At 37.0% G+C, this 57671-nt stretch carries 45 protein-coding genes and 4 pseudogenes (1 of these 49 running past the window's edge); 11 read left to right on the forward strand and 38 right to left on the reverse strand.

Features of this window, described 5'->3' with window-relative positions; translation table 11 throughout:
* Positions 1 to 49: 49 nt before the first annotated feature.
* From Q0Y84_RS03775 to Q0Y84_RS03835, 13 genes are all read right to left on the reverse strand, one after another.
* Positions 50 to 955 carry an Abi family protein gene (locus Q0Y84_RS03775; RefSeq protein WP_297951037.1) on the reverse strand — a complete coding sequence of 302 codons (906 nt, stop codon included), beginning with the start codon at positions 953 to 955 and terminating at the stop codon, positions 50 to 52.
* A gap of 129 nt (positions 956 to 1084) precedes the next feature.
* Positions 1085 to 3022, reverse strand: coding sequence for a threonine--tRNA ligase (gene thrS / locus Q0Y84_RS03780; RefSeq protein WP_297951039.1), 1938 nt, complete (start codon positions 3020 to 3022; stop codon positions 1085 to 1087).
* Positions 3023 to 3307: 285 nt separating this feature from the next.
* On the reverse strand, positions 3308 to 4216 hold the full coding sequence (dnaI, locus tag Q0Y84_RS03785; protein WP_297951041.1) for a primosomal protein DnaI: 909 nt from the start codon (positions 4214 to 4216) through the stop codon (positions 3308 to 3310).
* Positions 4217 to 4239: 23 nt separating this feature from the next.
* Positions 4240 to 5574, reverse strand: a complete 1335-nt coding sequence (locus tag Q0Y84_RS03790) for a DnaD domain protein (RefSeq protein WP_297951043.1) — start codon at positions 5572 to 5574, stop codon at positions 4240 to 4242.
* A 2-nt stretch (positions 5575 to 5576) separates the two neighbouring features.
* Positions 5577 to 6044 (reverse strand): transcriptional regulator NrdR, encoded by a 468-nt coding sequence (nrdR, locus tag Q0Y84_RS03795; protein WP_297951045.1) that lies wholly within the window; start codon positions 6042 to 6044, stop codon positions 5577 to 5579.
* Positions 6045 to 6046: 2 nt separating this feature from the next.
* Complete coding sequence (gene coaE / locus Q0Y84_RS03800) at positions 6047 to 6649, reverse strand: dephospho-CoA kinase (RefSeq protein ID WP_297951047.1); 603 nt, start codon at positions 6647 to 6649, stop codon at positions 6047 to 6049.
* Positions 6646 to 7476: a bifunctional DNA-formamidopyrimidine glycosylase/DNA-(apurinic or apyrimidinic site) lyase gene (mutM, locus tag Q0Y84_RS03805; RefSeq protein WP_297951049.1), complete on the reverse strand. Its 831-nt coding sequence runs from the start codon at positions 7474 to 7476 to the stop codon at positions 6646 to 6648. Before mutM ends, coaE begins: the two co-directional genes overlap by 4 nt.
* A gap of 9 nt (positions 7477 to 7485) precedes the next feature.
* On the reverse strand, positions 7486 to 10149 hold the full coding sequence (gene polA, locus Q0Y84_RS03810; RefSeq protein WP_297951051.1) for a DNA polymerase I: 2664 nt from the start codon (positions 10147 to 10149) through the stop codon (positions 7486 to 7488).
* A gap of 123 nt (positions 10150 to 10272) precedes the next feature.
* The gene (locus Q0Y84_RS03815; protein WP_297951053.1) at positions 10273 to 11157 is read right to left on the reverse strand and encodes an SPFH domain-containing protein; all 885 of its coding nucleotides are present in this window, start codon (positions 11155 to 11157) and stop codon (positions 10273 to 10275) included.
* A gap of 17 nt (positions 11158 to 11174) precedes the next feature.
* Entirely contained in the window at positions 11175 to 11480 is a 306-nt protein-coding gene (locus Q0Y84_RS03820; RefSeq protein WP_297951055.1) for a type II toxin-antitoxin system RelB/DinJ family antitoxin, read from the reverse strand.
* A 328-nt stretch (positions 11481 to 11808) separates the two neighbouring features.
* Positions 11809 to 14316, reverse strand: a complete 2508-nt coding sequence (locus Q0Y84_RS03825) for an SEC10/PgrA surface exclusion domain-containing protein (protein ID WP_297951057.1) — start codon at positions 14314 to 14316, stop codon at positions 11809 to 11811.
* 108 nt (positions 14317 to 14424) lie between these two features.
* The gene (locus tag Q0Y84_RS03830) at positions 14425 to 19560 is read right to left on the reverse strand and encodes a YSIRK-type signal peptide-containing protein (RefSeq protein WP_297951059.1); all 5136 of its coding nucleotides are present in this window, start codon (positions 19558 to 19560) and stop codon (positions 14425 to 14427) included.
* A gap of 640 nt (positions 19561 to 20200) precedes the next feature.
* Positions 20201 to 21178, reverse strand: a complete 978-nt coding sequence (locus Q0Y84_RS03835; RefSeq protein ID WP_297951062.1) for a class III bacteriocin — start codon at positions 21176 to 21178, stop codon at positions 20201 to 20203.
* Between the two features lie 134 nt (positions 21179 to 21312).
* Between Q0Y84_RS03835 and Q0Y84_RS03840 the strand changes: the two genes are divergently transcribed.
* Entirely contained in the window at positions 21313 to 22890 is a 1578-nt protein-coding gene (locus tag Q0Y84_RS03840; protein WP_297951064.1) for a M1 family metallopeptidase, read from the forward strand.
* A gap of 66 nt (positions 22891 to 22956) precedes the next feature.
* Here the strand turns inward: Q0Y84_RS03840 and murC are convergent, their stop codons facing one another.
* Positions 22957 to 24270 (reverse strand): UDP-N-acetylmuramate--L-alanine ligase, encoded by a 1314-nt coding sequence (gene murC / locus Q0Y84_RS03845; RefSeq protein WP_297951066.1) that lies wholly within the window; start codon positions 24268 to 24270, stop codon positions 22957 to 22959.
* A gap of 95 nt (positions 24271 to 24365) precedes the next feature.
* Between murC and Q0Y84_RS03850 the strand changes: the two genes are divergently transcribed.
* Positions 24366 to 24653 carry a hypothetical protein gene (locus tag Q0Y84_RS03850; protein WP_297951070.1) on the forward strand — a complete coding sequence of 96 codons (288 nt, stop codon included), beginning with the start codon at positions 24366 to 24368 and terminating at the stop codon, positions 24651 to 24653.
* A gap of 35 nt (positions 24654 to 24688) precedes the next feature.
* Here the strand turns inward: Q0Y84_RS03850 and Q0Y84_RS03855 are convergent, their stop codons facing one another.
* The 8 genes from Q0Y84_RS03855 to Q0Y84_RS03890 form a co-directional block, all read right to left on the reverse strand.
* Positions 24689 to 26035: an SLAP domain-containing protein gene (locus tag Q0Y84_RS03855; RefSeq protein ID WP_297951072.1), complete on the reverse strand. Its 1347-nt coding sequence runs from the start codon at positions 26033 to 26035 to the stop codon at positions 24689 to 24691.
* Between the two features lie 27 nt (positions 26036 to 26062).
* Entirely contained in the window at positions 26063 to 26590 is a 528-nt protein-coding gene (locus Q0Y84_RS03860) for an SLAP domain-containing protein (protein WP_297951075.1), read from the reverse strand.
* Between the two features lie 118 nt (positions 26591 to 26708).
* Positions 26709 to 27356 carry a YtpR family tRNA-binding protein gene (gene ytpR / locus Q0Y84_RS03865; RefSeq protein WP_297951077.1) on the reverse strand — a complete coding sequence of 216 codons (648 nt, stop codon included), beginning with the start codon at positions 27354 to 27356 and terminating at the stop codon, positions 26709 to 26711.
* Between the two features lie 18 nt (positions 27357 to 27374).
* Positions 27375 to 27695 carry a thioredoxin family protein gene (locus Q0Y84_RS03870; RefSeq protein ID WP_297951080.1) on the reverse strand — a complete coding sequence of 107 codons (321 nt, stop codon included), beginning with the start codon at positions 27693 to 27695 and terminating at the stop codon, positions 27375 to 27377.
* Between the two features lie 90 nt (positions 27696 to 27785).
* A complete protein-coding gene (locus tag Q0Y84_RS03875) occupies positions 27786 to 28274 on the reverse strand; it encodes a DUF805 domain-containing protein (RefSeq protein ID WP_297951082.1) in 489 nt (162 codons plus the stop codon).
* A 148-nt stretch (positions 28275 to 28422) separates the two neighbouring features.
* Positions 28423 to 29079: a tRNA (guanosine(46)-N7)-methyltransferase TrmB gene (trmB, locus tag Q0Y84_RS03880; protein ID WP_297951084.1), complete on the reverse strand. Its 657-nt coding sequence runs from the start codon at positions 29077 to 29079 to the stop codon at positions 28423 to 28425.
* A gap of 12 nt (positions 29080 to 29091) precedes the next feature.
* Complete coding sequence (locus Q0Y84_RS03885; protein ID WP_297951086.1) at positions 29092 to 30321, reverse strand: ABC transporter permease; 1230 nt, start codon at positions 30319 to 30321, stop codon at positions 29092 to 29094.
* On the reverse strand, positions 30314 to 31057 hold the full coding sequence (locus Q0Y84_RS03890) for an ABC transporter ATP-binding protein (protein WP_297951088.1): 744 nt from the start codon (positions 31055 to 31057) through the stop codon (positions 30314 to 30316). Before Q0Y84_RS03890 ends, Q0Y84_RS03885 begins: the two co-directional genes overlap by 8 nt.
* Before the next feature lie 90 nt (positions 31058 to 31147).
* Here Q0Y84_RS03890 and Q0Y84_RS03895 point away from each other — a divergent pair, with 90 nt between their 5' ends.
* From Q0Y84_RS03895 to Q0Y84_RS03910, 4 genes and pseudogenes are all read left to right on the forward strand, one after another.
* A complete protein-coding gene (locus Q0Y84_RS03895) occupies positions 31148 to 31579 on the forward strand; it encodes an HIT family protein (protein ID WP_005718109.1) in 432 nt (143 codons plus the stop codon).
* A gap of 9 nt (positions 31580 to 31588) precedes the next feature.
* Positions 31589 to 31945, forward strand: coding sequence for a YtxH domain-containing protein (locus Q0Y84_RS03900; RefSeq protein WP_297951106.1), 357 nt, complete (start codon positions 31589 to 31591; stop codon positions 31943 to 31945).
* 118 nt (positions 31946 to 32063) lie between these two features.
* Entirely contained in the window at positions 32064 to 32966 is a 903-nt protein-coding gene (locus Q0Y84_RS03905) for a peptidylprolyl isomerase PrsA (RefSeq protein ID WP_297951108.1), read from the forward strand.
* A gap of 539 nt (positions 32967 to 33505) precedes the next feature.
* Positions 33506 to 34357: pseudogene (locus Q0Y84_RS03910) on the forward strand (amino acid permease); the annotation flags it as partial.
* Between the two features lie 241 nt (positions 34358 to 34598).
* On the opposite strand, the gene Q0Y84_RS03915 reads toward Q0Y84_RS03910, so the two are convergent.
* From Q0Y84_RS03915 to Q0Y84_RS03940, 6 genes are read right to left on the reverse strand one after another with little or no spacing between them, the layout of a single operon-like run.
* Positions 34599 to 34718, reverse strand: a complete 120-nt coding sequence (locus tag Q0Y84_RS03915; protein WP_297951110.1) for a helix-turn-helix transcriptional regulator — start codon at positions 34716 to 34718, stop codon at positions 34599 to 34601.
* A gap of 3 nt (positions 34719 to 34721) precedes the next feature.
* Positions 34722 to 35699 (reverse strand): HD domain-containing protein, encoded by a 978-nt coding sequence (locus Q0Y84_RS03920; protein ID WP_297951111.1) that lies wholly within the window; start codon positions 35697 to 35699, stop codon positions 34722 to 34724.
* Positions 35692 to 38190 carry an AAA family ATPase gene (locus tag Q0Y84_RS03925; protein ID WP_297951113.1) on the reverse strand — a complete coding sequence of 833 codons (2499 nt, stop codon included), beginning with the start codon at positions 38188 to 38190 and terminating at the stop codon, positions 35692 to 35694. The genes Q0Y84_RS03920 and Q0Y84_RS03925 overlap by 8 nt, the downstream gene beginning before the upstream one ends.
* Positions 38171 to 39388, reverse strand: a complete 1218-nt coding sequence (locus Q0Y84_RS03930) for a DNA repair exonuclease (RefSeq protein ID WP_297951115.1) — start codon at positions 39386 to 39388, stop codon at positions 38171 to 38173. The genes Q0Y84_RS03925 and Q0Y84_RS03930 overlap by 20 nt, the downstream gene beginning before the upstream one ends.
* Positions 39389 to 39396: 8 nt before the next feature.
* Positions 39397 to 39747, reverse strand: a complete 351-nt coding sequence (locus Q0Y84_RS03935) for a YlbF family regulator (protein WP_297951117.1) — start codon at positions 39745 to 39747, stop codon at positions 39397 to 39399.
* A 17-nt stretch (positions 39748 to 39764) separates the two neighbouring features.
* Positions 39765 to 41822 carry a PBP1A family penicillin-binding protein gene (locus Q0Y84_RS03940; RefSeq protein WP_297951119.1) on the reverse strand — a complete coding sequence of 686 codons (2058 nt, stop codon included), beginning with the start codon at positions 41820 to 41822 and terminating at the stop codon, positions 39765 to 39767.
* Between the two features lie 89 nt (positions 41823 to 41911).
* On the opposite strand from Q0Y84_RS03940, the gene Q0Y84_RS03945 reads away from it, so the two are divergent.
* Positions 41912 to 42769 (forward strand): RluA family pseudouridine synthase, encoded by an 858-nt coding sequence (locus Q0Y84_RS03945; RefSeq protein ID WP_297951121.1) that lies wholly within the window; start codon positions 41912 to 41914, stop codon positions 42767 to 42769.
* Positions 42770 to 42827: 58 nt separating this feature from the next.
* Here the strand turns inward: Q0Y84_RS03945 and ppsA are convergent.
* Positions 42828 to 44510: pseudogene (ppsA, locus tag Q0Y84_RS03950) on the reverse strand (phosphoenolpyruvate synthase); the annotation flags it as partial.
* Positions 44506 to 44924, reverse strand: a pseudogene (locus tag Q0Y84_RS03955) (histidine phosphatase family protein); the annotation flags it as partial. The pseudogenes ppsA and Q0Y84_RS03955, both read right to left, overlap by 5 nt.
* A 437-nt stretch (positions 44925 to 45361) precedes the next feature.
* Here Q0Y84_RS03955 and Q0Y84_RS03960 point away from each other — a divergent pair.
* The gene (locus Q0Y84_RS03960) at positions 45362 to 46114 is read left to right on the forward strand and encodes an MIP/aquaporin family protein (protein WP_297951123.1); all 753 of its coding nucleotides are present in this window, start codon (positions 45362 to 45364) and stop codon (positions 46112 to 46114) included.
* 65 nt (positions 46115 to 46179) lie between these two features.
* Here Q0Y84_RS03960 and Q0Y84_RS03965 read toward each other — a convergent pair whose 3' ends face one another.
* Positions 46180 to 47517, reverse strand: a complete 1338-nt coding sequence (locus Q0Y84_RS03965; protein WP_297951125.1) for a PTS sugar transporter subunit IIC — start codon at positions 47515 to 47517, stop codon at positions 46180 to 46182.
* 198 nt (positions 47518 to 47715) lie between these two features.
* Here Q0Y84_RS03965 and Q0Y84_RS03970 point away from each other — a divergent pair, with 198 nt between their 5' ends.
* Positions 47716 to 48447 carry a MurR/RpiR family transcriptional regulator gene (locus Q0Y84_RS03970; protein ID WP_297951127.1) on the forward strand — a complete coding sequence of 244 codons (732 nt, stop codon included), beginning with the start codon at positions 47716 to 47718 and terminating at the stop codon, positions 48445 to 48447.
* Between the two features lie 127 nt (positions 48448 to 48574).
* Entirely contained in the window at positions 48575 to 50002 is a 1428-nt protein-coding gene (locus tag Q0Y84_RS03975; protein ID WP_297951129.1) for a 6-phospho-beta-glucosidase, read from the forward strand.
* Positions 50003 to 50068: 66 nt separating this feature from the next.
* On the opposite strand, the gene Q0Y84_RS03980 is transcribed toward Q0Y84_RS03975, so the two are convergent.
* Positions 50069 to 50398, reverse strand: coding sequence for a hypothetical protein (locus Q0Y84_RS03980; RefSeq protein ID WP_297951131.1), 330 nt, complete (start codon positions 50396 to 50398; stop codon positions 50069 to 50071).
* A gap of 86 nt (positions 50399 to 50484) precedes the next feature.
* Entirely contained in the window at positions 50485 to 51303 is an 819-nt protein-coding gene (locus Q0Y84_RS03985) for a triphosphoribosyl-dephospho-CoA synthase (RefSeq protein WP_297951133.1), read from the reverse strand.
* A 103-nt stretch (positions 51304 to 51406) separates the two neighbouring features.
* Here Q0Y84_RS03985 and Q0Y84_RS03990 point away from each other — a divergent pair.
* Positions 51407 to 52397 (forward strand): annotated as a pseudogene (locus Q0Y84_RS03990) (acyltransferase family protein).
* Positions 52398 to 52434: 37 nt separating this feature from the next.
* Here Q0Y84_RS03990 and Q0Y84_RS03995 read toward each other — a convergent pair.
* The 5 genes from Q0Y84_RS03995 to Q0Y84_RS04015 form a co-directional block, all read right to left on the reverse strand.
* Positions 52435 to 53544, reverse strand: coding sequence for an ATP-binding protein (locus Q0Y84_RS03995; RefSeq protein WP_297951135.1), 1110 nt, complete (start codon positions 53542 to 53544; stop codon positions 52435 to 52437).
* 154 nt (positions 53545 to 53698) lie between these two features.
* Positions 53699 to 54967 (reverse strand): ATP-binding protein, encoded by a 1269-nt coding sequence (locus Q0Y84_RS04000; protein WP_297951137.1) that lies wholly within the window; start codon positions 54965 to 54967, stop codon positions 53699 to 53701.
* Positions 54968 to 55094: 127 nt separating this feature from the next.
* Entirely contained in the window at positions 55095 to 55937 is an 843-nt protein-coding gene (locus tag Q0Y84_RS04005) for an MFS transporter (RefSeq protein WP_297951139.1), read from the reverse strand.
* Positions 55938 to 56128: 191 nt separating this feature from the next.
* On the reverse strand, positions 56129 to 57460 hold the full coding sequence (locus Q0Y84_RS04010) for an RNA-guided endonuclease TnpB family protein (protein WP_005728901.1): 1332 nt from the start codon (positions 57458 to 57460) through the stop codon (positions 56129 to 56131).
* A 120-nt stretch (positions 57461 to 57580) separates the two neighbouring features.
* Positions 57581 to 57671 carry the final stretch of an MFS transporter gene (locus Q0Y84_RS04015; protein WP_297951159.1) on the reverse strand. Its footprint extends 440 nt past the window's final position, so 91 of the gene's 531 nt are visible here — the last part of the coding sequence; its start codon lies off the right edge, out of view — the gene reads right to left on this strand; the stop codon is at positions 57581 to 57583.

Raw genomic sequence — 57671 nt, forward strand, 5'->3', positions numbered from 1 at the left:
TCCTACTTTGATTAAATAAATAATTAAAAAATCAATTTACGAGAAAGATCTATTTACACAAAAGATTTGACAGTTTCGAAGTAATTTGAGGATTACTTTTGAAAAATTCATCATTAGTTGAAATACTATCCATTAATTCTTTTAATTGTCGTATTCTATTTCTTTTTGCTTCTATCGGAATTAATGAACAATATACAAAGAGTAATACTACAATGTTGTATACGAATTTTTTTCTAAGTTGTTTTCTTCTAGTCTGTGTTGATACAATGTTTAATCTTTTAATAAAATTTGTGATTTCAATATCTGGATGTTTAGACTCATCCATTTTTTCAGCAATATTATTTATTAAACAATTATTATGTGAGGTTGCGTTCCTTAAATCGCGAATAATATTCATAAATTTATTTTTAGGAATAATCTCTTCTTTATAGCTATCTTCATAATATTGACATATGTGAAGTAAGGTGCCAAAAGAAATTAATTCAACTAAAACCCAAATTGGAAAAAATGGATAATATTTTTTTATTAAGTTACGACAATACTCGCCTGATTTGTGCTGTTGTATGTTCTTTAGAGTATGAAAATTTTTGTCCTCAGAAGTTAAGTAATTTTTCACAAGAGAATATCCATCTTCATTCTCGTTCTGAGTGGTACTATTTATTAGCTTAACCTTGATTTGAGTCTCTATATCTAAACACATATCTCTTATCATATTTCTTATTGAGGCATCAATATTATACAATTCTTTCAAGTAAGCAAAATCTAATTTTTGATACTGTCCTTTTCTGTTTCCTTCTAATATCTTAGGATAAAGTTGCCGATAAGCTGCAACTTTAAAATAATACATGGTTTCTTTCAAAAATACTTTAGCTTCTTCTTCAGTACAAAGCTCAAATTTGATCCCTTTTTTGTTCATATGTTGAATCAACTGATCAACGGTCATCATTTGTTTCATACGTATTCCTCAATCTTTTTAGTTTCTACTAAAATATTATACTAAAGGGAACATAGGAACGGCTACACTTTTAAAAAAATACCCCATGCAAAATCGCATGAGGTATCTTCTAAATAATTATCTATCTAATTATTTTTCATCACGTGAGTATGACTTAACGTCCGCATCAATTTCTTTAATAAAGTCATCAAGGCTCATTGAGTTTTCTTCATCAGTACCGTAAGGACGTACGTTTACGCCGTTAGCCTTCATTTCGTCATCACCTAATACCAAAGTGTAAGGTACCTTTTGAGTTTGTGATTCACGAATCTTGTAACCCATCTTTTCGTTACGAGTATCAACTTCTGCTCTGAAGCCACTCTTAGCAAGTTCTTGACGAACCTTTTCTGCATATTCACCATGAGCATCAAGGTTAACTGGGATAATTTCAACTTGAACTGGAGCAAGCCAAGTTGGGAAGGCACCCTTGTAGATTTCAGTAAGGTAAGCAATGAATCTTTCCATCGTACCAACGATACCACGGTGAATCATAACTGGACGGTGTTCTTCACCATCTTTACCAACGTAAGTTAAGCCAAATCTTTCTGGAAGCATGAAGTCAAGTTGGATAGTTGACATAGTCTCATCGTTACCCAAAGCAGTCTTAGTTTGAATATCAAGCTTAGGGCCGTAGAAGGCAGCTTCACCTTCAGCTTCAACGTAGTCAAGACCAAGATCATCCATAGCGCCCTTAAGCATCTTTTGACTTCTTTCCCACATTTCATCGTTTGCAAAGTACTTGTCAGTATTCTTTGGATCACGGTATGAAAGTCTGAAGTAGTAATCAGTAATATCGAAGTCCTTGTATACGTCCATGATTAACTTCAAAATCTTAGCGAATTCAGTTTGAACTTGATCTAAGGCAACAAAAGTGTGACCGTCATTCAAAGTCATTTCACGTACACGTTGAAGACCTGACAAAGCACCTGACTTTTCATATCTGTGCATCATACCAAGTTCAGCAACACGAAGTGGTAAATCACGGTATGAACGAATGTGGTGCTTATAAATTTGAATATGTGAAGGACAGTTCATTGGACGAAGTTCAAGCATTTCGCCATCACCCATATCCATTGGTGGGAACATATCATCACGATAGTGTGCCCAGTGCCCTGAAGTCTTGTAAGCATCAAGGTTCATTAATACTGGAGTGTAAACGTGTTGGTAGCCGTCAGCAACTTCACGGTCAATGATGTAACGTTCAACAACACGACGAATAGTAGCACCCTTTGGCATCCAGTAAGGAAGACCTGCACCAACCTTAGGATCAACGAAGAAGAGGTCAAGGTCACGACCGATAGTTCTGTGGTCGCGTTCCTTAATTTCTGCACGACGCTTTAAGTCATCCTTCAAAGCAGCTTCCTTGAAGAATGCAGTACCGAAGATTCTTTGAAGCATTGGGTTTGATGACTTGCCAAGCCAGTAAGCACCAGCAACTGACAAAAGCTTGAAGTGCTTAATCTTACCAGTGTTTGGCAATAAAGCATCAAAGCCAAAGTCAACAAAGTCACCTAACTTGTAAGCATCAACCTTGTTGGCATCAATTTTCTTCAAAAGATCAGTCTTGTAAGGGTCATTCTTGAAAATATCTTCAAGTTCTGACTTGTTCATTACAACGTGTTCAATTGCTTGACCACTCTTAACCAACTTTTCCATAGCCTTTTCAAGTTCTGGCAATTCGGTAACCTTAATTTGGTCTTCCTTGTCAGTATCTACGTAAAAGCCGCCTTCATCAGCAACATGTTGACCTAAATGAAGTTCTGGGTACTTATTCTTGGCAACTGCTTCAAGTGCAAATGCTGCAGTAGCTCTTAAAATGTCTAAGCCTTCTTCATCCTTGTCAGTAAGAATAGCAACTTCAACATCACTGTCAATTTCATAATCAAGTGGCTTAACAACGCCATTTACTTTAGCACCAACGGCAGCTTTTCCAAGAGATGTAGCAATTGATGAAGCTACTTGCTTAACTGAAACAGCCTTATCAAATTCTTTCTTTGAACCGTCTGGCAAAGTAATTGCAAAACTCATATTTTTACCTCCAATAAAAAAATCCCAGTGCTAATAAAAGCACTGGGACGTGTTAATTGCGTGGTTCCACCCAAAATTCAGGTTAGCGTACGTCTAACCTCTCGTACGGATTAATAAAGGTATCCAACCTATAAAAATTCAACTTTGGGAATAAACGATTGGGGTGATTTTTCTAATGAAGAGCTTCCAGAACTAGGCTCTTCTCTCTGAAGCGAAAACCATCATGTCTCGTTTAATTAACTTCAATTATACGCATCAAAACAAACGATGCAAGACTTTTTTTAATTAATGTGAAAAATTTCGCCGATCGGGTCCTGAAACCACTACTTCTTTGGCTAAAAAGCGTACACGCTGCATTAATCTCTTAGCTTTAATCGGATCAACCGCATTACGCGTCTCTTTAAAATGGGATTCAAGTGCCTTCATATCCAAATTAGAGGAGAAGAAGGTTGGCAAAACATTATCCATTCTTGCCTGCAAAATCACGCCTAAAACGTCATCACGCGACCATTGACTTAATGTTTCTGCGCCAATATCATCTAAAATTAGCACATCGCACTCAGCCAAATTCTTAATCTCATCCTGCAAACTATTATCACCAAAATGACTCGACAAACCTGCAATAAAGGTTGGCACATGTAAAAATACCACATTACGATCAAAATTGGTGGCAATATAATTTGCCAGCCCAGCCAACATATAAGTTTTGCCAATGCCAAAATCACCTGACAAATAAAGCCCTTGTTGGTGTGGGGCAGCTTGATATTTCTTTAAAAAAGCATAAATCAAGGTCAATGCTTGTTGGCGATCATCCGTCACGGCAAGATCGCTTAAATTAACATCATGTAATTTAGCTGGCAGATCAATCAAATGCAAGCGTCTTTTGGCTGCTCGCTGCTGGTCAGCAACAATCTTAGCCTGGGTAGGTGTATAACGAACATCAATTACCTTGCCATTTAAAAATAATTGCGGAGCATAGCCTGCTAGTACCTGATTTTTACTGTGCTTTTGGGCATAATATTCATAAATATTAGCCATGCTATTTTGAACAATTGCCTTATTCAACCGTTTTTCATTAGCTTTCAGAAAAGCCTGAACATCTGGATCATGCAAAGCTGTTTTTAAAAGTTCCTGTTCATTGCCCAAATTGCGCTCTTTCACAATTTTTTTAAGCAAATCTCCGATTGCTTCCATTGTTTCACCTACTTTTTATCCAGTTACTTATTTTTCAAATCTTTGAAAATATTTTTCAATTGCTCAGTTGACATGCCTTCGTTTTTTGCCTTTTTCTTGCTCCAATCAGTGCCTTTTTCTACTCGTTTATTTGGACGATATGAACGGCGATTTTGTTTCTTAAGCATGTCAGCTTTTCGCTTCTTCACATATTCTAAAGCTTGCACGCCAGTACTGATACCACTTTGGAGCCAATCATTAGCAATTCGGTAAGCACGGTTCGATGTCACTACTTTGTCATAAGTCAGACAAGTATGAATTAAAATATTAACCAAGTCTTCTGGTAAGCCATACTGAGTATGCAATTGATTAATAATATAATTTTCTCCTGGCGCAACGATGCCGCCCTTTTCTGCTTTTAATTTATATAAAAACTCAGAAGGTGAATTTTCGTTTGCTTCCAAAAGCAATTTTTTATCATCATCATCCAAGCCTTTGATTGTCGCAATCGCTCTTTTCTTGCCTTCTTCAATTTGCTTTTGAATATTTTCTCTCGTATTCAACCGCTTATAGTTTTCGGCGATAGTATTGCTAATTTCTCGCATGTTTAACTTATGTGTGCCATGCAAACAAGGAATAGTTTCATCGACAAATTCTTGTTCATCTAAATTATAGGTTTGAATTAACCCGCGAATTTGTTCCTTTTTAGTTTCTACTTCCTGAGCAGGAATCTGATAAGTATTATATTGATCTTTAATAAAACCCCAATCAATTGGATCTTGATCGTTAATCTGGGCTGTTTTAATCTCAGGTACCTTATTTTCTTGCGCTGCTTCTACCACTTCGCTAGATGGATTAATTGCTTCATCCCCTGGCAAACGGAAAACATCAAAGAAATTCGCTGATACATCACGGGCATTTTTTATTGGTTTTTCCCGCAGTTTCGCTTCTTTAGCAAAAGAACTACTCAAATCATGAAAAGTCGGACTACCAACCTTTTCCTTCAATAAGCTCGCCAGTAGCGGTGTTGCAAAGAATTTATCCGCACTAGGAACCTGCAACAGTTTAAAAACAATAATGTTGTTAAAAACATTATCAGACAAAAAAGTCTGCACTAATCCGACTGCTTCAAGCTTATGTAGCGAGCGGAACAGATCCTTTAAACTGCAATCAAGTTGCTCTTGCAGTGAATAAATTCCTTTTGCATCAGAAATAATACCATAAGGATCATAGTCATTAATTAAAGTCTGATACAAAGCAACTGCGACTGCACCCACTAGCGGCTGATAAAGCTTAATCAAGATATTTTCATCTTCTGGAAAAAGGGTGATCTTATTTGCCACATAATATAGATGTTTTGGATCAGACGTTGCAAACATGACTAATTACCCTTTCCTTTTTTAGCCATCATGTCTTCCATGGTCTTCATAAAACTAGACATATCTTTGAATTCACGATAAATCGAAGCAAAACGAATATAAGCTACGTCATCCAAATTAGCCAAATCATCCATAACATATTGACCAATCTTCTTAGACGAAATTTCACTAACGCCTTGCTTTCTTATTTTATTTTCAACATGATCAACTAATTGCTCAAATTGCTCACTACTAATTGGACGCTTTTGTCCAGCCGCCATTACTCCATGTAAAATCTTCTTGCGACTAAACGGTTCACGCGTACCATCGTTTTTAACTACCAACAATGGTGCAGTTTCAATCCGTTCAAAAGTAGTAAAACGAAAACCACAATTTTCACATTCTCTACGCCGTCTAATGGCACGGTTTTCATCACTTGGTCGTGAATCAATTACCCGAGATGCATTTTGATGACAATTTGGACATTCCATAGCTATCCCTCTTCTCTGATTTTTACCAATAATTGTGCTAACTTGTTTTCTAATTCTTTTATTGTACCAGTATTGTCAATTACAAAATCAGCCATTTGCGCTTTTTTTGTTAATGACATCTGACTCTTAATTCGGCTTTCAGCTTCTGCGTCAGTCAAATTATTACGCTCTTTTAACCGTTCTAATTGCATTTTTTTCGGTAAAGTAATCACCAAGACACCATCAGCCACATGTTTTTGAGCTAGTCCTGATTCAAAATAAACAGGAGCATCTAGCACAACTATTGCTTGATCATGATATTTTTTTAATAATTCTTTAGTCTGCGCAAAAATTAATGGATGAGTCAGTTCATTTAATTGAGCTAAAGCTTGCGGATCGTTAAAGACTAACTGCCCTAGCTTTTTGCGATTAATCGTTTGATCAGCATTTAAATATTCCGAGCCAAAATGATTCTTGATTGCTAGCCAAGAAGCTTGCCCCGGCTGCATTAATTCATGAGCAATCTGATCATCATCAATCACTGAAATATTATTTTTCTTAAAAAAATCATCTGCTGTACTCTTACCGGTTGCAATTCCACCAGTTAAAGCTAAAACATAGGTCATTGATAAACCACCTGACAATGTGGGCAGAAAGTAGTTCCTCTGCCCGATACTTTAATTTTTTCTAGTTCTGTACCACATTTAGGACAGGGCTCACCGGCATGACCATATACTTTCAGCATTTTTTGATAACCACCAATATTACCATTAGCATCTAGATAAGTATGCACTGTCGTTCCGCGCTCCTGCGTAGCAATATTAATGGTTTGATTAATATTATGATGTAGCTTTTTTACCTTATCCACCGGGATTTTATTGGCAACACTTAAGGGATGAATATCACTCTGCCAGAGTGTTTCATCAACATAAATATTGCCTAACCCCGCAACAACAGTCTGATCAAGCAAAGCATTTTTAATATTTTTCTTTCTGCGACTTAGAGTATTAATAAAATAATCTGTTGAAAATTCGGCACTATTAGGCTCAGGGCCTAGTTTGCCAATTCCAGTAGTCTGACGCTCGGTCCCGGTTAAAATTAACTGCATCCGGCCAAACTTGCGCACATCATTATAGCGCAAAGCAGTCTGATCAGTAAAAATAAATTCCACATGATCGTGCTTATCCTTAGGTGCATCCGGAGTGGTAAGGTGATATTTCCCTTCCATCCGTAAATGCGACACAATTGTTAAATTATCACTCAAACGAATCAGTAAATACTTAGCATATCGGTCAATTTTGAGAATCTTTTTACCCGGTAATTCGGACAAAAATTTTTCATGATCTGTTGCGACAATTTTTGGATACCAGAGTACTACTTTTTCAATTGTTTTACCAACAATTAACGGTGTTAAAGTTCTTCTTACCGTCTCAACTTCAGGCATTTCTGGCAATTAAATCACCTACTTTGCATCATACCAATTATGGCCCCAACCAGAATCCGCAATTAGTGGCACATCAAGTTTAACCGCTGATTGCATAATCTCTGGGACAATCTTTTTAATGGTTTCCAATTCATCCTTTGGCACATCAAAGATTAATTCATCATGTACTTGAACCACCATCTTCGTCTTCAAATGCAATTCATCTAACTTTTTTTGCATATTAATCATAGCAATTTTGATAATATCAGCGGCTGAACCTTGAATTGGCGAATTGATTGCCGTTCTTTCTGCAAATGAACGGACCGTGAATTTTTTAGCATGAATATCTGGTAAATAGCGTCTTCTATGCATAATTGTTTCAGCATAGCCTTTTTCACGTGCTTCTTGCACTGCCTTATTCATGTAATCTTTAATTTGTGGATATTGTTTAAAGTAATTATCGATAAATTCTTGGGCACGTTTTCTAGAAATGCCTAAGTTCTTTGACAAACCATAATCGGAAATACCATAAACAATTCCAAAGTTAACCGCCTTAGCATGACGCCGCATTAACGGAGTTACCTCATTAGGTGAATCTAAATGGAAGATTCTCATTGCAGTATGTGAGTGAATATCATAGCCGGTCTTAAAGGCTTTTTGCATATTTTGATCACCAGAAACATGAGCTAATACTCGCAATTCAACTTGGGAATAATCACAAGAGAAGATGTAACCATCAGGATTGGTTGGCACAAAGGCTTTTCTGATTTGCTTTCCTTCTTCAGTTCGTGTAGGAATATTCTGCAAGTTAGGATCAACACTAGAAAGTCGACCGGTTGCTGTTAATGTCTGTAGATAACGCGTATGTACGCGACCATCTGGCTGAATCACATCAAGCAAGCCCTTGACATAAGTTGATTGAATCTTAGCAATTTGCCGATAATCTAAAATTTCACTAACAATCGGACTTTGTGTCTTTAATTGGTCTAATACCTCAACAGAAGTGGAATAACCAGTCTTGGTCTTTTTAATTACTGGTAAATTCAATTTTTCAAACAAAATATGACCTAATTGCTTAGGTGAATTCAAATTAAAGCGCTCGCCAGCTTGTTGATAAATCTTGTCTTCCAATTCTTTTAGTCGAACAGCAAATTCATTTTGAAGTTCAAGCAAGGTACTTGCTTCTACTTTCATCCCGTCAATTTCCATTCGAGCTAAAACGCGCGCTGTTGGAATTTCAATTGTTTCAAACAAGTCATCTTGTTCATGTTCCTTCAGTTTCTTAAGCAGTGGCTTCTTTAAACTTTCGATTGCATTTACCTTTGAAGCAAGATGGTTAAACAGTTCATCGTCATCATCAGGAATATGCTCACTTTTACCCTTGCCATAAACTTCAACATCAGTTTTAACTGAATAATCACCATATAGATGAGCAATTTCACCAAGATCATTAGAGTTATTCTCATTATTGACCAAGTATGAAGCAAGTAACATATCATAGTCTTGACCATGAACATGAATCCCCAACCGGTTCAAACCAACCATCGTCCGCTTCAGATCAAAGACATTTTTCTTAATTTGTTCGTTTTCTAAAATATGACGCAAATTATCTTCTTGTAAAAGCTCAACGTCGCGTGAAACATAGATTTGATCATTAATCTTTAAAGCAAAACCGACAAATGGTGCAAGATGATAGTTAGCCCCAAGCATTGCTAGGTAAAACTCAATCTTGTCATCAGCAGTAGTCTTAATTTCCTTCACATTATCGTCAGTAAGAACTGTATATTCCACTTTTTCTACTCCAGTAGCGTCTTGTCCTTGACCACTTGCATTTAATTCTGCCAAAAACTTGCGGAAATTCATCTTTTCATAAAATTGACGCAGCTTTTCATAATCAACCGGTTGGCGCTTAACATCCGCAATATCAAGAGAAACTGGAGCATGACGATCGATCGTAGCTAATTTTTTACCTAAAATAGCATTATGCTTGTCACGAATTAAACGTTCCTTACGTTTAGAAGCTTTCAAGTCATCAATATGATCGTACAGATTTTCAACTGTATGGTATTTTTGGATCAAGTTAGAAGCTGTCTTAGGACCAATTCCTTCAACACCAGGATAATTATCCGATGAATCTCCCATTAAAGCCTTCATATCAATGAATTCAGTTGGCGTTACGCCATTGACTTCTTTCATATGTTCAGGAGTATAAGCTTCAAGCTGTGATACACCCGACTTAGTCACTTCAACTGTTGTCTTGTCTGAAGCTAGCTGAGTCAAATCACGGTCCCCTGTCACAATTGTAGTCGTAAATCCATTTTCTTCACCCTTAGTAGCAAAAGTACCAATAATATCATCAGCCTCATAGTCCTTTAATTCATAGGTTTTAATGCCTAAGTCATGCAACATTTCTTGAATATAAGGCATCTGTTCTAATAACTCTTCTGGAGTTTTAGCACGGCCACCCTTATAGTCGCCATACATCTTTGTTCTAAAAGTTACTTTGCCCGCATCAAAAGCCACTAAAACATGGGTTGGCTCAACATCCTTTAAAAGCACATCGAGCATATTTTTAAAAGCATAAATGGCATTAGTATGTAAACCATCTGGACTCTTAAATGATTCTAGTTGGCGGTAAAGTGCGTAGAAGGCTCTAAAAGCTACAGAGTTACCATCGATTAGAAGCAATTTTTTATCAGCCATTTTCTCTCCCTTTAACAAATAGATCTATTCTTTTACTTATCTATTTTACCAGTTTTCATAGTAATCTTTCAGCATGTTGTTTGAAAGAAAAAGGCTAGTCGCAATTGACTAACCTAGAAAAAATTATTCTGCACTATCTTGCTTGCCGGCTTCATCCCAAACTTTCTTCATAGCTGGCAACTTACCTAATTCGGTCATTTCTTCTTTGCCAACTACAACTAAATTATTGGGACCTTGAGCCAATTGGTTAAAGCTATCCAAACTTTGATTTCTGAAATAGCCTTCACCAGCATTAGACAAGGCATCCTGCATCTTTTGTACCCGATATGCATCGGCATCAGCTTGCGTTTTGACTGCTTCTGCATTAGCCTTAGCCGTAGCAACTAAGGCATCATTTTTTGCCTTAGTGGTCATTTCAATGGTTCTAGCTTCACCTTCAGCTTTAGCAATTGCGGCAGTCTTTTCACGATCAGCAGTCAATTGCTTATCCATTGCTCGCTGAATTTCTGGACTTGGCAATAATTCATCGACATTTACTCGGACAACTTTAATCCCATAAATATCAGTTAAATCACCGGTTGCAGTAAACAATTGGTCATTAATTTCTTTAGTTGAACCTAAAGCAGAGTTTAAATCCATTCGACCAATGATATCCCGCAAGTGGCCACGAATTAATTGCACCATTGATTCTACTGAATCAGTGTTGTTATAGAAGTAACGATAAGCATCAGTTACTAGATAGTTTAACGTTAACGAAGTAGTAATCTCAGCATTATCTTTGGTAATGATTGAATACTTAGATATTTCAAGTGGCTGCAAAGCTAGTGGTACTTTGCGAATTCGTTGAAACAATGGCCAAACAAAAATAAAGCCCGCTTTTACAGTTTTAGAATACTTGCCTAAGGTTTCAACTAACCCCTCATTATTTTGGGGTACAATTCTAAAACCACAACAAACATAAGCAATCAATAAAACAATAATTATTCCACACACAACTTTTGCGATCATGATTTTTACCTCACAAGTTAATCTTCTTTCTTTTCTGTACCTAACTTCTTGGCAATCTCACCCAATAAATCTTCTCTTCCGCTAAGAGTATTGAGCCGCTCGTCAAGTAGCTTAGTATATTCATATCTATTCATTTGATCCAAATTATCCCATGCATTTGGAATCTCTACTCTAAAAGGGATGCCATTATGCAAAATAATTTGATCATAAAACATGTTGATAGCAGTGGCGGAATTTAGTCCTAGCTTTTTGAGGATTGCTTCTGCCTTCTCCTTTTTTTCGGGATTCATTCTGACATAAAGCCCCGTTGTTTTCTCAGCCATAAGAAATTCCCCTTTCTTTACGCCACAATTATATATTGAATGCATATCGTTTGTATATAGATTTTAGAAATATTTGGGTAACAAAAAGGACCAAGCTTTCGCTTGGTCCTTCCTGTGCGCCCACTATCAAGATCTGAATATAATGTTGTAAAAAGAAATATATTTTAAGAAAGTTAATAGCGGGCACTGTAAAGAGTATATAGATATAAGTATGTATCTAATATTTAGGTGAGAGTACATACTAGATAAATTAGGAATAAGCTATAGCACTCTCGAGATAGGATAAAGGTTTAATTACATATATCGCCTTCTTTCAAATAGTCATAAATTAAAACTTGCTGTGCTTGAGTACTTTCATTGCAGTTGCACGAACCCACTGCTTTTGCGTACCTAATCTGTAGTACCATTTGCCATTGATCTTCTTTTTTGCAAAAGTCTTCCAATTAGTACCGACGCTTAAAGTTCTCTTAGTCTTTTTGCCATGAGCGTTAACTAATCTAACCCTTTTGACTACGCGTGCAATTCTTCTAAATTTATGACTGATACTAGTCTTCTTAGCCTTCTTGGCTTTCTTGTTCTTTTGAGCCTTCTTAGTTGGAGCAAGCTTCTTAGCCGGCTCTTGTTGCAAGCTAAGGTCACTAGCATTCACCCATTTATCGCTATTAGCAATTTGGTAAAAGACTTGTGCTCCCTTAGTCATTTGAATAGTCAATTGAACAATTTGATCACCATTAATATGATCAACAACTTGACCAGCTTCGTTATAAACAGGGATTGAACCGAGATTCAATCTAGCTGTTAATTGAACAGGTTCTGCTTGAACGGCTGGAGTTGTATTTTCTGTGATAGTTGGTGCTGAAGTATCAACTGAAGTCGTTGGAACTTCAGGTACCGCTGGTGTTGGCGTTTGAGGTTGAACAACCATGCCGCCATTAGGATCAACAGAAACTGCTGGATGTTGTAAGTTGTTCAATTGCGCTTGTGCTTGAGTAAGTCTGGTTTGAGCTGCTTGTAAATTATTTCTTGCAGTTGTTACAGCTTGTTGAGCTGCGTCAATTTGGTGTTGGGCAGCGTCTCTAGCTGGTTGAAGAGCTTGCAAAGCGTTTTGAGCATTAGTCAAATCAGTCTGTGCACTAGTTAAAGCTCTTTGTGCATCTTGAACGGCTTGACGAGGATGCTGTAATGATTGCAATTGATTGGTCAAACGTTCAATGTTGGTTTGATCAGCAGTTACTGCTCGTTGAGCAGTTTGTAATGCAGCTTTAGCATTATCTAAAGCATTCTTAGCAGCACTTGCTGCTTGATCCTTAGCTGTTTTGTTGTTACTTGCTTGATCATAGGCAGTTTGTGCAGCGATAACGGCGGCACTAGCATCAGCTAAATCATGTTGAGCAGCATCAACAGCAGCTTGTAAGTCAGCATGAGAGCCAGTTGAAGTAGTTAATGGCAAGTTATCGTTTTGATTAAACTTAGTTGAATCATCAATATAGCTAGGATCAACCGGATTCATATGGAATGCCAAGGTATCGCCATACTTAGAAAACGACAACCCCATGTACTTGCTATCAGGATGAGTCAAAGTTAATGTATGTCCCCAACCGGAACTTTCATCATTAAAGAGCATGTTGGAAACTACACCGTATAAACTATTTTTAACGTCGTCCATTGTTACTACATTTAAATCAGGTGCAGACATTTGATCATAGGTGCCTTCAGGATTTTGATGGGTGCTATCATAATCTGGCACCCAGCCTTTTTGGTAGTATCCCATTGCTTCCTCATAAGCTCTAGTGATGCCGACATCCTCATAGCCGGCTTGAAGAGCAGGAACGTCATGCCCCCTGCTTTCAGAATCCCAATTATCTTCTTCATAGCCTTGGGCAACTTTATCAGATAGCTTCATTGCCGACTTGTTGTATTCAAGCGACTCATAGCCTAATTGATGGCGAATACCGTTTAACAAGTTCAGGTAATACATTCGCAAATCATTCTTTTGGGTATCGGTAATATCAGCCATATTAATAACATTACGTTGATCTGCTTCATTAGAATGGTAACGATTCTGCAAAAGTAAGCCTGCACCTGCATTTTTAATGGCATCCTTAATGCTTTGAGGAGCAGTTGCCAATGTATGATGTTGATCAAAGTAATCCTGAGCTTGATTTATTGCCGTCTTAAAAGCATTATCAATTTCAATTTGATTACTGTTGCGTTCATGAGCTGCATTATGCAAAGCTTGTTTAGCTGCAGTTAATACAGCTTGTTTGCTTTCTTCATTTGCCTTGGCAGCGTCTAATGCCGCTTTCTTGGCATTAGCATCGCTAGCAGCGGTTTCTGCTTCTGATTTAGCAGTATTATAAGCAGCCTGTTTTTGATCAGAATCATTTTGCTTAGTAACTACTGCAGCTTCAGCGGCGGTCTTTTCTTGATTGGCTTGGTCCAAGCTGTGTTGAGCCTGAGCAATCTTATCCGGTGTGGCATCAGCGGCGGCTCTTTGAGCTGCAGCTAATGCGGCTTGCTTATGATCAACAACCTTTTGTGCATCTTGCACGGTCTGGGATTGATGATCATAAGCAGTAATTGCACCTTCATGGTCAGCCTTAGCTTGTTGCAAGGCATTTTCTTTGTTTGTCACGGTATTTTTGGCTGTGTTAACTGCTACCTGCGCTGAATCTACATTTGCTTGAGCATTCTGAATTGGATCAGCGGCTACTTGATGATCAGCGGTTGTCGTACCTTCTTGAGTAGTTGCCGCCTTAACCTGATTGTTATTGACGAGCAACAAGCCTGCAAGAGTAGCTGCACTCAAACTAGCAAACCAAAATTTTTTATTCATTTATATTTCCTTTCTCTACCAGAAAAGGCGGAAATATAATCTTCCGTCTTTTCTTTATGCGCCTTTTTGCACATAAATCATTATTAATAGGACAAATTTCTATTCCTATTATTTTTTATTTACCCAAACATCAACGTGGCGGTTGATATGCTTGTGTCCTGCTTGCTTGTAGCCATTTGGCAAGTGCTTCTTGGCATTAGCCTTATCAAACTTATTTTTGGTTTTGTTAATGTTAGCACGCTTGATAATCTTGCCGCCCTTACCAACGTAGAGTACAAGCTTGCCATAATCAGTTGCCTTAGTCCTCTTACCACTGACGAAGATGTCTAAGTGCTTAGCAACCTTTCTGTAGCTAGTCATCTTGTAGCCCTTCGGTTGATGCTTTCTTGATAAGCGGCCAACAAATTTCTTACTGAACTTCTGGCCTTCCTTAACTACAACGTAAACACGCTTTACGATGCGCCCTTTCTTATCAATGAAGAGAACCATTTGGCGATGAGTCTTGACAATATTGATATAGATTGGATGCTTAGCACTGATAATGAACTTGCCTTCCTTCCAGGCCTTTTCCAGATCCATATCAAGAACGTAGCCCTTTGGCATGTTGTTCTTAATGATTTCCTTAACCTTAGCAAGTGGGATAGTTTCGCCTTCCTTGCCACTGATTGGGAAGCCTGCAATCTCGTGACCATGATCAGTGAAGATCACACTAGTGGTAATCGTTGCTGGAGTCGTCGGAGCTGGCTGTGTTGGTTCTTCTGGAACATAAACTGGCTCTTCTGATTCTGGAACCACAATTGTGGTACGGATTGGATTGCTGTGAGTTCCATCTGGGTAATCAACAATGATATCAACTGGATGACTGCCCGGAGTTGTAGTATCTGGAACTGGACCAGTTGGATCAATTCTAGTATGAGAACCACTTGGAACTGAGTCTGGGTCTACGCCTGGAACTGGATCGGATGGTGTCGAATCGGTAATATGACTTGGATCTTCACCCGGAGTTACAGGAATTGGACGAGGTAGTGGAGTGTTGTTCTCATTATCTGGAACATGAGCACTAGTTAAGTTAAGTTTGATGCCGACCATTTCACTGGTGCCATCGCCCCAATTGATCTTGATCCATGCATTGTCTGAATTACCTGCTGTAGTTACGGTATTGAAGTCCGCATTCGTCATTGCTGTAGTTCCATCTGCGTCCTTGTACCAACTGTAGCTGATATTGTCGCCAAACTTGCTTGCCAAATCGCTGTTATTGCTGATTTGGTTCTTAGCTGCTGGACTTGTTGTGCCGCCATAAACTGTATGAGTTAAATCTGCTCCATTACCGCCGATGACGTGGACATTCAAGTCGAGCGTTGCTCTGGTGCCATCATGGTAGTTAATCGTTAACTGCTCTGCGTGGTCGCCGGCTGTTGCTGTGCTTGGAACATTCCAGCCACTAATTGTGTAGGTGTCTGCTCCACTTGCTACTGCCTGACCTTGGCCATCTGTCACTTTTACTACTTGATCGACCGCTGGTACTGTGCCGTTGACGTGGACATAAACATTGTCACCATCGACATAGAACTGTTGTCCATCTGGATCTTCTGGATTTACTGGATGTCTGCCTGGATGTCTGCCTGGATGTCTGCCTGGATCGACTGTGCCTGGGTGGTGGTTGGCGGCGTCGCTAGGAATAATCAAAGCTACTGAAACATTGTAAACTTTATGACCGTTAGCAAGAGTTACATCATTTTGACCGCCAGTATAAGTATTATTATCAGCTAGTTGAACTTGCACATTAGCATTTTGATGTTGAACCTCAGTAGGTTCCAAAAGGTCTGGATGATCATGTATATAAATCAAGCCACTCACACTATAGCTTTGACCCTCTGGTTCAGATCTACCATTCCAATTTAAGAGATCTTGTCCTTCATTTTCACCATTCTTAATAGTGATTGATGGAGTAGCTACATTAGTACCATCTTCATTAAAAGTAATAGCATTTTGATCGGTCTTAGAAACTGCCTTAGCTATTACATGGTAAGTTATATCCCTTGTGAATGAAGAAGTAGAGTTATCAGTTGGATCCGTAAATACGACGTTGACAGTCCCTTTGTAACTACCATCGGTTTGCACGGTTGGGTTAACAGCCCATGTAACAGTCGGTTGCGGATCAGAAGCAGGAATAGTTATATCTAACGCAGCTTTAGCATCATTTTGTAATGAGGTCTGTGATCCATCCAAAACCTTAAAGTTATTCTTAGCTTTAACGTCATCACTATATTGGTCAGCTAAAGTCTTATTAACACGAATAAATACTGGGATAATTTGATAACCATCGGCAACGTTAGGATCAGTTGCATTCTTATAACTAACCTTAACATTAGTCTGAATAAGTTTATGGGAATTATCACCTAAAATATCTGTACCTGATCCAAACTCTGAAATAGGATTTCCTTGATCATCAGTAAACTCATAAGTAGGATGCCATTGTGAAAGCTGATCAGTATTACTAATTACGTTTTCTGCGTCTGAATCATCAGGCGTTTTAATATTCAAATAAATTGGGTTGTTTTGTGAATTTGGTTGGGATGGATCTGTATTACCATGCTTTACCTCTGCTGAAACAACATTAAGCTTAACAGGAACATAATCAATTGAGCCATCATGATAAGTTACTGCAATAGTAGCGTTACTACCATTAATCCCTACAGTGCCAACAGATGTATTAAGAGTAACATCACCATTAGCATCAACAGTAATTGCTCCTGCTTGTGAAGTTACAGGATTAGAATGTGGATTCGTTGGATCAAATGCATTATGACTAGATTCGGTAATAACCCCCTTAATCCATTTAATTCCTCTTATTACATTAGTATCATCATTATTTACGTTATATCCAGATGCTGATGGCTGAATACTAGAGTTTGTAATGTGAATATATGAAGAAGCATCTCCGAGTTTTTCAGTACCACCACTAATTGCATGAACAGTCACAACATCTGAAGTAGCATTATAACGTCCAGAATAAGATTGAAGAGCTGTTTGACTTTCACCAGCACTATAAACTAAATCATTAAAGGAGTTTCCTCGTGTTATCTCATGATATTCATCTTCACTAGAATATTTATATTCAGATGAATCACCTTTAGTAGGAACTTCAGCCAGCGGTGTTTTACCCCAAAATCCTGCTCCAGAAATGATAGTTCCGTTTCCAACAGAGCCTTGAATTCCAGAAACTTTCCATGAACCTTCTTCAGTATCAGATTTAAGGTATAATCCTGCATTTTGATTTGTATCAAAAGTTACTTTACTAGTATCAAAATTACCATTTTGAGTTTTAAGACTTATTAATTTTGGATTTTGTGCATAAATAGCAAGAGTACTATCCTGGTTGCCGGTAGTGTTAATCTTTAAAGATGATCCAGAATCAGCCGAAATAGATAATTTTCCAAAACTACTACTACGTCCCCTTTGCAAAACACCATTTTTACCGGAAATATTCAATTCGCTATTTCCTTGGAGATCTATATCTACATCAGTATTTCCTAAGAATCTAATGGGGGTAGTATCACCTGCATCAATATTAACTTTTGCACCAGTATAAATTGTAAAGGGCATTGGAGAATCAAGGTGTGAACCCAGTCCTAGAGCAGATGAACCATTTCCTTTAATATCTACCTGAGAATTAGATCCAAAAGTTATGCCCCTATTCATTTCAATAGGTCTATTCCATACGCAAATAAAAGGATCCCCATTGTTATAGCTTGCTCTTAGCGTTCCATTTATCGTAAGTCCTCGTCCATAATATAAAGGGATCGGTAAAGGACTATCTGATACTAAGCTACCATTTATAGTTAAATTTTCCCCTCTAAAGATAGGACTATTAGCACTATTGTTGGCTGACTCAATCTTATTAAAACCTGTAAAACTTACAGAAGAAGAATCAACATCAATACCACTTATAAATCTTCCAGTTAAATTCTTAAAAATAACGTTATTAAAACTAACTGATAATCCATCAGCTACTGCAGTATCATTAATACACATTGACCGATTTGAAACATCAATAGTAACATCATCAAACCCTAAACTAGCATTTGAAGTTACAATACTACAATAATTAGAAAATGTTAATTTATGTCCTTCTCCATAAATAGTTAAGTGATTTTTAGCATCTTCTATCGAACTTGATATACTAATATCATGAGTCAGATAGATTGCAATAGTTGTACTATCAGTCACTGCACGTCTAAAATCATCGTCAGTGGAAATAGTTTGTAAAAATGAGCCATTATTTAAATAGGTATTGTTTACTTGTAAATTAGTCAATAAAGAATTCAAATCATGGCTTACATTAGCAAATTGGCTTGGATCAAAGGTTTGGCTTTCGTGTCCTTCAGTCTCGTTATTCCCAGTAGTTGAACCACCGTCAGTTGGGTTGCTTCTCAAGATAGAAGTAATCTTTTTACCATCAACTTGTGCTGCGTAGTAACGATTAAATAATGCTTGACCCTTTTCCAAGATGGCATCAATTTGACTAACTTGGTCAGTAGTCAACTTATGACCTGAAGTTAGGTCTTCAAGATCCATAGCCTTCTTCATAGCAGCTTCAAGATCATCTGCAGCTGAAGTTACATGGACATCGTTAACAGTACCTGTTTCATCTGCCTTAGCAACTTCGTTAGCTTTGGCCTCAGTATCAGTCTTTTTAGCATCTGACTTTTGCTCAGCTTGCTTTTTATCTGCAGAATTCCCGTCTATCTTTGGCTTTGCAGCAGTATCTGTAGTAGAAGTAGTTTGGGTTTCTTTTGAAGAAGTGACAACATCCTTAGTCTTGTCTGTAACAAGTTGAGATGCGTCATCTTTCTTTTCATTAGAAGTCTTAACTTGAGTCTCAGGTTGTGCCTTAACTGCACTGTCATTAACTGTTAATGAACTTGCATCATTCTTAGCGGTTTGATTTACTTGTTCATTTTTAGTTGATTCAACTGCATTTGGCGTAACTTGAGGCTTTTCCTTTTGCTCATTTGCATTATTGCTATTGTTATTAGCAGCTGCCTTTACCTCTTCAGTAGCTGGCTTGGACCCAGGTGTTACTACATCAGCTTGAACAGTTTGGATTCCTAATCCCATAAAGGCAAAACCAATCAGCACACTGGCTGCACCAATACTTAACTTACGAATGGAGAAACGTTCTTTCTTATTTTGATCCTCCATCTGGCGTAGCCGTTCCTTGAAATTATTTTTTCCTAACATTAATAAGTCCTCCTGGAAAAATTAATCTTTTACGCAAGCAAAAAGTGGCCGCAAGTTATTTTTCGCGTCCACGACAAAAAGCACCAGTTCCCAAGGCGAAACTAAGTGCTTTCTTTGATTGCTTATTAATTTTTTCCGGGGACGGAGTACGACCGTTTAATGCTCTAGAACCCTTGTCAGGCTTAAGCAGATAGCGGAGCGCACCCCCCCCATTCTGATTTTTGCACTGAAAGCTTTATTTACAGCACAAGCAAGATCGGTTGCTTGATTTAATTTTAATACATCCATATCTTGCTCATCCCTTCTAAATAACTCTCAACACCTGTATTATCACTTTTGTTATTAAAAAAGTAAAGGGCATTATTTAATTTCTTTGTATAGTTTTTCAGAAAAAATAAAGAGACTGGCATTTTTGCATAATACAATCAGGCCTTCTGTGATATTTTCTATACGAAATCTTTTTCTTTCATAAATGCTATATTATAGGCATTATTTGATAGATTTTTGCTAGTTATTCTCTCAGTTATTTCAAATAATATATACGCAGCAAGTAAATAACTAAAAAATAGTAAAAAATTTTTTGGAAATGACCTCTATCATGCAAAAAAGACCGCCTACACGGCGATCTTTTCCACTTATCCTATAAATCACTAATATGGAAAATTTGATTTTCTAGTGTTCTTAAACTGTATTCGCCATCTTTAATGTATTTTTGGTGGTAAGCAACCGTCAAATAAATGTCATCTGGTGCCTTAACATGAATACTTTCCATTTCGCTGTAGCGATCAGGCAAATCAATGCCATCAATCATTGCCACTTGCCAATTATCACTATTAGTTTCACCCCATGGGAATTTAATAATCTTGCGTGACCAAGTAGTTACTTCACCAGTTAGATGATTAATTGATGGCGACAATTGATTAGAAATATAAATATTTTTATCATCATCAATGGCGTAGCCTTGAACTGAATCGATCATTTGTGATGTTTCTTCACTTGGAGCGACGCTTGGGTGATCAAAATCATCAATATGAAAAGCACTCAGACAATGCAAGTCAGTAATTGGCGTATTAGTTGTACCATTTTCATCTAATTTTTGGTTAACTTCATTTAAATCATATAAGGCAAAATGACCTGAATCGTCATTCCAAATTGCTGCAATCAGCAAATATTTTCCATTTGGTGAAACAGATGCTTCTACTCTATGCAAATGATTATGGCCATCATAAGCTACATCTGTTGCATGATTTAAGTGCGACAAACGTGGCAACTGTGTATTAGAAGTATAATTTTCTGTCAAAAGTCTAGGATATTTTACCCGCGCAATTTGTGTAGTCCAATTGCCTGAATTTGGCTTAGCGCCAACAAAATATTCATCATTGTCATTAGCGGGCACCCAAGTTTGAGTATGACCAAAACCAGTCATCACTAAATGTGGTTCAGTGTAGTCAATATTTTTAGTTAGACCTTCATGCTTGCGATAAACTAGCACATCATGAGCACTATGTAATAATTGCAAAGCAAAAACATGATTATCAATCACGGCACCAACTTGTGCTACCACATGATGCATCCCATTTAAGCGATAAACTAATTCAGGCGTAATATTTTTTACCATTTTATTATCTTCTTTCTCTAACTTCCAGACATAATCAATTATAACCTATCCTCAAATATCTTTAGAAAAATTGGATTGACTTTTTTCTTTATTCTTTTCATAATTAGATTAATTTTTTTGGAGGAGAAAAATTAATGAAACGAAGAATTATGACCTTGCTGCTCGGTGCAGCGACCGTTACGGCTTTATTTAGTTTTAACACTAATGTTCAGGCTGCTTCCGATCCTACCATCCGAGCTACACAATACAATATGAGTATCAAGCTCAATACTCGCAAAAATCAATTAACTGAAAAAGTGACTATGAAAATCACTAACAATGATCAAAAGCCAGTTAAAAAATTATTGGTAAGAAATATTGCTCATGGTGTACTAGCATATGACCACCAACATTTTAAATCCACTAAAAATGCTAACACAACAGTTAAAAGCATTACCGCAGATGGACAGCACCTTTCTTACCATACTGGCAAAGACAAAAGCAATTTATTTGTTAACAAAAAATTAGCTCAGGGACAAACTACTAATTTAACTATTAACGTCGTCACCGATGTTCCCAAGAGACAAGATCGTTTCGGCTATCAAAGTATTAACAAAGGGAAAGTCTACAATCTTTCTTTTTGCTTCCCATATCTAAGTGATTTCCGCAATGGTAAATGGAATTACCATCCTTATTATGATCAAGGCGAAAACCGCAATACTGCCGTCAGCAATTTTCACGTTAACTTCTTCGCTCCCAAATCATATAAGGTAGCAGCAAGTGGTCAAAACAAAACTAAAAATGGTCGAACCACTATTACTGCAAAAAATATGAGAGACTTTGCTATCGTTGCCTCCAACAAATTCAAAGTTGATCATATTTATACTAATGGCGTTAGAGTCAACAATTATTATTTTGCGGGCAAAAGCAGTAAAAATTACAATAAGTTAGCATTACTAACTGCTAAAGACAGTTTCAACATTTTTACTAAAAAGATTGGTGCATACCCTTACCATGAATTAGATATGACCGAAGGCCTTTTAGGTAAAGATACCGGTGGCATGGAATATCCTGGACTAATTATGATCGATGCTAGCGGTTTTGTTACAAATTCAAATAAGAAAAAAGCAGCTAAACCAAAAAAGACCAGTAAAAAGAAAAAGGTTGTAACAGCACCTATCGAATTATCTAAATATTCAGAATTAACCGAAGATGTATCACATGAAATTGGTCACCAATGGTTCTATGCCACTGTCGGCAATGATGAATATATGGAACCCTGGCTTGATGAAGGATTAACTAATTTCCTTGAAAATGGTGTTTATGATCTAACTTATACTAAGAGTAAAGCTCTAGCAGCTAAATTAGAAGATGCAAGTAAGTTTTATACTCGCAAAAATGTTAAACGCGTCGACCAATTAGTTCAAGACCAAGCTAAAAGTTTCGTTAAGAATAAACAAAAGGCTTACTTCATTAATCGTCCTTTAAATAATCCACCTAAGGGTGTAGATACCGATGCCATGGCTTATGAAGGTGGAAGCGGTTTTCCTGCACTTTTAATGGGAATTATGGGTAAACAAAAATTCTTTGCGGCACTGCATGAATACTATGAAACCTATAAATTTAAGCAAGCAACTACGCAAGACTTTTTAAATATTATTCGTCAGTATGACAATTCTGCTAATGTAAATTACATTATCAAACAATTCATTGATCCAGCATATTTAAGATAAACAAAAGCAACACTGCTATTTCAGTAGTGTTGCTTTTTATTGTTTAGAACTAATTATATTTACTTTTTACAGCCATTTTTCAAAAGCATCTTCATACTTAGGAATATCACCTGCACCCATAAAGACAATGACTGAATTCTTATTCTTAGTCAAGTCAGCAATATTGTCTAAGTCAATTACTTCTGAGCCAGGAATATTCTTAACCAAGTCCTCACTTGAAATATCACCGTTAGCTTCACGAGCTGAAGCATAGATTGGAGTTACGTAAGCTTTATCAACGTCACGCAAGATTTCTTCGAAGTCTTTTTGATACTTCTTAGTTCTTGAGAAAGTATGCGGTTGGAAAACAACAACCAACTTTTTATCTGGGAACTTTTGACGAGCAGCTTGAATAGTTGCTCGCATTTCGGTTGGGTGGTGAGCATAATCATCGATTACCGCAATATCGCCAAAGTCTTTTTCACTAAATCTCCGCTTAGCACCCTTAAAGGTCAACATCCCTTCACGAATGTCATCCATTGGTACCTTTTCAGTATAAGCAACAGCAATTACTGCAGTGGCGTTCAAGATGCTGTGGTCACCAAATAAGTGAATTTCAAATTCACCTAAATCTTTATCATGTGCTAAAACATGGAACTTAGAACCAGTAGTTGATTTCTTAATATCAACTGCTTGAAAGTCATCGGTATCCTTGAAGCCATAAGTGTACTTAGGAATGTCAGTCTTCAAACTTTGCAAACGTTTGTCGTCACCCCAAACAAAGAGCGCCTTCTTAGTTTGGTCAGCGGCTGATTGGAATGCACTAGTGTAGTCAGCTTGATCCTTGAAGTAATCTGGGTGGTCAAAGTCAATGTTAGTCATGATTTGGTAATCTGGGTGATATGCCAAAAAGTGACGACGATATTCATCAGCTTCATAAACAAAGAAACGTGAATCTGCCACGCCCTTACCGCGACCATCACCGATTAAGTATGAAGTTGGAGCAACTTCACCTAAGACGTGTGATAAAAGACTGGTAGTTGAAGTCTTGCCGTGAGTACCTGAAATACCAATTGAAGTATGCATTTGCACAATTTCTTCAACAGTATCTGGATATGATTGCCACTTAACACCCTTTTCAAGGCAAGCTTTAACTTCTGGATTGTCTTCTTTAAAAGCATTCCCTTTAACAATTACTTGTTCATCATTGCTCTTGATGTTATCCGGGTTAAAGTTTTTAACATCAATGCCCACATTTTCAAGTGGCACTTGCGTAAAGGTATATTTTTCAATGTCACTACCTGCTACATCATATCCTAAGTCATGTAAAAGCAAGGCAAGGGATGCCATCCCTGTACCTTTGATACCAATGAACCAAATTTGTTTATTTTTATCTAACATTATTTGTCCCTCGAAATTTCAACGTTTTTATTCGTTAACTATTTTAACATTGTTTGTATGATATAATTTTGAAAAATTACAGAAAGGCGAAAGATATGAAATTCGATAAATTTTCTCCCGTAACCAGCAATGACTTAATGGTCGTTCAAGGGCAATCACGCTATGGCGTTGACTGCCAAGATTCCGCAATCGATATTTACGATTTAACTTCCGAAAAATACTGGCAAAAGTATCCCTTTCCAGGCAATCAGTTAATTTTCTTTGATTTTCAAACTAGTCAAAAATTTGAACCGATTCCAAGTAAAGAAAATCAATTTTTCTTTAGCGTGATTTTTCAAAGTGGCTATTTCTATTTTTCACATGCGTTACTTGACAAGGATTAGAAAGCATTATACTTGCTCTCTAATCCTTTAAATTTTTATTTTTCTGTAGCAAAATCGGAAAACTTTAGCAGTACCTTTTTAGCACCACTTTCAGGAATTAAATAATATCTTGTCTTTTGATTACCTTTCCATCCCTCTGCAGGATAATATCCTGGTTTATGAGCCCACTTTTGATACACAGCAACACTAGGATACTGCTTGTCACTATTGTAGGCTTGGCGTGCCAAGTTCAAAATCTGTGCTGCTTCTATTGGCGTTAAATTATTGATATCCTTTACTTTAATCTTAGCACCTTTTAGATTTTTCTTGGCAAAATCAACTTGCCATAAAGCCTCTTTTACAGCAGCTTTAGTAGTATTTTTATCACTAGCAATAGCTCTAGCATTTTCTACTGCTTGATCATATAAACTACGGTTTACCCAATTTTCCAGCCGATACTTGATTGAAGCCTTAACACTATCTGCATCAGAAATTGCATTTGTCAGATTCTGCTTTTCCTCAGTTGTGGCTAAAGCACTATCTGCCTGAGCTTCTGCCTCGGTATTGCTAGTCCTGAGTTTGCGACCACTAATTGTCACATCACTGGCTTTTACATAGAGGTCGCTAATAGCAGTATTTTGACGATCATCTTCAGCCCCGGCTTTATAAACCAAAGAATTTTGTACATGGTAATATAATTCAGCTTTATGATCCTTGGCGTTCCAGAGATAAAGCTTCTGGTTAACGGCTAATTCATCACCAGTAAATTTATATTCGACCTTTTCACCATTTACGTTATAAAAAGCAGCATGATCTTTCTTAAAGTTAGCCACAGTATAATGTAACTCACCATAATCCTGACGTTCAAGATACTGCTTAGCCAAAACGGCATTGCCAACACCACCGTCGCCACTCCAAACATATGGCGTCTCTGGATAACTTTCTTCATAGAGTCCTGTCTCAATGAAAACCGGATTCTTGCCACCTTTTACCCGATAATAAGCGTCGGTAAAGTCGCCCATTCCAGTTGTAACCAGCTGGTCAGCTGTCACAGTTTGGCCTTTCTTATACAGCTTATCAATCATTTGTAAATCTTTATTGTAAGCATATGTATCTGCAACGATCTTAATTTTGATAGGACCTTTGGTATAAAGAGCATTACCGCTAATGGCATTCACATTATTGGCTTTAATATATTTATTTTTGCCAATTCTAAAGTAATAGTTGCCTTTAATCTTATAATTTTTAATTGAACGAATACTATTCTCATCAGTAATACAGAAATATTGCCTATTTTTATTTTCAACCTTGCCAACATATGGTACTAATTGTCCTGCCTTGATTATTTGTTTTTGCCGCTGACCACGAGAATTATAAACAGAACTATTTTGAGAGACGAACAAGACGCCTTTGCCATTAACTTTAGCTATTTAATCACTCTGAATATAAATATTTTTACCAATATTATAGTAAGTATAAGGCTTGCGGTAATATTCGTCACGAACGCCTGACTTAATTTTGGTGTTAGCGGTCAAGTAGGCACGTTTGCCTCGAAAAGTCTTTAACCTTTTACCATTTTTTTCGTAAATATATGAATTGCGCGTAAGTACATATGTATTGTCCCTCACATATGCATTATCTTGTTTGATATATCCGCCATCACCTAAATAGTAATAATTATCTTGATTAATTATATATGGTGTAGTCGCATTAACGTAAATCACTTTATCGCCTTTAGTTAAAATAGGCTTGCCATAAAATTTATAATTCTTAATTTTGATGCTTTTATTGGCATTAATAAATTTACCTTTTTGCCTAATATATGGCAGGATAGTTTTATCATAACTGCTGTGAAGGGTGATACTTTGTGCATGAACCGTTTGATTTGTTAGTAGTCCCAGCGAAATTGCTGCTAAGACAGCTACTGCCCTGGATGAAATTTTACTATTGAGACGCATTTTTCCACACTCCTTGTGGTTTAACTAATTTGTTATGGTTCTATTATACTTTGATTTAATTATTTCCAGAACGAAAAAAGCGTTGAGAAAATCCCAACACTTCTTTCATTCATTAAAATTATAAAGTGATTTCACCACTAGCAATCAATTCATCACACTTAGTTGGTTCAAATTCTGCACCTACTTCAAAACTATCTGGTACAACCATGATACCGCGCTTTTGTGGTGCGTGTGGCAAGCCTAATTCACGGGCTGAGCAAATCATACCATATGAATCAACGCCGCGTAATTCACCTGGCCAAATTTGTGCACCATTTGGCATCAAAGTACCTGGAAGAGCAACAACAACCTTTTGACCTTGAGCAATGTTAGGAGCACCACAAACGATTTGATGTTCTTCACCGTCAGCTACTTCAACAGTAGTTACATGAAGGTGATCTGAATCTGGGTGCTTTTCACAAGTTTTAACGTAGCCATAAACCAAAGTTGGCTTGCCATATGCTAACTTATCAGCAAAACCAACTTCGTCAAGCTTCTTGTTAAGAGCTGCAAGTTCATCATCCGAGAGCTTAACTGGGCCATTGGGCAACTTGTCAAAGTCAATCAACTTATCAACGTTGAAGAAATTGTAGCCAATTGTCTTGCCTTCATCATTAGTTACGCGAGTAACATCTTCTTTTTCTTCAAATGAGCTACGACCTTCATCGTGGCCTAAAATAACGATCAAAGTGTTAGGATAAGCTTCTTTGTTAGTACTAGTAATCATGCTTTTCTATTTCTCCTTTTAGTCAAGTGATCGTAAAAAGTTTTCTACTTCATCTTTAGTTTTACGGTCCTTATTTACTAGTCTACCAATTTCTTTGCCATCTTGGTAGACAACAAATGAAGGAATTCCCATAATCATTAATTTTTTTGCTAAATCAATTGAGCCGTCGCGGTCAATTTCGTAGAATTTTGCATCAGCAAAATCTTTTTCAATTTCAGGCATAAATGGAGCAAGAAACTTGCAATCTGGGCACCAGTCAGCTGAGAATTCAAGCACAGTACGTCCTTCTTTAGTAATTTCCTTTAATTGATCTTCAGTTAATTCTTTAATCTTTTCCATTTTTCATACCTCATGCATTCTCTTACTTTTTATAAGTTAATATCATTATAACCGTTCTTTAGCTAAAACACCAGAAATTGAATTTGGCAATTACTTCTTTTCTTTAAATAGATAGCCACCCCAACGAACGGGTTTTTCAACAGTTGGCAAAATCATGAAGTAAAGCAGAAATAAATATCCAAATGGAATAACTGAAAGCCAGTACCACCAGCCTGTATGGTCAGTATCGTGCAATCTTCTTACGGTAAAACCAAGTTGACCTAATAGAATCCAAATAATAAGAAGATAGATAATTATTTGAATAATAACTGTACCAGTTGAAACGTGCGTTAATAAGAAGAATTCATTGCTTGAATAAGCCACGCCATCAATTGAATATGCCGTAGCTGAACATGCTGCTAAAATAACTAACAAAATAATTGTCCAAACATAAGCATACCAAAATCCACGACGAGTACTACGAGCATTCCACTTAAATGGCGCCGTAAACAACAGCTTAAATGCTTGTCCAAAAGTTGGTCTTGGAATATCAGACTTAGGTTCATGATATTCCTGTTCATAATAAGGTTTATCTTCCATAATTTTCCCTCCAAAATACAAAATCTTGCATACCTATTCTAAAACAAAACCACTAACATGATAAATTTTCCCTTTACTTGATTAAAAAACTCATCTTTTTAACACAAAAAACGTCTAAAGTTCATTAATATAACTCTAGACGTTTAAATTATTTTTCTACAAAACTTGCATGCAAAGCATAAATTGGATTACCTTTAGCCGCAAACTTATGCTCATATTCAGTTTCAATATTCTTTTCCACAATTTCTGGCTTTTCATGGTGAAGATCTACTGAGACAAAATCGAACTTCATGCCATAATTGTTCAAACTTTGAACAGAGTAGGCATACAAGCCTGCATTATCAGTCTTAAATTCAAGATGACCTACTGGCTTAAGTACTTGTTCATACTTGGCTAAAAAGCTCTTATAAGTCAAGCGACGCTTTTCATGACGTGTCTTTGGCCAAGGATCACTGAAATTCAAGTAAATGACATTAGTACTATTTTCTGGGAAAAAGCAGTTAATATCGGCTGCATCCCCACGCAAAATTTGTAAATTATCCAAGCCTTTTTCAAGCTTAGTCCGTAAAATAATCCCAGCAGCTGTAGTTTGTAATTCTAGTGCTACGTAATTTTTATCAGGATTTTGTTCAGCTAGTGTGGTAATAAAATGGCCTTTACCAGATCCAACTTCAATTTCAATTGGATGATCATTGCCAAATCTAGCTTGCCAATCAATTTTCTTGGCTGGATCTGGATTTTGCAATACGCTTTCTGGATGGTCATTAACGAGCTTTACAGCCCAAGGCTTATTTCTTAATCTCATATTCTCTTTTCCTTATCTAATCCCAAAATTCTTTTGATTCATCTTTTTAACGCGGTTAGGCAAATATGTTGCAACTACAATCAAGGTGAAGCCCAACAAAATTGCCATTGCTTCAAATAAACTGACATTAATTGGCAAAACAATCAGCCAGCAGATACTGATTAACAACCACTGAATGAATAATCCAATCGTCAAAACTTTAACTAAATCCTTGCCCCGATTTTGTCGTTCAATTGGATAAACGCGGTACATGAAGTTACGGTCAAACTCTGTTGCCATTGGCAATAATTGGTAAACTGTTAAGAAAATCACCAAGCAAGACAACCCTAGAGCCCAACGCCAGTCTTGTACTAGCCAAGATACCAAAATTGCAAAGACAGTCATTCTGACTAACAAGTTCAAATATTCTGGGTTTCTAAGTAATGATCTCCGGTATAAGAACAAGTTAGGATTTTCTTTAGCAATTGACTTAGGCAATAGAAAATCTAAATACTTTCTGCGTTTGATGGCAACTTGTTTTTCTGCTACATCAGTGAACATGCTGAAGATTGAATAAACGCGATCTTTTCTAGCTTTTTCACTTTCCGCAGCATAGCGCCAATCAAAAAGCATAGTTTTGTCCATTCTCTTGCCAAAAGTTAATTGAAAATTAGGCACAAGTAAAATACCTAAAACGCCAATTACGATGCCAATATATGAATAATATGCTGAAATAAGAGCCGCTAATAATGCTCCTAGACTAACGATGCTAAAACTAGCTTTTTTACCAAGATAAAGATTATTTTTCTCAATATCTAATTCAGTGACTTTAATTAACAGCATAGTTGCCACAAGCAAAATGTAGCTAAAGATATTAATCTCTGCCTTAATCGTAGCAAAAGGAAAAACAATACCTGCTAGCAAGATTTCTAAAATAAACGGTAATACCAAACTATAATGCTTCATCGGCTTTAGATATTGGTCCATTTGCTCATCTTGCGTAAACAAAAATTGCATATCTGCTTCTTTAATTAAAGTAACTAAATGACCCGCTAATAATGGCACCCACAGAATAAAACCAACTAATGGCCGATAAAACCACAAGTTGCTTGGCATGGTCTTCATTGCCTGGGCATACCAAAACATGAGTGCACCAAACAGAAAAATCAACGCTAAGATAAAGAAGTCGTTAAACACAAGCGTTAAATATTTAACTGATTGCTTGAGATTTTCACTCAATCTTTTTTTAGCTAACTCACGCATTGCTATGATCCTCTCTATTTAAAGTTAAATACAGCTTGTCGAATGGATCATCTGGCTTAAGACCATAGTGCTGACGAATTTCTTGTAAACTACCAATTACTTCAATCGTGCCATTATTTAATACAGCATAATTAGAGATCGCTTGTTGAGCATCAGCCAAAACGTGAGTAGTCATCAAGACCATTTTTCCATTAGCAATGGCTTTTTTTATCAAATCGATCAAGTTAGCTACAGCTAGTGGATCAAGACCGGTAAATGGCTCATCAATTACTAATAAGCTCGTATCGGCTAAAAAGGCGGAAACGATCATTACCTTTTGCCTCATCCCTTTTGAAAAGTGAATCGGCAGCCACCCTAGTTTGTCATCAAGTCTAAACATCTTAAGCAGTTCATGTGCTCGCTCCCAAGCCTTTTTTTCATCTAAATGGTAACTGAGCATGGTAAGTTCCAGATGTTCCTTTAGCGTCAATTCTGGATATAAAATTGGCGTTTCTGGAATATAAGCCACTTCACGCTTAAACTTGGTTGGCTGCTCAGTTAAAACCACATCATTCAAACTGATCTTGCCCTTCTGTGGTCTCAGCAGACCCAAAATATGCTTAATCGTAGTCGACTTACCTGCACCATTCAACCCAATTAAGCCAAGAGATTCACCAGGCTTAATTTCTAAATTAATGTCTTTAATAACCGGGACACCCGTATAGCCTCCCGTTAAATGTTCAATTTTTAATGTCATTTTTCCTATCTTTCTTTACTGAATTTATACATTTATTATGATAGCATGGATTTAATAGTAAACTAAAGTACAAGGATATGAGGTTTTATTATGGAAAATTTAGACAAAGATTGTTTATTCTGCAAAATTATCCGCGGTGAAATTCCTAGCTACACCGTTTTTGAAAATGACGATGTCAAAGCATTCTTAGATATTTCTCAAGTTAACCCAGGTCACACTCTTATGGTACCTAAAAAGCATATCGTTAACTTATTTGATTACACTAAGGAAGATGCACAACGTTACTTGCAGTATATCCCTGAAATTGCTAATGCGATCAAGGCAGCCTTCCCTAACGTAACTGCGATGAATATTACTACTAACAACGGTAAAGCTGCTAATCAAGTAGTAATGCACTCACATATTCACTTTATTCCTCGTTTTGAAGGCGATGGCTTGAAACTCATGACTCGTAACAACGCTGACAAATACGATGAAGCTAAATACAACGAAGTTGCTAACAAAATTAAGGCACAATTTTAGGGGTTAAAAATGAAACATTTCTTATTAGGCACAGTTTTTGGTGCAGCAGCCGGCTTAGTTTTTTCCTGTATGAAAGATAGCAATGGTAATCGACCAGGTAAGCCATTAAAAGATGAGTTCGAAGCAATTAAACATGAAAGCCAACGCTTTAATTCTGCCTTGCAAAAAGCTAAAAAGGCTAGTCAAGAATTAACTGAACAAATGCCAACTGCTGAACGTACAATTAGTGATATTAGTGATAGTGTTGAAAATTATTCCGACCATATTCAACCGATCGTTAATCGCATAGAGAAAAAGAGCGATGAATTGAACCAAGATTTGGAAAATATCGTGCCAGATACTAATTCGCAAGACACAAAGGACTAAGAAAAAAGAAAGAAAATTTGATTTTTCTGTGAAAATTCGTAATTTGAAAACGAAACGCTCTTTTTTATGGTATATTAATGAACAGTTACTTATTTAAGGATGTGGAGATATTATTTTTATGAAGAGTTATATGAAAAAAATTGCTGCAGTCGTTGCTGTAGCTGGCGTTGCATTATCAACTGCTGCTTGTTCCAACAGCGGCACTAAAGCTACCGTTGCTTCATACAAGGGTGGTAAGATCACTCAAGAACAATACTACGATGAAATGAAGAAGTCACAAGCTGGTAAGTCAACTTTGGCTAACATGATTATCAACCGCGCTTTGGAAGAACAATACGGCAAGTATGTTTCTCAAAAGAAAGTTGACAAGCAATACAACAACTACAAGAAGCAATATGGCTCACAATTTAGTGCTGTTTTACAACAAAACGGTATGACTGCTTCAAGCTTCAAGCAAAACTTAAAGACTAACCTGCTTTCTGAAGAAGCATTAAAGCACATTAAGAAGATTTCCAAGAAGCAAGAAGAACAAGCTTGGAAGAATTACCAACCTAAGGTAACTGTTCAACATATTTTAGTTGCTAAGAAATCAACTGCTCAAAGCATCATCAAGCAATTGAAGGATGGCAAGAGTTTTGCAAGTTTAGCCAAGAAATACTCACTTGATACTGCTACCAAGAATAAGGCTGGTAAGTTGCCATCATTCGACTCAACTGACAATACTTTAGACAGTTCATTCAAGACTGCTGCCTTCAAGCTTAAGACTGGTGAAGTTACTGAAAGCCCAGTTAAATCACAATCTGGTTACCACGTAATCAAGATGATTAGCCACCCAGCTAAGGGTAAGTTTGCTGACCACAAGAAGGCTATCGATGATCAAATTTACGCATCAATGGCTCAAGATCAAGCTATTATGAAAGACGTTATTGCTACCGTTTTGAAGAAGGCTGACGTGTCAATCAAAGATAGCGACTTGAAGGATGTATTATCATCATACATTTCAACTGGTGCTACTAAGTAATAGCTTTTATTAAACAAAAAATCGCCGAATTCATTTAAATTCGACGATTTTTTAACTTTTTCTAAAGCCATACTCCTTTTAAAAAATAATCCTCTCTTTTTACGTAATAAGTAATAGATACCACAAAGAAAGGATTATAATACTTGGATTATTTAGCAAAGAAACACGAATATACTTTTTGGAATAATAAGCGTTCCCTGGTTCGTGTTTATGTGACACAAATTGCGAATTCACCTTACAATATCTGGGTTGAAGGCAAGACGAAAAAGTATCGCGACAGTGCCATATTAATTGAAAAGGCCCTTAAAGATTTTAATCGAGCCGAATTACCACTTACCATCATAGTTGCAGATTCTAAAATGGGATCTGGTGGAATATCATCATATAACCATGACGATGATATAATTTACTATAATAGTTACTATCACAGCAAAACACGAGTCAATCAGATTGTTAATGGAAAACTCTTTGCATCTCAAAACGTATCTGACATCATTCGACATGAGTTAGGACACAAACTGCATTGGGATGCAGTCAAAATTGTGCTAGGCTTATTAGCAATTACCGGCATTTTGCCAGTTAAAAGATTCAATCATGCCCCAGGTTTAATTAATTTCTATAAAAATGGCTGGTTCCCTAATGGCTTCAGCGGTGTCTTCACCACAATGTTAACCGTTAATTCTGCTTTTTTTAGAACAGAACTCATTGATATTACTGCTGGTGAAGCCGAAAATCCACAAAAAGCCATTTCTAGTGCAATCAATACTACTTTATGACGACTGATCATCTTCTTTACTGGCAGCATTGTCGTCATGGCAGCCTTAATTCCTTACAAGGTAGCTGGCGTTACTCAGAGTCCATTCGTTTATGTTTTGGACTTAATCCATGTGCCCTTTGCCGCAAATTCAGGCCTTTACGCTTCAACCAGAATGCTTTGGTCGCTCAGCAATGAAGGAACGATTCCTAAGGCTTTCAAGAAAACTAGCAAAAACGGTGTGCCAACTTTAGCCTTAGTAGTCAGCATGTTAGGTGGAATTTTCGCCTTAATCTCAAGTAAAGTAGCTGCCAGCACAGTTTACTTAGTCTTAGTGTCAATCTCAGGTCTGGCAGTGGTGATCGTTTAGATGGCGATCGCTTTAGCTGAACTTAACTTCAGAAAAAAATTTTTGCGAGATGGTCACCAATTGAATGAATTAAAATATCGTACGCCATGGTATCCGGTAGTTCCATATTTTGCCTTTTTCGCTAGTTTATTGTCTTGTATTTTGATTTGGTTTGATCCAGCTCAAAGAGTCGCCCACTATTATACGATTCCATTTATGGCAATTTGCTACGTGGGACATTATTTATGGCGAAAATTTGATAAGAACTTAGAAACTGTTGAAGAGTAGCTAAATTTAAACTAAAAAACAAGAAAGCAATCAATTCTCTTTTTAGAAGTTGATTGCTTTCTTGTTTATCCGAAACTAAATTTTGATACATTGCTGTTATTACATCATCAGTCGTGATCTGTAAAATTTCTAGATGATCGACAAAGTGTTGCTTACCTTTATAAGTTATTACGTATGATCCTGGGATATCAATAATTTGTCCCTTCTTCATGCGAATAGTACGACCTGTTGATGGATCGATTTAGTGAACACCGCGTTCTACTTTTAAATAAGCAGATTCTGTAATAATGTCAGGTGCCATTTCTGTCTGTGTCATTCCTGATTGCAGACGCAGAGCCTTCAAAGCTTCTCCTATTTTCATTTCCTACTCCAAATGTCTAGCTTTATCCAACGCAGGATCGTGCTTCGGTCGATAATATCGTTTGCCATCTTGGCTGAGCAAAGGCTCGGTAAATTCACCCTTAGGCGTATGCTGCAGGGCATTAGTCACAGCGTAAACAGCCGCATCCAAATCATCAATGCGATGAAGCAGTTCCGCCTCCAGCAATGCCGGTAATTTAGGTGAACCATATTCAAAACGACCATGATGACTAAGCACCATATGTCTGAGCAAAAGTAAATCTTCCGATTCAAGATCCATTTTCATATCTTGTGCTGCTAACATAATTTGCTCATCTATCAAAACTAGGTGTCCAACCAGATTACCTTCAGTCGTATATTGTGTTGCAGCTGGACCTGTAAGCTCTAGTACTTTACCCATATCATGCAAAATGCATCCCGCATAAAGCAGCGATCTATTTACCTGCTCATAATTATCGGCTAAGCCCTTAGCATCCTTTAACATTGAGAGCGTATGAAAAGCCAACCCGCCACGGACTGCATGGTGATTACTCTTTCCCGCCGGATGATCATAAAAAGGTTGATGCCATTTATTAAGCAGATATTTCACAATTTTAGACCAGACTGGATTTTCGATTTGCATAGCAAATTTATTAATCTCGTTTTCCATGTCATCAATTGGCTCAGGAGCTGATTTAACAAACTGATCAAGTTCATAACCTTCTTGCGGACCCACGACACGCAGAGAATATATTCTAATTTGTGGTCGTCCTTGGTATTCTTCTCTTTTTCCATTCAACTCAACAATTGTACCCGTTGAAAAAGTTGCCGCATCTTGATTGTTAGCATCCCAGTAATTGCCCCGGATTTCACCTGAGCCATCGCCAAATTGCATTGCCAAAAATAATTTATTTTTCTTATTCCGACGCAGTTGCGAATTTTTAATCAAAACAACAATGTCCATCTCTTCGCCATCGTTGTAATCTAGCAATCTTTTAAGCATCTTGAGTTCCTTTCGTAAAAGTTAATGGCTTGATTCCAAGTTTATCAACCAAACTGTGCTGAGCAGTAAAGATCAATACTTGATTATTTTCACTAATCTTTTGCAATAACTGATCAATATAGCCGATTCGCTGGTCATCAAAATTAACAAATGAATCATCAATCAAAATCGGCAGATTAATTTCATCTTTAATTTGTTCAACAAAGGCTAGCTTTAAAGCAAAATACAACTGTTCCGCAGTCCCACGAGAAAGATATTTCACCTCGCGCTTTTTGCCATCACTTCTAACTACCGTTAATTTTTTCGCTAATTCAATCTCAACATATCTGCCGCCAGTAAGCAAGGTTAAATATTCTTTGGCAGCCTTGAGCATCTTAGGGAAGCGCTCATTAGATGCTAAATCCAGTGAGCGACTAATCCATTTTGCAGCCAATAAATTAGCCAAATACTCTTCACTAGCTTGAGCAAAATCAGTTTCGGTATTAGCTAAATCTTGCTTAGCTTTAAAGACTGCAGTAGAGTCTGCCAAATTGTCCAGCTGTACTTGCAGTTGGGCTACCTGACTTTGCAAATCATTAATTTCTGCAGTTTTATTGCTAATTCGCCTAGCCAATCCAGATAGTTGATCAGTAAGTTCTGCAGCATTTGTCTGTGTTTTCAACCGCTCCAAATCATCACCTAATGAAGCTTTTAAAGCAGCAATTTGTGTTTTTAGCTTAGTTTGAGCCAGGAAATCTTGATATAGCTGGTCGTATTCCGCCATATTTTTCACATTAGCTTGGGCAAAAATCGCCTTTAATTGTAAACCTGATTCCTTTAAATCTTGTTGATCCTGCTTGACGGTTGTCGTTAAATTAGCCCTTCTTTGCGCCATTTCTTGCTTTTGACTAACCTGATTATCCAGTTCATCTAGTCCAACCAAAACAGCACTAAAATCATTTTCAACAGGCTGTTTTAAAGCATTTTGCACATTTGATGCTAATTGAGCTACATCCTGATTGATCGTATTAATTTGTTCATTATTAACCTGAGCTGCATTTTCCTTAAGCTGATATTGATTTAAGTTAGTTAACACGCTGTTTAGGTTTAAAGTATCAGAGTCTAAACCATATTTTGTTTGAAAAGCTCGCCGCTCCTGCGCTATTAGCTTTCTTTTTTCTAAAATTGCCGCATTCTGCTTAGTTTGATTACTATTTTTTACATAACCAGCTGCTAGAAAAATTAGCCCTGTGATCAAAGCAATTACACCAATCGTACCAAACGTAGCTAAGAAGATAACACCTAATACAGCTAACACACCGCCAATGATATACCATATCTTGTTATCAGTAGCTGCAGCTTGTTGCGATTCAGTATCAGCACTAGGCAAGGCTTGATAATCAGCTTGCAGTTGCTTTAATTGCTCTGATGTTAAATTATACAAACTTTGTAATTCCGGAGTTAAAGCCAGCAATTGCTTTTGTTCTTGCTCTAATTGATCTACTTTTTGTAAACAATTCCGGTATTCAGCCTGCCATTGCAAAAGTTGGGGCTTTTGTTGGATCAATTTCTTTTCTGCCGCAAAATCTGTCTGCTCACTCTCACCCAAATCTTGCAATTGGTCTTCTAGTTTTTGAATTGTCTTTTGCAAGTTGCGGCCTTGGGCCATTAAATCTTGAGCCTTTTGATAATTTTGACTATCAAAAGCCACATCTTTTACCTGCTTTTGTAAATCAAGCAAAGTCTGATAATTGCCCATTTCTTTTTGCAAGTTTTGCAATTCTTGAGCTTGCTTTTGCAATACAGCCAAGTCTTGCATTTGCTTCTTCAATGCGGTGCTTTCTTGCTCAAATTCTTGCCACAACTGTTCATAATCGTTGAACTCATTTTTAGTTTGCGTCAATTCATCCCGTTTGTCAGCCATTTCTTTCAACAAACGATTAACTTCTGGCTTTTTACCAGTCTTTTTAAACAGCTTCCCTGCTTCTTTAGCAAAACTATCACGCAATTCAAGCAATTTGCTCGAATCAGCAGCCCCTAAATAATAAATTCGTTCCAGTAAATCTGTCTGACTTAAGCTGCTAACTTGGCCCAACATCTCTTGATTAAAAATAAAGCTGTCAGCGTAAAAGGCGCCGCCAATATTTTGAATTTGATCAAAAAATAAATTTTCGGGAACAACTTGCCCATCTTTTTTGACAGTTAAAATACCCTTTTTAGTCTTATCGCCCTTGGCATAAAGCCGTTCAAGCTCATATTCACCATCATCTGTCGCAAATACCAAGCTACCACCCATCGGACTTACATGGGCTAGCGGCGTATAGTCTTCAAAAAATGGCGAAAAATTCGACCGCAAATGAAAGCCAAACATGATCTGCTTAATAAAAGCAACAGTAGTACTTTTCCCAGCTTCGTTAGCGCCAAAAAAGACATTGATTTTATCACTGGGCAAATCAAAGGTTTTATTCGAGAACTGCCCAAAGTTAACGATCTTAATTTGTTTCAGTCTCATCCTTAATTCCTTTCAATTTACTCATCAACTTCACTTCAGTTAAATTTTTAACGGCCGCAATAAAGGCTGGATCAGCGGCTAGCTTAGCTGCTTCCGGATCCTTTTTCTGCCAATCACTAACCAGCTTGCTAAATTCTTTTTCAGTAAACAACTCATCCTTAGCAGTCTGAAAAGCCTGTTGATCATTAGCATTTAACTTCAAACTAGTATTTACAACAAAACGCACATCAACTAACTGCGAGTCAAACTGCAAAGATTGCGAAATTGTCTGCCAAAAGTCAGCATCTTGAACTAAATCACGTTCTTCCGCGGTCAAATATTGAGCACCACTAATAGTTAAACTGAAGTATGTCTTTTGCTTAGCTGCAAGGACCACGATAATTTTTGCTTGTAAGTCGGCTTTATTAATCTCTGCTTCAAGCTCTAGCTTGGCTGCTTGCCACAGAATTGGTCCTGTTTCTTTAAATGAAATCGTAGTTTTGCCACTATTTTCATCGATTTCACCCAGATAGCATCCCTTCGCACCCAATTCATTAATATGCCGTCCTTGAATGTTTCCCGGGTAAACAATCCACGATGCAGTGCTCAAATTATTTCTAGCATGAATATGACCTAAAGCAAAATAATCGTAATTTAGATCCTGTAATTCCTTAACCGTAAAAGGTGCATAAACGTTTTGACTAGCTGCCGTCGTCTTCTCCTGTGCATGCATTAAGCCGAAAGTATAATTTTGCCCTTTTTTGGGAAATTCAGGAATCTTATCTTCAGTAATGTGATTATTCAAATATGAAAAACCAACCACATCATAGTTATAACCATTTGCCGTAGTAAATGTAGCCTTTTCTACTATTTCATTACTACCTAACAATTTAAAGTAAGGACTAGGACTAACCAGCAGATCTTCTTGCTTCATATGATCATGATTACCAAAAATCATGACTACTTGAATTTTTGCATCTGTCAAACGCTTAATCTGTTCAGCGAAAAATAGCTGAGCGCGTGGTGACGGCTGACTGCTGTCAAAAGTATCCCCTGCTACTAAAACTAAATCAACTTTTTCACTCAAAGCCAGATCAACGATTTTGGTTAGTGATTGATCAGCTGCTTGATAAATATGGTTAAATTCCTTAGATGGCAAAAAAGATAGCCCACGAAATGGACTATCTAAGTGCGCATCCGCAAAGTGAATAAATTTCATCGCGAATATTAATTTCTAAGATCTTCATAAAGATCATTAATTGGCTTAGTGTAAGCTTTTTGTACTTCACCAAGCAAATCGTACAAACCTTGTTCATTCGTAAGAAGTGAAACAATTTTAGCATTCTTTTGAACTTGATCATTCAAATCCTTGTAAGCTTGTTGGTCTTCAGCTGAAAGTGGTTGACCAGCTTGTTGTGCTTGCATGATCTTATTTTGCAATTCGTCCATCTTCTTGAACAAAGCAGAAGCATCCTTGTCATCTTCAACTGCTTTAATTGCTTCTTGTAACTTCTTATATTGATCAGTTTGTGTTAAATCTTCTGCTAATTTGTTAGCAGCATCATAAATGTTAACCATTGCGGTCCTCCTAAATTTTATTGGCCAAATAAACCTTTAAGGCTATTATACCATTCATTAATTTTCTGTCCTGCAGAACCAATTCCATCCTGAATTTTTTCACCTAAACCGCCGGTCCAATCAGAATTAGAGCCATTGTTTTTGACAATTTGATTAGGCGCTTTTTCGGTAAATTCAGTCTGAGCTGTATACGGCAAAATTCCTTCCATTTCAGCTTTGTATAAACGAGTAATCCCAGTTTCAGAAATGCCTTGCATGTAATGCTCTCGATTAGTCCGGTCAAAGCCAACCCAAGTAGATAATACAATATCCGGTGTATAACCCACAATCCATTGGTCCTTAGTACCAAAGCCGTATGAGTTAGGCACTTCAGTTGAACCTGTTTTACCAGCAACCCGATAGCCATTAGGCTGAGCCGAGCGCCCCGTACCGTTGGTAAAGACCCCCAGCATCATCGTCGTCATTTCCTTAGCAGTATTTTCCGAAATAATTCGGTGACTGCCTGGATTATTGTTTTCAGCTAAAACATTGCCTGAAGCATCCGTAATCTTAGTAATAAAGAAAGAGTTATTAGGTAAATTCCCTTTATTAGCAAAGGCTGAATATGCTCTGGCCATTTGCAGTGGTGATACCCCAGAAGATAACCCACCTAAAGCTAAAGCCAAATTGCGATCACTCTTTGGCACTTTAATGCCAAAGTTTTCCACAGATTGGACACCTTTGCTGACGCCAATTCGGTCAAGCAGCCAAACAGCCGGCACATTTTTACTCTCTTCTAAAGCTTGATACATCGGAATGGTATTAGAATAGCCATTATCGACATTGTGTGGCTCATAGCCGTTCTTGCCAAACTTTTGCAATTTATTCGATAGTTGAGAGTCATAATGATAGCCATTTTGCAAAGCTGGTGCATAAACCGCCAACGGCTTAATTGATGAACCAGGCTGACGCTTCATCTGGGTTGCTCGATTGTAGCCCCGGAAAACATGCTTGCCGCGACCACCAATAATTGCGCGGACCGCACCAGTATTAGGATCCATTGCTACACTAGCACCTTGACACTCAGTACCATCACTTCCGTTTTGCGGGAAAAGCCAGCTTTCATTAAAGGTATCCTGCAATCTGCCTTGATAGTTCTGATTCAAGGTTGTATAAATTTTCAAGCCCTTATTCATCACTTGTTCTTCAGTCAAACCGTACTTGGAGATTGCCTCATCAACTACAGCATCAAAGAAGTAAGGATAACGGTAACCATCTTTATTTTGAAAAGTATTTCTTAAAGTCAAACCTTGTTTTTGATACATCTTAGCTTGCGCTGCCGACAATTTGTGGTTATCAACCATCAAACTCAAGATTAGATTCCGTCTTGCCAAAGCATTTGACATATGGTCGATTGGATTATAAAAACTAGGATTGCGCAGAATCCCTGCTAAAGTAGCAGCTTCACTAGGATTGACTTCACTTGCGTTTTTACCAAAATAACGGCGACTAGCATCCTGCACGCCCCAGACTCCGTTGCCAAAATAGGCATTGTTCAAGTACATCGTCAAAATATCTTTTTTGGAATAAACATGATTAATTTCAATCGCAAAAAAGAGTTCTTCTAACTTTCTTGAGAAAGTCTGCTGCTGCGTCAAAAGTGAGTTTTTAGCTAATTGCTGCGTTAAAGTTGACCCACCACCAGTAACTTGACCATGATGAATCACTAAACTTATTGCAGCCCGAGCCATACCCTTAATACTAAAGCCTGGGTTCTTCCAAAAAGTCCGGTCTTCAGTAGAAATTACCGCATTCTGAATATTAGGTGAAATCTTATCATATTCCACAAACGAACCCTTTTGTGAATACAAAGAGCCCGCTTTTTTGCCCTTATAATCATAAATTGTCGTTGTGGTTGAAAGAGAAGCTTTCAAATTAGCAATGTTCGATGTCTTAACTTTAATTGTATAATAGGTACAAGTTAAGAGCATCAATGTGAGCAGGATTAAAATAATCCAGCGTCCGATAAAGAAGCGACTATCAAAACGATGCCAAGCATCTTTAAAACTGCTTCTTTTTGGTTGGTCGTTATTCATTAAATATATTGCTCCTTTTTAGAAACAAGAAAATTGTACCATATTATCAAAACACCTGTTTATAACTAAATTAGACTTAAGAAATTATTATGAGTTTTCATTTTACACTTTTTTACCCTAAAAATCTTGCACCAACACCAGTTAACGAAGTTTTACGTCAATTATTAATCCCCCGCAAGTGGCGGCATTTTTTGCGTACTGAAAAAAGTATTCAAGTTAATGGCGACTATCGCTACTTTAATCAGAATATTTTACCTGGCGACAAAATTGACCTGCAATTAAATCATGTCGAAAGTGAACAGCAAGCTTATGTACCAAGTGGCAAAATGCCCGATGTAATTTATGAAGATGATAATTTATTAATTATTAACAAGCAAAAAGGTCAGAAGACCCACCCTAATTTAAATGAAACTGACACTGCCTTAAATGATTGTGCCACTTACTTAGGCCAATCTCCCTATATCGTTCATCGCCTTGATATGTTGACGGGTGGTTTACTTTTAGTTGCTAAAAATCCAGCAGTAGTTCCTATTTTAAATCGTGAATTAACCAGCAAAATTTTTCATCGTGATTACCTAGCCCTAGTTAACAACGCTGATCACTTAAGTAATACTGGGACAATTAACGCCCCAATTGGTCACAACCCACTGGATCAGCGCAAACGAAAAATTGATCTTAATGGTCTCAAGGCAATTACTCATTATCAAGTTTTAAAAAGATATTCGAATCAAACAGCATTAGTCAAATTAACTTTAGAAACTGGGCGAACCCATCAAATTCGAGTCCACCTCGCTTCATTAGGAACACCAATTGTGGGTGATCCGCTATATAATCCAAATTTTGCTGGCGAAGATTTAGCACTTGATGCCTATGAAATATCATTAATTAAGCCCTACTCTTTTTCAAAATTAACTGTAAAATTACCCCAAAACAAAATTGAACTGTAAAAAAGGCTTTGACTGCAATACAATCAAAGCCTTTTTTCTATATAAAACCTATTTTTTATCAATTATAATCCGCTGGATCTTTTTTACCCAAACCAGTTGCCTGATCAAGTAAAATTCGTTGTTCATAATGTGCCACATTCAACTTAGTTACCTTAACCATATCGGGGTTAACTGAAACATAATCAATTCCACTTCTTACTAGAAATTCCGTAAACTCCGGATATTCTGAAGGGGCCTGACCGCAAATTGAGATAGTCTTGCCAGCTTGATGAGCCACCTTAATTAAATGTCTAATCGCTCTTTTAACGGCTAGATTTCTTTCATCAAACAAATCAGAAATGACATCGTTATTACGATCGCAACCTAATAACAGCATGGTTAGATCATTTGAACCAATCGAATAACCATCAATAAATTGATCAGCCAAAATAATATTTGCAGGGATTTCAGCCATCATGTAAATTTTAAAGTCTGCACTTCTCACTACCCCATGCTTTTCCATAATCTTGGTCACTTTGCGTGCTTCATCAACTGTACGACAAAATGGAATCATAACTTGGAGATTCTTTAAGCCAAACTCATTGCGAACCTTTTTTACCGCTGCAAGTTCTAGTTCAAAAGTCGCAATATATTTAGGATCATAATATCTAGAAGCACCGCGCCAACCTAACAAATCTGCTGGTTCATGTGGTCCATATTTATCGCCGCCCTTTAAATTACGATATTCACCAGACTTAAAGTCAGAAAAACGCAAAACTACAGGCCGTGGCGCCATTGCCCGCGCTACTTTGCCAATCCCATTAGCTAATTCATTGACTACTCTTTCAGGGTGGCCTGTCTCAATTAAATAGAGCGGATGCTGGTGAATATAAGTGGTCCATAAAAATTCTTCCCGCATTAAACCGATTCCGCCGGCTGGAAGTGAAGCATATTTCTCAGCCAAATCAGGATCACCCAAATTCATCATAATTCTCGTTGCAGTTGGTAGGAAATACTCTGTAGTAACAGATTTATCTGCTGTCTTTTCCACTTTTTTAACTACATCCTTAACAACTCCAACATAAACTACCCCATTTTTGGCATAGACAGTAATTATTTCACCATTTTTTAAAGCTTTGGTTGCTGCTAAGCCGCGACTAGTAGTCCCCACCAGACACGGAATTTACATTTCACGCGAAACGATTGCGACATGACAAGTCATCCCACCGTTATTGGTAATAATTGCCGCAGCCTTTTTCATCGCCGGTACCCAATCAGGTGATGTCATTAAAGTTACTAGAATTTCACCTTGCTTGAATTCATTAATATCTTTTGGATCATCGATAATATGGACCTTGCCTGAAACGATTCCCGGTGAAGCTGGCAAACCTTTTAACAGTACTTGATGGTCAGTCGTTACTTCTTCAGTCACCTCTGCTTCTTTTTGCTTCTTCTTCTGTGACCAAACTGTTTCTGGTCGTGCTTGAACTAGCCATAATTTATCATTCTGATCGAGCGATCATTCCATATACATGTAGCAACCATAGTGTTTTTCAATTTCTTTAGCATAACCCGCTAATTCAATAATTTGTGCATCAGTTAAAGCTGGCGCATCAACTTTATCTGAAACTACTTTTTGCTCGATTGTTCCGCCAGATGGCAATCTAATTAACTCAACTGACTTTTTAGTCACCATCTTGTGGACAATTTTCATTGTATTTTTATCAACAACATAATTATCCGGCGTAACTGTGCCTGACAATCAAAATCGTATCATCAGTATGAGTCGCATCAATAATCTCAGTAATTGCTTGCTCCATTCTTTTCTCTACATGTGTATCTGGCTCCATAGCCGCATTAATCCGGCTAAAACCACGCCGCCAAGGCAGCATGAATTCATCCTGACCTTCATATTCACCATGCGACTTTTCATGTAAATCAAATATCCGCGTATAAGGCATTTGCTGATTAGTTATAATTTCAAGCGTATCACTTGCTCTTTCCTGTTTTGAACAAAATACAGCATCGAAGCTAATCTGCTTTTGCAAAAATATTGTCGAACGGCTTCAGCTTGTGCTTTTCCTAACTCTGTTAAAGGAGAATCACAAGTGCCTTGAATTTTATGGTGGACATTGAACAAAGTTTGTCCATGTCTTACCAAGTATATTGTTCTCATTAACCTGCTACTCGCTTTCTCTTTCTCACATATCAATTGTGAACAATTTTATAATACCATGCAGTATAGGAAAGCGATTCAAGTTATATATTAATAATATCTAAAGCTATATACCAATATTGTGAAATTGAGATTAAGAAGACTGATTTTTTCGATAAAAGCAGATAATATATTGCAAAATGTCTTGTTAAGTATTGCTCATATTTGGATCGGTCTAATTTATTAAATTGCTGGAAAATTAGAGAATTATGATGATTACAGCTAATCACCAATTTAATTTAAGTATTTTAAAATTATTTAAAAATTAGTGTTTTTTAATGCTAATTTCTTGCATTTTTTTGCTAAAAACTATATCTATTTTTTGAGTTAAGAGTATAATTTTTGGTTGTACTATTTTTCATTTATTTTTTCTACTAGAGGAGAAGAAAGTAATTATTATGGAACATACTTGGTTAATGAAATATTGTGCGGAATTTTTCGGCACAATTATTTTAGTCGTATTTGGTAACGGTTCAGTTGCTAACTCAGTATTACGTGATACCGGTGGTAATAGTCGTGACGGTCAGGCCAATGGTGGGTGGCTCTTGATCGCCTTCGGCTTCGGTTTTGGGGTAATGTTACCAGCGATGTTATTTGGTTCAATCTCAGGTAACCACTTGAATCCTGCTGTAACTTTAGCTCAAGCTTGCGCCGGTGCCTTCCCATGGGATCAAGTCGTACCTTACATCTCGGTCCAAATGCTTGGTGCTATTGTCGGTCAGCTTTTACTAGTAGCAGTATACTGGCCTTATATTAAGAGAACCACTAGTGACGATGCTGTATTCGCTAGTTTTGCTACTGGTGACACAGCACACAGCAAATTAAACGGTTTTATCACTGAGTTCGTCGGAACCGCTATTCTTTTATTCGTAGCTGTTGGTCTTTACCGCGGCATGTTCTTTAAGCAATCGATAGATATAGCCAATATCGGTGTAGGTTTCTTGATTACCGCTTTAGTTATGGCTGTTGGTGGTCCAACCGGTCCTGCACTAAACCCAGCAAGAGACTTGGGTCCGCGAATTGTCTATGCCCTTTGTCCATTGCCACACAAAGGCTCAGCTCATTGGGACTATGGCTGGGTACCAGTGGTAGCACCAATTGCCGGCGGAATCTGTGGTGCATTATTATACAAGATTGCATTTGGATTATAGAAAAAGATCGATAATCTTCGTTAAAAACGTTGATCATCGATCTTTTTATTATCTACAAATTTTCATTAGTCCTTTTCTTCAGTTACTTTAGCTTGTTCCTTTTCATACAACATCTTATCGTAACTACGTACAAATGGAAGATATACAAAGAAGGATACTACCAAAATTATAGCTTGCCAAATAGCAACTTTCCAACCACCGATTAAAAATCCAGAAATAACTGGTGGCGTAGTCCATGGCACTTGTACACCATTCAAATATGGCAAAACACCTGCTTTAATTAATAAATAAGTTGAACCTGCTGAAAGTGGTGGCATGATGAAGAATGGAATAGCTAACATTGGGTTCATCACGATTGGTAATCCAAATAGAACAGGTTCATTAATATTAAAGATTCCTGGAACCAATGCCAGTTTACCGATACTCTTTAATTGGGTTGACTTAGCCATAAATGTCATAAAGACTACCAAACCAATAGTCATGCCGGCACCGGTAACTGTTGAGAATTGATCAAACAACCCCTGAATAACAATGTGGCCACCGTGAGCAGCATCAACGTAACCTAATTTCTTAAAGATCGCAGCATTTTCAAGAGCATTGGCACTCAAAATTGGTCCTGCAATACCACCAACTAAAGTAGATCCGTGTACACCAAAGAACCAGAAGAATGGTACCAATAATGTTAATAATAAAATACCACCAAATGAGTCAGTTACACCCTGTAATGGAGTTTGAATAGTAGTGTAAATCCATTGAGTTAAAGTTGTGTGTGCTACTTTATCAAAGAAAATGTAAACTAACAACCACCATACGGTTAAAACAGCTGATGGAATCAAAGCAACAAATGAGTTAGCAACTGCTGGTGGAACTTGATCTGGCAACTTAATTGTAATCTTCTTTTTAACAAACCAAGTGTAAATCCAGCCAGTGATTAACCCTACAATGATAGCGGCAATCATTCCCTGGCCGCCAAGCCAAGTACGATCGATGAAGCCAATCAATAAATTTGGAGCTTTAGCAGCGGAAATAACAGTTTTAGTGCCATCTTTAACTGGAGTGGTTGAATTCATAATAATTAAAAATCCAACAAAAGCGGTCATTCCTGCTGGCAGCCCTTCAACATGTTCATTTTTTGCCCATGTATAAGCAATACCAACAACCGCAAATACAGCTACAATACCAAATGAAGCGTTATATGCTTGATTCCAATATGGAGTTAAGCCCATTTGATTCATCCAATTTGCTACTGCTGGTATTGGAAATGAAGCTAACAGTAAAAATACTGAACCTACCATGATAAATGGTAATGATAAAACCATTCCGTCTTTTAGCGCCTTTATTGCTCTAGTATTAATGAATTTCATGATAGGAGGTAAAATCTTTTGATTAATAAAGTTTTGCATAAGTATCTCCCCTCAATACTTTTTTATTTCGCTTACATTTACATTCTATGTAAGCGCATTCGATCAATCAATACTTTACAGTTACTTAGGAACATTTACGGCACTATGCTTTATGTATCAGGAATGGCACACACTGTTTCATAATATATCCGTTATATGTTATCTTATATTTAAGTTATAACTATAAGGAGAAAAACTATGGCATTTTTTGGTTTTAAAGATTTATCTTCATTATCTGATATTGATCTAGCTATTTATCGCTATGTTACTCAAAATTCCGATAAAGTTGTTTACATGCGTGTTAGAGATATTGCAAATAATGCTCATGTTTCTAGCTCTTCAGTCATGCGTTTTATTCACAAAATTGGTTTTAGCAGCTTTCCAGAATTTAAAGCATATCTTCAAAATAATGATTTATCCGCTAAGCCTAACCAAAACGAATTTCATTTTGTCGATGAAAACAGCTTCCCGAAAGATATCGTATCCAAATTAATGATAGTCGCTAATACTATTTTTCAATGTGATAATGTTACAACGCTAGGTATGGGGGACTCTGCTTTTTTAGCTGAATATGCGGCACGCAGAATGGCATCACTTGGCCTTAATACCACTCCTGTAACTGATCCTTTTTATCCTTTACATGCTAAGTTAAGAAACACAACTAATAACGTTATTATTTGTTTTTCTGTTTCTGGAGAAACAACGGAATTAATAGAATTAATCAACGAATTTGTAAATGATGAAGATGTTAAAATTGTATGTATCACTAGTCAAGAAACTAGTACTATTGCTCAAATGAGTCGCTATGTTCTAAATTATTATGAATATACTCATCGTTTAAACAACCACTATGATTTGTCTTCACAAGTTCCTGTTATGTACATTATAGAAAGCCTAGATCATATTTTAGAGAAAAAATTATCACAGTAAAACACCCTGTGCCAATCCTGAAATAAAATACTATTTTTTATCATCATACCTAAACTCCTAAGTTCTCTTACTTAATTGCAATCGATTTCATATAATGCAATTAAGTAGTTAATAAAGGAGTATTTTTATGACTAAAACTTTAAACGATAATTTCTTATGGGGTGGCGCCGTTGCCGCTCATCAACTTGAAGGTGCATACAAAGAAGACGGTAAAGGGATCTCTATAGCTGACATTATGACTTTAGGCGATCGTGAGCATCCCCGTGAAATTACTAAAACAATCGAAAAAGATAAATACTACCCTAATCACGTTGGAATCGACTTTTATCATCATTACAAGGAGGACATCAAATTAATGGCCGAGATGGGCTTTAAAGCCTTTCGTACCTCTATTGCTTGGACTCGCATTTTTCCTAATGGTGATGAAGATCAACCTAATGAAGCAGGACTTAAATTTTATGATGACTTATTTGATGAGTTGTTAAAATATCATATCCAACCAGTCGTTACCCTCTCTCATTTTGAAATGCCTTATCATTTAGTGACTGAATATGGTGGTTGGTCTAATCGCAAATTAATTGATTTCTTTGCTCGGTTTGCTCATATATGTTTTGAACGTTATCACAATAAGGTCAAATATTGGATGACTTTTAACGAAATTAATAATCAAGCTAATTACGAGGATATTGGTAATGTATTAAAGAACTCTGGTCTGCTATTTAAAAATGGCGATGACAAGGAAAAGATGATGTATCAGGCATCCCATTATGAATTAGTGGCCAGTGCTCAGGCTGTTCAAATCGGCCATGCCATTGATCCATCTTTACAAATCGGTTGTATGCTCGCCTTTTGTCCTATTTATCCCGCTTCTTCTAAACCTGAAGATGTTCTTTTTGCTCAGCGGGCAATGGATAGTCGCCTCTATTTTGGCGATGTTCACGTCAATGGCAAATATCCTAACTGGCTAAAAGCTTACTTTGAACGCAAGAATTATAATTTAGATATTACTGATAATGATTTAAAGATCTTGAAAAATGGTACTGTCGATTATATTGGTTTTTCTTACTATATGTCTTTCACGGCGAAATATACCGATCATATGGATTATCGCGAATACCAAGACTTAGTTCCTAATCCTTATATTAAGACTAACGATTGGGGGTGGGCCATTGATCCTATGGGGTTACGCTACTCTATGAATTGGATGACTACTCGCTGGCACAAACCTTTGTTTATCGTAGAAAATGGTCTGGGCGCCTATGACAAGATGAACGCTGACCATCAAATTCACGATGACTACCGCATTAAGTACTTCCGTGATCATATCAAGCAGATGGAAAAGGCAGTAATTGATGACGGGGTTGATTTAATTGGTTATTTACCTTGGGGATGCATCGATTTAGTTAGTGCAAGTACTGGAGAAATGAAGAAGCGCTATGGCTTTATTTATGTTGATGAAGATGATCATGGAAAAGGCAGCTTTAAACGTTATCCGAAAGATTCTTTCTACTGGTACAAGAAGGTAATCGCCTCTAATGGTTCTGATTTAGACTAAGAAACAGAAAAAGATCAATAATCAAAATTTTTTCAACTAAGATTATTGATCTTTTTTCAATCTTATTTAAAATTCAAACAAGCGATGATTAATGATTATTCTAAATTCGCGAGCTTTTTCATCAGCTAAGCAACTAGCTACTAGCGGCTCATAGCTTCTCTTTTCTTCATCAAATTGATCTCTTTCCGCATCCAAATCTTTAAAGACCTCATCTGGTAATTTATCAATTGGAATCTTAGCAGCCTTGGCTAATTCATCAAAGCCAACAACTACTCCATCCTGCAAGACATCATCATCTTTACTTTCGTTATATTTCTTTACCACCAACTTTATAATGGCTAAAGTCTCAGGCTTTAAGTAACCTAATGAATCAAAATCAATTACATAATCATCCATTGTTTTTCCATCCTTTCGTGAAAAACCGATTTTTCCCTTTTAGTATGGTGCCTTTTTCGAAAATAACCAAGCAATATGACTTGTCATTATAATATTCCACGTTGTAATGCCATAAAAATGGTAATAATTAACAAATCAGCACTACCACCCAGACTATAATTTTTCTCTTTAAAAATTGGGTTAAGCTCTAACATAAAATGTTTTCCAGCTTGAGTACCATAGCCACCTAATGCCAAATATTTTTTTGCTTGATTATGTGCCCATTCAACTACTTCAATATTACCCGCTCTTTTAATTAAATTGGAATCTTCAATCTCACTAACAATTCTCATTAATGTGTCCAATAATCGAACATTTAGTTCCCCATGGGTTTGAGCCAAAAATGGCAGTGCCACATCCCTTACCAATGGATAACCTGCTTCTGCTTCCGCTCTAACGCCGCCTTTACCATACTGCAAAAATTGTTTTTCACCAGCAGTGTCTTTCTTCTTACCCAGATCACGCTCAACTAAGCCCTTGGTCATCTGCTGGATCACTTCAAATTCATCTTGATGGCTATTTTGACAATAGCTACTAGCACAGACAAACAAGCCTAACGAAAAAATCGCGCCTTTATGAGTATTTACACTATTTGTAGCAGTAAACATTGCTTCTTCTGCCTTAATGCCAGCTTGACGCAATTGTTCAAACATTTGCCGCAAATCCTGTCCACTAAAATCTGCGCCAATCTTAGCTGCTTGCCGAAAATAAGATTCCAAGCTCAAACTGCTATCAATAAACAGATACACGTTCATATCAGGATGAGATCCCACGTCAACTGGATCCACTAAGCCCGGCTTAGGATTGGTAACAACTTCATAAAGTAATGCTTTTACTGCATTTTGCGTGATTTCTTCTACTGCCATTTTTACCCCACTTCTAAAATAGCTAAACTAATTTTAACACGATTATCCTTTCACCTAATTTTAAAAAATGACACAATAATATTAGGAGAAGAGAAAAAGATTTATGAAATCAGATCAATTTAAAAGTTATCAAATAGCCGACATTGGCGATTATCTAAAAGTATTTGCCTGTAGCGCGGTAATTTCACAGCCAATCATGTCGTTGGTCATGGGCGTGGGACAGCCAATTCATAGGCAGGACATTTTTGGCATTTTGTATAATTTAGTCAAATATACGGCTCCCGCCTTTATTTTTGGTATTTTGTATACTACAATTCGCACCAATGATGAAAAAGGTAGTTTTTCATATGCAAAACACATGCGGGCAAACTGGTTTAACCTTTTTGTTCCTACTATTTGGTGGACGTTAATCTACCTAGTAGGAATGCCATGGCTGCAACAAGTTAATCATTTTAACAATCTTGGTTCATTCTGCTGACAATTCATTAATGGGAACGCCGCCCCGCACTTGTGGTATAACACGATGATGTTGCAATTCATCATTTTAATGCCGCTTTTCTGGGGATTAAGTCGTTATGTAGGGCACAATTTAACTCGGGGCCTTTGGGCTGCAGTAATCACTTTTGTGCTCTATTTTGCTTGGCTTTGGTTCTATGATTACAATGTCTTCCACGGCATGCATAAACATGACTGGTATTTACTCGACCGGATTTTTATTTCATTCTTCATCTACGGTGTGTACGGAATGTTAGCTTGGCAATTGCGAGGACAGTATAATCAATTGGTCACAAAGTTTTGGTGGTTAATTACTATCGCATTTATTGCTTGTTTCATCTGGACAAACATTGAATTACAAAAGTTTGGTCATCCGATTAACTTTAATAATGCACCATATTACAAGCCATCAATGACTCTTTACTGTCTAGCAGTAATTGCGCCGATTTCCACTTTTTGCCTGCACCAAGTGAGAAAGAATTCCCAAACTAGTTTAAAAGTATTCCACTTCTTGGCTATTAACCTGGATCTTATCATTTACGTCAGCTTACTGTTTACACATTTGGTGGACGAAGGCGAAAAGTTTAATTGTAAAATAAAAAAGTTTGCTCTATTTTTTGGAGAGCAAACTTTTTGTTAATCGTCAATTTCATATAATTCTTCTGCTTCTAGCAAAAAGTCTTTCATGAATGGCAAAGAAAATGCCACTTTGCCATATCCTGCATCAATGATTACCTGACTATCCATTAATCGCTGCCGATATTGCGAAACATAATTTGAACTTTTGCCCATTTGCTTGCGAATATCACTTATATTAACAATATTTTTATCATTATGAGCCATAATAAATAAAAATTTTCGATCGACCGGCGACAATTCAGAGATAATCTTGGTATAAGCATTACGAAACAGATCATTTTTAAACGATGGGATCGAATTTTCGATACTTTTATCGGTTACTTGATCAGTAGAATTCTGCCAAACATGATAACCCAAGTCTTGAAATGCATAAGCATATCCCTTAGTCAGCTTAGTCATTTTCATTAAGGCAGTATTATCAATCTCTTTATTGCCTCTTTCAAACGCTTTTTGATAGCGATACTTAATATTAAAAAGATCAAGCGGACCCAGTGGTACACGTCCACTTCTTAGGAGAAAAGTTAATACATCATTATTTTGAAGCTCAGAAACATTCTTAGGTAAGCCGGTCATCATCATGTTAATTGGATATTTCCTCAACACCATAATTTGATAGATAGACGCCAAATTAACAATCTCAGGTGTTTCCTTAACTTCATCTATCGCTATCAGTAAAGACTGGTTATGCTCTTTTAATACTTTTAGCATTTCTTCAAGTAACACTTGATAAGTAGATTGCGGATTAGACATATGAACTTCCAATTCAAAGCCAAAAGCCGAAAATTTCACTCCATCAATTTTGTTCAACGCCTTTTTTACTGGATTCGCTGCTTCCTGATAAATACTTTGAATGAGCGTAGCAAGCAAATCGCTCGTCATAGCTAAGTAAATAACGATCCAATTATTTTTCTTTTCTAAAGTTGAGGTAATATCAGCAAGTAATGAAGTTTTACCAACCCCGCGCATCCCATAGATCATTGAAGTTTGATAGGGTCCGGTGCCACTTTCAAGTGATCTTACTATATCTTCTACTATTTTTTGTCGCCCCAAATATATTTTGGGAACTTTGCCAAAGTTAGGGTCAAATGGATTCGTTATTTCAGACATAATTGATGTTCACCTATTTTCATTATTTTAGTTGTTGGCTTTAATTTTATATCTCTTTAGATCTTATGTCCATTTTTATATCTCTTTAGATCTTATAGTTATAAAAAATGCTCAAAAAATTTTGAGCATTACCATTTTATGAGTTATCGAAAAACTATCTCATTAATAAAAATTTATATAGTGGCATTAACTGAATTATCTTATCTTTTTGCTGAATTTCAGCCTCTTCACCATGAGTAACGATTATTAAGTTTTCAACTTCATCAAAATTATCAGCTAATTTAATTAGGTTCCCAACTTCACGTTCTTTTGACGTATCATTCACTTCCCATGCAACTTGAATTGCAGTTTTACTAGCTGGTACATAAAAATCAATATCTATCCCTGTCTTTTGAGATTTTAAATAAAATAAATTCTCTTGATATTTATTATGCAACTTGATCGCAACTAGATTTTCTAGTAATGCTGGCAATTTATCCAGATAAAACAAATTTAAAATGCCATTATCTGTAAAATAATACTTTGGGCTGCTTTCACGCTCACTAAATTTAGCAAAATAATTTTTGGTGGAAAATAACAAATATGCATCCTTAGCGTAATCGATATAATCAATAATCGAATTGCGACTTACCGTACTAATCACATTTTTTATATTTTTATACAAAGTTGCATATGAAACTTGGTGCATTACTGTATCGGCAATTTTTCTAAGTAATAATGAAATCGTCTTTTCATTACGAATCTTATTGCGGACAATGATATCAGCTAAAAATACATTTTGATAAATACTTGTTAAGTAATTTCTCTTGTCTGTTAAGATAATAGATTCTGGCAACCCACCATAACATAGATATTCATTTGCGGCAGCACGAATTTGGCCATTATTAACTGTATCCAAGACGGATAATTTATCATGTGGGATTTTTTTAGCAGTTAAATATTCTGTAAAACTAAAAGGTGCCACATATTTGGTCATATATCTTCCACCCAGCCGCAGAACAATATCATGACCCAACACCTTAGAGTTACTACCGGTTAAATAAACACTTTCACCTTGATCTGCTAAACGACGAGCAAATTTTTCCCAGCCAGCAATATTTTGAATTTCATCAAATAAAAAATAATGCTTCTTAGTTGTTAATTGATTGGCTGCAATTAAGATATTATTACAATCAGCTAATTGAAAACCATCTAGTCGTTCATCTTCAAAATTCAAGTAAACAATTTGTGACCAATCCACATTTTGTTTATCTACTAAATCCTGTGCTCTTTTAAATAATAGCGTTGATTTGCCAGCCCGCCGCAAGCCTACTAACACATAATTCAAACTATCTTCAAAATGATAATCACGAGGAATGATAGCAATACTTTTAATATTTTTTTGACCTTCAAGAATAAGTGCCGCAAGTAAATCTGGATTCATATTTTGCTCCTATATAATTATATTGATCAAAATAATTATAATTTTGTTTAGTATATTAATCAAATATTACATATTTAAAGTTAATATATTTACAAAATAAAAAATTCAGCTTTCGCTGAACTTTCTTTTATCTCTTCTTCGGTACAAACACAAGAGCCAAGAATAACTTAATAATTATCAAAATTAGTAATATCATAAAGGTCCATTTAGAACTGACTGCTGTACCATTACCTACATGATTATTCTGCGCTAGCGCAATCAAAGTCCCAGCTAAAGCAGTCCCCACTGCACCTGAAAACTGTTGCAGCGTATTAAAAATCGCATTACCTTGTGCGTGGCTAGCTTTACCTAAAGTAATCAAACCGCTAGTCATTAAACTGCCAAAGCACATCCCGTATCCGCCATAATAAAGAACATATAACAATACAATGGCAAGATTGCTTAATGGTGCCAAAACATTCATCAAAATTAAACTAGTCAAACTAGCAATTATTCCTATAATAATCGGCAACCGCGCGCCTTTTTTATCAAGCAGCTTGCCCGCTAAGGCCGCCATTAACGCATTAATTACCGCACCGGGAAAAGTAACCCAACCGGCTAATGAAACGGAACCATGATTGACAGCTTGGACATAGATTGGAAAGATAAAATCCAAAGCTAGCGTCGCAATTTTGGCAAAGCAATAAGCTATTAACTGCATGCTAAAACGTAAATTTTTAAACAGTTGCGGACTAATCAATGCTGCTTTATCGGACCAAGATATTTTGAGCCAAATTAATAAACTAATAATTCCTAAGATTAAGAAGCCCCAAACTCGGATTGAGAAAAATGAATATTTAGCAATCCGTGTAAAGCCCAGCATTAAACAGACCAGCCCAATAGCCAAAGATAGCCATTGCACATACTTGAACTTCACTTTTTCAAGCGGATTAATCTGCCGAATTGAATAGCTTCCCGTAAATAGACTCAAGATAAGTCAACTACCCCAGAATAAATTCTGGGGCTTGGTGGCTGGCTCGTTAGCTTGCGCTAACCAGAACACCAACTTGCTTAGATACGGACTTGACTTACCAACAATAATCTTTTGACTATTGCCGATAGAGGTCGTCTAATTACCAAAGCCTTTTGAGTCCGCAAGTTGCTAGCGGACTGCAGCCTAGCTTAGGCTGCTTTTTTTATTTTAGAATTCTGCCAGTTGCCTAAGCCTTTTTCTAAGATGTTTACTGCCGCATTCCAATCACGGATATGATGCGTTTGACAGATTGGACAAGTCCATTCTCGATCCTTAAGCGTTAATTTCTTATAACCGTTTTGTCCCATAATACTGCCACATTGATGGCATCTTTGGGTGGTGTACTTAGGATCAATTGTTTTGAACTCTTTGCCATATAGGTCTGCCTTATATGCCAGCATGTTCAGAAAACTGCGCCAGCCAACATCAGAAATAGCTTGAGACAAGGCATGATTCTTTAACAGGTTCTTGCTTCTTAATTCCTCGGCAACTACTAAATCGTGGTTTTTGATTAGTGCAGTTGAGAGTACTTGCAAGAAGTCATTTCGCTGTCTGCGAATCTTATCGTGCAGTTTAGCGACTGCTAGACGCTGTTTTTGATAATTCTTGGCTAAGCGCAAATTGCGTCCCTCTTTCTTAGCTCTGCGCTGCCTGCGAGACAAGACACGTTGGGCATGGGCAAGCTTCTTTTTGGTTTTGCGATAAAATCGTGGATTAGCCACCATTGCTCCGTTAGATGCTGTTAAGAAATTATCAAGATTGAGGTCGATGCCAATTTGACTCTGCGTCTTAGGCAATTCCTTAACAAAGGCAATATCGCTGCCTAGTTGCATTGATAAGTAAAACTGGTCGTCAGCGGTCTTTTTAATCGTGACTGTGCCAATTCTAGTTGGGATATGATTAAGCAAACGCTCTTTAATCAATTTTCTAAAGCTGGCAATGCGGACAACGCCTAGCTTAGGCAATTTAACGTGCTTAGCATCAATAAATCTAGCTGTCCCGTTATCAAGAAAGGCTTCTGTCTGTTTAGGATACTGACAGTTGGTCTGATATGACCAATCACTACGTTTTTTGTGAAAAGTCGGAATTCCATGACCAAGCTTGCGATAGTTGTTCCAAGCTTTCTGATAGTTTTGAATCGCATTGGCAATAGCGAGACTGTCAATTTCTTTAACGCGTAAAAAGCTATAGGCATCGCGAATGTTCTTTGGCTTAGCCAATAACTCATTATTGGCGACTACTTCTTCTGCTAGCTTAGTCTCATAATTATTAAGAACAGAAAAGGCAAAAGGCATTACTTGATATTGTCTAACAGCTAAGTAGCCCTTAGCCCGATAATTGTTCCGATTACGTCCTACATAAGAGTTGTAGACAAAACGCTGAGCATCATAATTTAGCTTGATGATTTTCTTTTGTTTAGAACTAGGATAAAAGCGTACTTTCAAGCCAAAATGGTAGGCTAAACTGCTCATTCTCTTCATGTGTTTCACCTCCTTCTGTAGATTAGATATTTATATTTTACAGGAAAGTCGAACATATGTCTTCATTTTTTAATAAAAAAAGCTGACCATTAGGTCAGCTTGGCCCTATCCATCCCCGCATTAAAATACGGGGAATTTCCGGGCGTTTTTCATTAAAAATAGCGAAATAATGAAGATCCAGCGCCAATTAAGTGCATCGGTAATCATTCCG

Source organism: uncultured Lactobacillus sp., assembly GCF_947367125.1.
Lineage (GTDB): Bacteria > Bacillota > Bacilli > Lactobacillales > Lactobacillaceae > Lactobacillus.

Coding starts and splice junctions, on each gene's coding strand:
- Q0Y84_RS03775 (WP_297951037.1), bottom strand. CDS start 955: ATGAAACAAATGATGACCGTTGATCAGTTGATTCAACATATGAACAAA.
- thrS (WP_297951039.1), bottom strand. CDS start 3,022: ATGAGTTTTGCAATTACTTTGCCAGACGGTTCAAAGAAAGAATTTGAT.
- dnaI (WP_297951041.1), bottom strand. CDS start 4,216: ATGGAAGCAATCGGAGATTTGCTTAAAAAAATTGTGAAAGAGCGCAAT.
- Q0Y84_RS03790 (WP_297951043.1), bottom strand. CDS start 5,574: ATGTTTGCAACGTCTGATCCAAAACATCTATATTATGTGGCAAATAAG.
- nrdR (WP_297951045.1), bottom strand. CDS start 6,044: ATGGAATGTCCAAATTGTCATCAAAATGCATCTCGGGTAATTGATTCA.
- coaE (WP_297951047.1), bottom strand. CDS start 6,649: ATGACCTATGTTTTAGCTTTAACTGGTGGAATTGCAACCGGTAAGAGT.
- polA (WP_297951051.1), bottom strand. CDS start 10,149: ATGGCTGATAAAAAATTGCTTCTAATCGATGGTAACTCTGTAGCTTTT.
- Q0Y84_RS03815 (WP_297951053.1), bottom strand. CDS start 11,157: ATGATCGCAAAAGTTGTGTGTGGAATAATTATTGTTTTATTGATTGCT.
- Q0Y84_RS03820 (WP_297951055.1), bottom strand. CDS start 11,480: ATGGCTGAGAAAACAACGGGGCTTTATGTCAGAATGAATCCCGAAAAA.
- Q0Y84_RS03825 (WP_297951057.1), bottom strand. CDS start 14,316: ATGAATAAAAAATTTTGGTTTGCTAGTTTGAGTGCAGCTACTCTTGCA.
- Q0Y84_RS03830 (WP_297951059.1), bottom strand. CDS start 19,560: ATGTTAGGAAAAAATAATTTCAAGGAACGGCTACGCCAGATGGAGGAT.
- Q0Y84_RS03835 (WP_297951062.1), bottom strand. CDS start 21,178: ATGGTAAAAAATATTACGCCTGAATTAGTTTATCGCTTAAATGGGATG.
- Q0Y84_RS03840 (WP_297951064.1), top strand. CDS start 21,313: ATGAAACGAAGAATTATGACCTTGCTGCTCGGTGCAGCGACCGTTACG.
- murC (WP_297951066.1), bottom strand. CDS start 24,270: ATGTTAGATAAAAATAAACAAATTTGGTTCATTGGTATCAAAGGTACA.
- Q0Y84_RS03850 (WP_297951070.1), top strand. CDS start 24,366: ATGAAATTCGATAAATTTTCTCCCGTAACCAGCAATGACTTAATGGTC.
- Q0Y84_RS03860 (WP_297951075.1), bottom strand. CDS start 26,590: ATGCGTCTCAATAGTAAAATTTCATCCAGGGCAGTAGCTGTCTTAGCA.
- ytpR (WP_297951077.1), bottom strand. CDS start 27,356: ATGATTACTAGTACTAACAAAGAAGCTTATCCTAACACTTTGATCGTT.
- Q0Y84_RS03870 (WP_297951080.1), bottom strand. CDS start 27,695: ATGGAAAAGATTAAAGAATTAACTGAAGATCAATTAAAGGAAATTACT.
- Q0Y84_RS03875 (WP_297951082.1), bottom strand. CDS start 28,274: ATGGAAGATAAACCTTATTATGAACAGGAATATCATGAACCTAAGTCT.
- trmB (WP_297951084.1), bottom strand. CDS start 29,079: ATGAGATTAAGAAATAAGCCTTGGGCTGTAAAGCTCGTTAATGACCAT.
- Q0Y84_RS03885 (WP_297951086.1), bottom strand. CDS start 30,321: ATGCGTGAGTTAGCTAAAAAAAGATTGAGTGAAAATCTCAAGCAATCA.
- Q0Y84_RS03890 (WP_297951088.1), bottom strand. CDS start 31,057: ATGACATTAAAAATTGAACATTTAACGGGAGGCTATACGGGTGTCCCG.
- Q0Y84_RS03895 (WP_005718109.1), top strand. CDS start 31,148: ATGGAAAATTTAGACAAAGATTGTTTATTCTGCAAAATTATCCGCGGT.
- Q0Y84_RS03900 (WP_297951106.1), top strand. CDS start 31,589: ATGAAACATTTCTTATTAGGCACAGTTTTTGGTGCAGCAGCCGGCTTA.
- Q0Y84_RS03905 (WP_297951108.1), top strand. CDS start 32,064: ATGAAGAGTTATATGAAAAAAATTGCTGCAGTCGTTGCTGTAGCTGGC.
- Q0Y84_RS03915 (WP_297951110.1), bottom strand. CDS start 34,718: ATGAAAATAGGAGAAGCTTTGAAGGCTCTGCGTCTGCAATCAGGAATG.
- Q0Y84_RS03920 (WP_297951111.1), bottom strand. CDS start 35,699: ATGCTTAAAAGATTGCTAGATTACAACGATGGCGAAGAGATGGACATT.
- Q0Y84_RS03925 (WP_297951113.1), bottom strand. CDS start 38,190: ATGAGACTGAAACAAATTAAGATCGTTAACTTTGGGCAGTTCTCGAAT.
- Q0Y84_RS03930 (WP_297951115.1), bottom strand. CDS start 39,388: ATGAAATTTATTCACTTTGCGGATGCGCACTTAGATAGTCCATTTCGT.
- Q0Y84_RS03935 (WP_297951117.1), bottom strand. CDS start 39,747: ATGGTTAACATTTATGATGCTGCTAACAAATTAGCAGAAGATTTAACA.
- Q0Y84_RS03940 (WP_297951119.1), bottom strand. CDS start 41,822: ATGAATAACGACCAACCAAAAAGAAGCAGTTTTAAAGATGCTTGGCAT.
- Q0Y84_RS03945 (WP_297951121.1), top strand. CDS start 41,912: ATGAGTTTTCATTTTACACTTTTTTACCCTAAAAATCTTGCACCAACA.
- Q0Y84_RS03960 (WP_297951123.1), top strand. CDS start 45,362: ATGGAACATACTTGGTTAATGAAATATTGTGCGGAATTTTTCGGCACA.
- Q0Y84_RS03965 (WP_297951125.1), bottom strand. CDS start 47,517: ATGCAAAACTTTATTAATCAAAAGATTTTACCTCCTATCATGAAATTC.
- Q0Y84_RS03970 (WP_297951127.1), top strand. CDS start 47,716: ATGGCATTTTTTGGTTTTAAAGATTTATCTTCATTATCTGATATTGAT.
- Q0Y84_RS03975 (WP_297951129.1), top strand. CDS start 48,575: ATGACTAAAACTTTAAACGATAATTTCTTATGGGGTGGCGCCGTTGCC.
- Q0Y84_RS03980 (WP_297951131.1), bottom strand. CDS start 50,398: ATGGATGATTATGTAATTGATTTTGATTCATTAGGTTACTTAAAGCCT.
- Q0Y84_RS03985 (WP_297951133.1), bottom strand. CDS start 51,303: ATGGCAGTAGAAGAAATCACGCAAAATGCAGTAAAAGCATTACTTTAT.
- Q0Y84_RS03995 (WP_297951135.1), bottom strand. CDS start 53,544: ATGTCTGAAATAACGAATCCATTTGACCCTAACTTTGGCAAAGTTCCC.
- Q0Y84_RS04000 (WP_297951137.1), bottom strand. CDS start 54,967: ATGAATCCAGATTTACTTGCGGCACTTATTCTTGAAGGTCAAAAAAAT.
- Q0Y84_RS04010 (WP_005728901.1), bottom strand. CDS start 57,460: ATGAAGAGAATGAGCAGTTTAGCCTACCATTTTGGCTTGAAAGTACGC.